Annotated in this window: 47 protein-coding genes, 1 tRNA gene and 1 pseudogene (2 of these 49 only partly in view); 25 read left to right on the forward strand and 24 right to left on the reverse strand. The window is 69.1% G+C overall.

Features of this window, described 5'->3' with window-relative positions; all coding sequences use genetic code 11:
- On the forward strand, positions 1-299 hold the 3' end of the coding sequence (locus ABZV58_RS31795; protein WP_355003885.1) for a lipase family protein. 1057 nt of this gene lie to the left of the window's left edge; 299 of the gene's 1356 nt are visible here — the last part of the coding sequence; its start codon lies beyond the left edge, outside the window; the stop codon is at positions 297-299.
- 75 nt (positions 300-374) lie between these two features.
- On the opposite strand, the gene ABZV58_RS31800 is transcribed toward ABZV58_RS31795, so the two are convergent.
- From ABZV58_RS31800 to ABZV58_RS31820, 5 genes are all read right to left on the reverse strand, one after another.
- The gene (locus tag ABZV58_RS31800; RefSeq protein ID WP_355003886.1) at positions 375-4760 is read right to left on the reverse strand and encodes an aminotransferase class I/II-fold pyridoxal phosphate-dependent enzyme; all 4386 of its coding nucleotides are present in this window, start codon (positions 4758-4760) and stop codon (positions 375-377) included.
- Entirely contained in the window at positions 4757-5038 is a 282-nt protein-coding gene (locus tag ABZV58_RS31805) for an acyl carrier protein (protein WP_355003887.1), read from the reverse strand. The genes ABZV58_RS31800 and ABZV58_RS31805 overlap by 4 nt, the downstream gene beginning before the upstream one ends.
- A gap of 34 nt (positions 5039-5072) precedes the next feature.
- Positions 5073-6815 carry a fatty acyl-AMP ligase gene (locus tag ABZV58_RS31810; RefSeq protein WP_355003888.1) on the reverse strand — a complete coding sequence of 581 codons (1743 nt, stop codon included), beginning with the start codon at positions 6813-6815 and terminating at the stop codon, positions 5073-5075.
- A 649-nt stretch (positions 6816-7464) separates the two neighbouring features.
- A complete protein-coding gene (locus tag ABZV58_RS31815; RefSeq protein WP_355003889.1) occupies positions 7465-7971 on the reverse strand; it encodes a YbhB/YbcL family Raf kinase inhibitor-like protein in 507 nt (168 codons plus the stop codon).
- Between the two features lie 94 nt (positions 7972-8065).
- On the reverse strand, positions 8066-8800 hold the full coding sequence (locus ABZV58_RS31820; RefSeq protein ID WP_355003890.1) for a hypothetical protein: 735 nt from the start codon (positions 8798-8800) through the stop codon (positions 8066-8068).
- 204 nt (positions 8801-9004) lie between these two features.
- Between ABZV58_RS31820 and ABZV58_RS31825 the strand changes: the two genes are divergently transcribed.
- A complete protein-coding gene (locus tag ABZV58_RS31825) occupies positions 9005-9610 on the forward strand; it encodes a hypothetical protein (protein ID WP_355003891.1) in 606 nt (201 codons plus the stop codon).
- 64 nt (positions 9611-9674) lie between these two features.
- Here ABZV58_RS31825 and ABZV58_RS31830 read toward each other — a convergent pair.
- Positions 9675-9748 (reverse strand) — tRNA-Met (locus tag ABZV58_RS31830).
- Between the two features lie 624 nt (positions 9749-10372).
- On the opposite strand from ABZV58_RS31830, the gene ABZV58_RS31835 reads away from it, so the two are divergent.
- Positions 10373-10927, forward strand: a complete 555-nt coding sequence (locus ABZV58_RS31835) for a transglycosylase family protein (RefSeq protein ID WP_355003892.1) — start codon at positions 10373-10375, stop codon at positions 10925-10927.
- Between the two features lie 82 nt (positions 10928-11009).
- Here the strand turns inward: ABZV58_RS31835 and ABZV58_RS31840 are convergent, their stop codons facing one another.
- Positions 11010-13994: a UPF0182 family protein gene (locus ABZV58_RS31840; RefSeq protein ID WP_355003893.1), complete on the reverse strand. Its 2985-nt coding sequence runs from the start codon at positions 13992-13994 to the stop codon at positions 11010-11012.
- Between the two features lie 202 nt (positions 13995-14196).
- On the opposite strand from ABZV58_RS31840, the gene ABZV58_RS31845 reads away from it, so the two are divergent.
- On the forward strand, positions 14197-14787 hold the full coding sequence (locus ABZV58_RS31845) for a PPA1309 family protein (protein WP_067789502.1): 591 nt from the start codon (positions 14197-14199) through the stop codon (positions 14785-14787).
- 12 nt (positions 14788-14799) lie between these two features.
- Here the strand turns inward: ABZV58_RS31845 and ABZV58_RS31850 are convergent, their stop codons facing one another.
- Positions 14800-15825: a PDZ domain-containing protein gene (locus ABZV58_RS31850; RefSeq protein WP_355003894.1), complete on the reverse strand. Its 1026-nt coding sequence runs from the start codon at positions 15823-15825 to the stop codon at positions 14800-14802.
- Between the two features lie 160 nt (positions 15826-15985).
- Here ABZV58_RS31850 and ABZV58_RS31855 point away from each other — a divergent pair, with 160 nt between their 5' ends.
- From ABZV58_RS31855 to ABZV58_RS31865, 3 genes are all read left to right on the forward strand, one after another.
- A complete protein-coding gene (locus ABZV58_RS31855; RefSeq protein ID WP_355003895.1) occupies positions 15986-17392 on the forward strand; it encodes a zinc-dependent metalloprotease in 1407 nt (468 codons plus the stop codon).
- Positions 17393-17480: 88 nt separating this feature from the next.
- Positions 17481-18347 carry a hypothetical protein gene (locus tag ABZV58_RS31860; protein ID WP_355003896.1) on the forward strand — a complete coding sequence of 289 codons (867 nt, stop codon included), beginning with the start codon at positions 17481-17483 and terminating at the stop codon, positions 18345-18347.
- A gap of 58 nt (positions 18348-18405) precedes the next feature.
- Positions 18406-19749 carry an AarF/UbiB family protein gene (locus tag ABZV58_RS31865; protein WP_355003897.1) on the forward strand — a complete coding sequence of 448 codons (1344 nt, stop codon included), beginning with the start codon at positions 18406-18408 and terminating at the stop codon, positions 19747-19749.
- Positions 19750-19905: 156 nt separating this feature from the next.
- On the opposite strand, the gene ABZV58_RS31870 is transcribed toward ABZV58_RS31865, so the two are convergent.
- From ABZV58_RS31870 to ABZV58_RS31880, 3 genes are all read right to left on the reverse strand, one after another.
- Positions 19906-20196, reverse strand: a complete 291-nt coding sequence (locus ABZV58_RS31870; protein ID WP_355003898.1) for a WhiB family transcriptional regulator — start codon at positions 20194-20196, stop codon at positions 19906-19908.
- A 140-nt stretch (positions 20197-20336) separates the two neighbouring features.
- Positions 20337-20693 (reverse strand): hypothetical protein, encoded by a 357-nt coding sequence (locus ABZV58_RS31875; RefSeq protein ID WP_355003899.1) that lies wholly within the window; start codon positions 20691-20693, stop codon positions 20337-20339.
- A 112-nt stretch (positions 20694-20805) separates the two neighbouring features.
- The gene (locus tag ABZV58_RS31880; protein WP_355003900.1) at positions 20806-22959 is read right to left on the reverse strand and encodes an ATP-dependent DNA helicase UvrD2; all 2154 of its coding nucleotides are present in this window, start codon (positions 22957-22959) and stop codon (positions 20806-20808) included.
- A 122-nt stretch (positions 22960-23081) separates the two neighbouring features.
- Between ABZV58_RS31880 and ABZV58_RS31885 the strand changes: the two genes are divergently transcribed.
- The gene (locus ABZV58_RS31885; RefSeq protein WP_067789586.1) at positions 23082-23312 is read left to right on the forward strand and encodes a mycoredoxin; all 231 of its coding nucleotides are present in this window, start codon (positions 23082-23084) and stop codon (positions 23310-23312) included.
- Positions 23313-23315: 3 nt separating this feature from the next.
- Here ABZV58_RS31885 and nudC read toward each other — a convergent pair whose 3' ends face one another.
- On the reverse strand, positions 23316-24215 hold the full coding sequence (gene nudC / locus ABZV58_RS31890) for an NAD(+) diphosphatase (protein WP_355003901.1): 900 nt from the start codon (positions 24213-24215) through the stop codon (positions 23316-23318).
- Positions 24216-24240: 25 nt separating this feature from the next.
- Complete coding sequence (locus tag ABZV58_RS31895) at positions 24241-25302, reverse strand: potassium channel family protein (protein WP_355003902.1); 1062 nt, start codon at positions 25300-25302, stop codon at positions 24241-24243.
- 140 nt (positions 25303-25442) lie between these two features.
- On the opposite strand from ABZV58_RS31895, the gene ABZV58_RS31900 reads away from it, so the two are divergent.
- Complete coding sequence (locus ABZV58_RS31900) at positions 25443-25844, forward strand: hypothetical protein (protein WP_355003903.1); 402 nt, start codon at positions 25443-25445, stop codon at positions 25842-25844.
- A gap of 7 nt (positions 25845-25851) precedes the next feature.
- On the opposite strand, the gene ABZV58_RS31905 is transcribed toward ABZV58_RS31900, so the two are convergent.
- Both ABZV58_RS31905 and ABZV58_RS31910 read right to left on the reverse strand, forming a co-directional pair.
- The gene (locus tag ABZV58_RS31905) at positions 25852-29445 is read right to left on the reverse strand and encodes a UvrD-helicase domain-containing protein (protein WP_355003904.1); all 3594 of its coding nucleotides are present in this window, start codon (positions 29443-29445) and stop codon (positions 25852-25854) included.
- Positions 29442-33413, reverse strand: a complete 3972-nt coding sequence (locus ABZV58_RS31910; RefSeq protein WP_355003905.1) for a PD-(D/E)XK nuclease family protein — start codon at positions 33411-33413, stop codon at positions 29442-29444. The genes ABZV58_RS31905 and ABZV58_RS31910 overlap by 4 nt, the downstream gene beginning before the upstream one ends.
- 231 nt (positions 33414-33644) lie before the next feature.
- On the opposite strand from ABZV58_RS31910, the gene ABZV58_RS31915 reads away from it, so the two are divergent.
- The 10 genes from ABZV58_RS31915 to mtnC all read left to right on the forward strand — a co-directional run bounded on the left by ABZV58_RS31915 (position 33645) and on the right by mtnC (position 43200).
- Positions 33645-34421: an alpha/beta hydrolase gene (locus ABZV58_RS31915; protein WP_355003906.1), complete on the forward strand. Its 777-nt coding sequence runs from the start codon at positions 33645-33647 to the stop codon at positions 34419-34421.
- Positions 34422-34433: 12 nt separating this feature from the next.
- Positions 34434-34754, forward strand: coding sequence for an MGMT family protein (locus ABZV58_RS31920; RefSeq protein ID WP_355003907.1), 321 nt, complete (start codon positions 34434-34436; stop codon positions 34752-34754).
- A 9-nt stretch (positions 34755-34763) separates the two neighbouring features.
- Positions 34764-35513 (forward strand): VOC family protein, encoded by a 750-nt coding sequence (locus ABZV58_RS31925; protein ID WP_355003908.1) that lies wholly within the window; start codon positions 34764-34766, stop codon positions 35511-35513.
- Positions 35514-35614: 101 nt separating this feature from the next.
- Positions 35615-37354, forward strand: a complete 1740-nt coding sequence (locus ABZV58_RS31930; RefSeq protein ID WP_355003909.1) for an NTP transferase domain-containing protein — start codon at positions 35615-35617, stop codon at positions 37352-37354.
- A gap of 122 nt (positions 37355-37476) precedes the next feature.
- Entirely contained in the window at positions 37477-37641 is a 165-nt protein-coding gene (locus ABZV58_RS31935; protein ID WP_157107903.1) for a hypothetical protein, read from the forward strand.
- Positions 37642-37798: 157 nt separating this feature from the next.
- Positions 37799-39724, forward strand: coding sequence for a sulfatase-like hydrolase/transferase (locus tag ABZV58_RS31940; RefSeq protein WP_355003910.1), 1926 nt, complete (start codon positions 37799-37801; stop codon positions 39722-39724).
- Between the two features lie 129 nt (positions 39725-39853).
- Positions 39854-40201, forward strand: a complete 348-nt coding sequence (locus ABZV58_RS31945) for a DUF1330 domain-containing protein (protein WP_355003911.1) — start codon at positions 39854-39856, stop codon at positions 40199-40201.
- Positions 40202-40280: 79 nt separating this feature from the next.
- Positions 40281-41948: an S-methyl-5-thioribose-1-phosphate isomerase gene (gene mtnA, locus ABZV58_RS31950; RefSeq protein ID WP_355003912.1), complete on the forward strand. Its 1668-nt coding sequence runs from the start codon at positions 40281-40283 to the stop codon at positions 41946-41948.
- Positions 41945-42520 carry a cupin gene (locus tag ABZV58_RS31955; RefSeq protein WP_355003913.1) on the forward strand — a complete coding sequence of 192 codons (576 nt, stop codon included), beginning with the start codon at positions 41945-41947 and terminating at the stop codon, positions 42518-42520. Before mtnA ends, ABZV58_RS31955 begins: the two co-directional genes overlap by 4 nt.
- On the forward strand, positions 42517-43200 hold the full coding sequence (mtnC, locus tag ABZV58_RS31960) for an acireductone synthase (RefSeq protein ID WP_355003914.1): 684 nt from the start codon (positions 42517-42519) through the stop codon (positions 43198-43200). The genes ABZV58_RS31955 and mtnC overlap by 4 nt, the downstream gene beginning before the upstream one ends.
- A 60-nt stretch (positions 43201-43260) precedes the next feature.
- Here the strand turns inward: mtnC and ABZV58_RS31965 are convergent, their stop codons facing one another.
- The 4 genes and pseudogenes from ABZV58_RS31965 to ABZV58_RS31980 all read right to left on the reverse strand — a co-directional run.
- Positions 43261-44202, reverse strand: a complete 942-nt coding sequence (locus ABZV58_RS31965; RefSeq protein WP_355003915.1) for a hypothetical protein — start codon at positions 44200-44202, stop codon at positions 43261-43263.
- Between the two features lie 429 nt (positions 44203-44631).
- Complete coding sequence (locus tag ABZV58_RS31970) at positions 44632-45477, reverse strand: helix-turn-helix transcriptional regulator (protein ID WP_355003916.1); 846 nt, start codon at positions 45475-45477, stop codon at positions 44632-44634.
- Positions 45478-45904: 427 nt separating this feature from the next.
- A complete protein-coding gene (locus ABZV58_RS31975) occupies positions 45905-46156 on the reverse strand; it encodes a YdeI/OmpD-associated family protein (RefSeq protein ID WP_355003917.1) in 252 nt (83 codons plus the stop codon).
- Between the two features lie 11 nt (positions 46157-46167).
- Positions 46168-46449: pseudogene (locus tag ABZV58_RS31980) on the reverse strand (DUF1905 domain-containing protein); the annotation flags it as partial.
- A gap of 371 nt (positions 46450-46820) precedes the next feature.
- On the opposite strand from ABZV58_RS31980, the gene ABZV58_RS31985 reads away from it, so the two are divergent.
- The 6 genes from ABZV58_RS31985 (at position 46821) to ABZV58_RS32010 (ending at position 54542) form a co-directional block, all read left to right on the forward strand.
- Entirely contained in the window at positions 46821-50501 is a 3681-nt protein-coding gene (locus tag ABZV58_RS31985; protein WP_355003964.1) for a nitrate reductase subunit alpha, read from the forward strand.
- A gap of 71 nt (positions 50502-50572) precedes the next feature.
- Positions 50573-52360, forward strand: coding sequence for a nitrate reductase subunit beta (narH, locus tag ABZV58_RS31990; RefSeq protein ID WP_355003965.1), 1788 nt, complete (start codon positions 50573-50575; stop codon positions 52358-52360).
- Positions 52357-53037 (forward strand): nitrate reductase molybdenum cofactor assembly chaperone, encoded by a 681-nt coding sequence (narJ, locus tag ABZV58_RS31995; RefSeq protein ID WP_355003918.1) that lies wholly within the window; start codon positions 52357-52359, stop codon positions 53035-53037. The genes narH and narJ overlap by 4 nt, the downstream gene beginning before the upstream one ends.
- Positions 53034-53792, forward strand: coding sequence for a respiratory nitrate reductase subunit gamma (gene narI, locus ABZV58_RS32000; RefSeq protein ID WP_355003919.1), 759 nt, complete (start codon positions 53034-53036; stop codon positions 53790-53792). Before narJ ends, narI begins: the two co-directional genes overlap by 4 nt.
- Positions 53793-53922: 130 nt before the next feature.
- Positions 53923-54147, forward strand: a complete 225-nt coding sequence (locus tag ABZV58_RS32005) for a type II toxin-antitoxin system HicA family toxin (protein WP_355003920.1) — start codon at positions 53923-53925, stop codon at positions 54145-54147.
- Complete coding sequence (locus tag ABZV58_RS32010) at positions 54144-54542, forward strand: hypothetical protein (RefSeq protein WP_355003921.1); 399 nt, start codon at positions 54144-54146, stop codon at positions 54540-54542. The genes ABZV58_RS32005 and ABZV58_RS32010 overlap by 4 nt, the downstream gene beginning before the upstream one ends.
- Before the next feature lie 47 nt (positions 54543-54589).
- Here the strand turns inward: ABZV58_RS32010 and ABZV58_RS32015 are convergent, their stop codons facing one another.
- The 5 genes from ABZV58_RS32015 to ABZV58_RS32035 form a co-directional block, all read right to left on the reverse strand.
- Entirely contained in the window at positions 54590-55036 is a 447-nt protein-coding gene (locus tag ABZV58_RS32015; RefSeq protein WP_355003922.1) for a cupin domain-containing protein, read from the reverse strand.
- A 68-nt stretch (positions 55037-55104) separates the two neighbouring features.
- Positions 55105-55494 carry a PIN domain-containing protein gene (locus tag ABZV58_RS32020; protein ID WP_355003923.1) on the reverse strand — a complete coding sequence of 130 codons (390 nt, stop codon included), beginning with the start codon at positions 55492-55494 and terminating at the stop codon, positions 55105-55107.
- 50 nt (positions 55495-55544) lie between these two features.
- Positions 55545-55997 (reverse strand): helix-turn-helix domain-containing protein, encoded by a 453-nt coding sequence (locus ABZV58_RS32025; RefSeq protein WP_355003924.1) that lies wholly within the window; start codon positions 55995-55997, stop codon positions 55545-55547.
- Between the two features lie 110 nt (positions 55998-56107).
- Positions 56108-56443: a TfoX/Sxy family protein gene (locus ABZV58_RS32030; protein WP_355003925.1), complete on the reverse strand. Its 336-nt coding sequence runs from the start codon at positions 56441-56443 to the stop codon at positions 56108-56110.
- 100 nt (positions 56444-56543) lie between these two features.
- Positions 56544-57671, reverse strand: partial view of an amidohydrolase family protein gene (locus ABZV58_RS32035; RefSeq protein ID WP_355003926.1) — the 3' portion only. Its footprint extends 612 nt past the window's final position; 1128 of the gene's 1740 nt are visible here — the last part of the coding sequence; its start codon lies beyond the right edge, outside the window; its stop codon occupies positions 56544-56546.

Here is a 57671-nt window from a genome sequence, read left to right on the forward strand (position 1 = left end):
TCGAGCGCTACGCCGCGGCCGGTGCCACCATCCGGTACCTGCGCGACCGGCTGAGCCTGCACCTGCCCCTCCTCTACATCGGCACCCCCTTCACCATGAACTGGCTCGCCGACCGCTTCGACCAGCGCGACACCGGCCCGACCGGCACCGACACGGTGTGGTCGGTCGCCTTCGGCCGCCGAGAAGCCTTGGGCCACTTCCGTTTCGCCAAGCTGTTCGGCCGGATGCTGGCCTCCCGCCCGATCGTCGCGACCGGCGGACCGACCTCGCCCCCGCTGCCGAGGCGAACAGTCGCCTGAGTCCACCGCACCGATCTCGATGCCGGGCCATGCGTCGACTCGACGTGAACTGCCGCGCCGAGCCTCGTCGTCCGCTCACCCGCGCAGGATCGCGAGTTCCTCGGCGAGCACCTTCACCGCGTAGCGGATCTGCTCTTCGGTATGGCACGTGGTGATGAAGAACCGCAACCGGGCCTTGTCCTCCGGCACGGCCGGGTGCAGGATCGGGTTGACATTGATTCCCCTGCGCAGCAGAGCGTTCGACAGCGTCAGCGTCTTCATCGAGTCACCGATGATGCAGGGAACGACTGGGGTGTCGTGGCTGTCGCCGGTGTCGATGCCCGCCTCCTTGGCGAGTTCGAGGAACATCCGGGACAAACCGCGCAGCCGCTCGAAAACTTCCGGCTCCGAGCGCATCTGGCGCAGTGCGGCCAGCGAGGCGGCGGCGTTGGCCGGGGTGATGCCGACGCTGTAGACGAACCCGGGAGCGGTGTACTTCAGGAAGCGGATCAGATCCCGGCTGCCCGCGACGTAACCACCGCAGCCTGCGAGCGCCTTCGACATCGTCCCGGACCACAGCTCCACGTCGGCGCGGTCGACGCCGAAGTACTCGCCGACACCGCCGCCGGTCGCGCCGAGCACGCCGACGCTGTGCGCCTCGTCGATCATCAGCAAAGCCTTGTGCTGCTTCTTGACCTCGATGATCGCGGGCAGATCGGGGATGTCACCGTCCTGGCTGTAGACGCCCTCGATCACGATCAGCACCCGCCGGTAGCGGCCACGGATCTCGGTGAGCATGCGGTCCAGTGCGGCAAAATCGTTGTGCGGGAACGGCCGCCGGGTGGCGCCGGAAAGCTTGCAGCCCTGGAGGATGCTGTCGTGGGCAAGGCTGTCGTGGACGATCAGGTCGTCGGGACCCACGATGTGCCCGATGACCGTGACATTGGTGGCGTGGCCGCTGGTCAGCGCGATCGCGTCCTCGGTGCCGAGCAGCGCGGCGAGTTCCTGTTCCAGCTCGGCGTGGATCGTCTTCTCACCGGAGAGCAGGCGGCTCGCCGAGACGGAGCTGCCGTACCGCGCCACCGCGTCCTGCACCGCGGCGGTCACGGCCGGATGCCCGGACAAACCGAGGTAGTTGTAGCTGGAGAAGTTCAGCACCTCATGGCCTTCGACGACCGAGGTGTCCCGGGTGACTCCGTCGTTGATCAAGAAGTAGGGGTTGGACACACCGAACTTCTCGGCCATGTCGATACGATCGGAGATCGCCTGTACTTCGGGGAAATCCGCGATGCGGTACTGCGGTTCCACGTCGGATCGCGGGAGATCGGGCAAATCCGTCACGGGTGTCTCGGGAAGCTCTGCCGCCGAAACGCTTTCGGCTCCGCCCACGTGTGACGCGACGAGCCCGATCACGTCGCCGAGAGTCGTCGCCTCCGTGAACCAACTCGGCTCGATGACGAGACCAGGGACCTTGCGCGCGAGACCGCTGAACAGGTCGGCGGTCATGATCGAGTCGAAACCCATTTCACCGCAGATCGTTTCGCGGTCCTTCAGCTTCTCGACCGGAAACCCGCTGACCCGCGCGGCCTCGGCGCGCACCACGACCGCCGCATCGAGACCCGCGCCCGCTCGCCCTGACTCGCCGAGCGGCCGGGGCTGGATCGGCTGCGCTGCCACCTCCGCTTTGGCGGCCGCCGCCAGGACGGCGGCCTGCTCGCGGAAGAGGGCGATGAGTTGATCCATGGTGGTTTCCTCGGTGTTCTGCCTTGCGGGCGTGCTTGTTTCGGGAGTGGAGTTCGTTGTTTCCGGAGCAGGTGCGGCGGTCGGCGTCACGTCGACCTGCGTCCAGTAGCGGCGACTCGTGTCGAACTCGTATCCGCCGACGCGCTGCCTGATCCGGTCGGCGGGTTCGTACAGCGCGTCCCAGTGCGGATCGAGTCCGTCGCGGTAGAGCGCGGCGATGGTGTCCGCCAGTTCGTCGCCGGTGGCCTGCGGCCCGGGGCAGGGCGTCAGCATCGGCGCCGCGAGTTCCGGATGGGCCCTGCCGAGCATCGGCGTGAGCGTGCGCTTCGGGCCGACCTCGATCAGGTGCGTCGGCTCGGTGGCCAGCGCTGCGCTCGCGGCGTCGGCGAAACGCACTGTGGCACTGATGTGTTCGACCCAGTAATCGGCATCCATCGGCTCGTCGGCGCCGAGCGGGCGACCGCGCAACGTCGAGTAGATCGGGATGCTCGGCAGGTTGTACGCGCACTCGCGTGCGACCTCCGCGAACTCGTCCCGCATGGGCGCCATCAGCGGCGAATGGAAGGCGTGCGAGACGGTCAGCGGGCGAACCGTGACACCGCGATCCGTCAGCACCGCACGGATGCGGCCGATCGACTCGGCGGCGCCCGACAGCACGATCTCGCGCGGACCGTTGACGGCGGCGAGCGCCACGTCGGGCTCACCCTCGATCAGCTCGGCCACCGCGTCGGCCATGGCGCGGACCGCGAGCATCGCGCCGCCGCCGGGCAGCCGCTGCATCAGGCGGCCGCGGGCGGTGACGAGCCGACACGCGTCGTCCAGCGAGAACACCCCGGCGACGGCGGCCGCGGCGAACTCGCCGACGCTGTGACCGAGCAGCCACGCGGGCTCGACACCGAGCTCGGTGAGCGCCCGGGTCATGGCGTACTCGACCGCGAAGATCGCGGGCTGGGCGAATTCGGTGCGGTGCACGATCTCGTCGTCGCCGAGCAGCAATTCGGCCACCGAACGGCGCAGGTGTGCGGTCATCCGTTCGTCCACCTCGGCGAGTGCCCGCCGGTACACCGGGGACGCCTCGCGCAGAGCGCGTGACATGCCGGGATACTGCGCGCCTTGGCCGGTGAACAACCACCCGATCGATGGCCGTTGCGCGACACCGGAATGCGCCTCGAGCGTGGCGTCGTCGGCGCACTCACGCAGCGCCTCGACAGCCCGTTCGCGATCCCGCACCACGAGCGACAGCCGGTGGCGGCCCGAGGACTTCACCTCATTGCTCGACCAGCACAGTCGGCTCAGCGCGGCGGAGTCCCGCTCCACTACTTCCACGAACCGAAGGGCATTGCGCCGCAATCCCTCCCGATCGTTCGACGACAACGTGATCACGCCGCCGCCATTCGTCGCTACCGTTGGCGGCGTCGGCGGAGCGCTCGCGAGCACCATGTGGGCGTTGGTGCCGCCCATGCCGAAGCTGGAGACCGCACCGTGAATCCGCCCTTCCGGCAACGGCGTCGGCTCGGCGAGCAGCCGCAGACCGTGCTCTGCCATGCGCAGTCGCGCGTTCTCGTCCGCCGCGAACCTGGTGGGCGGCACGACGCGGTGGTGCAGGCTCAACGCCGCCTTGATCAACCCCGCGATACCGGCGGCGCCCTCGGTGTGGCCGAGATTGCCCTTGATCGAGCCGACCCCACAGGGCCGCTCGCGCCGCGCCGCGTGCACCGCGCCCAACGCCTTGACCTCGATCATGTCGCCGAGCACCGTTCCGGTGCCGTGCGCCTCCAGGAACGCGACCTGCGCCGCGGTGACCCCCGCGCGCCGGTACGCCTCGGCGACGACCTGCTGCTGCGCCCACCGGTTCGGGGCGGTGATCCCGTTGCTGCGGCCGTCGTTGTTCACCGCGCTGCCCTTGATCACCGCGTAGATCGGCAGCCCAACCGCCTGTGCGTCCGCGAGCCTGCGCAGCACGAGCACCGCGACGCCCTCGCCGCGGCCGATGCCGTCGGCCTTCCCGCTGAACGGTTTGCAGCGACCGTCCGGCGCGGACAGGCCCGCCTGCGTGTAGAAGACGTTGAGCGCCGGTGTCACCGCGATATTGACGCCCGCGGCGAGCGCCTGATCGCACTCCCCGGCGCGCAGCGCGACGCAGGCCTGGTGGACGGCGACCAGCGACGACGAGCACGCGGTGTCGACCGCCATGCTCGGCCCCTTCAGATCGAGCTGGTAGGACAACCGGTTGGCCGTCATGAAATAGCCGTTGCCCGAACCGATTTGCGGGGTGATGCGCGCATAGTCGCGCATGTGTACGGTGGCCCATTCGTTGGCCATGACACCGACGAACACGCCGGTGTTCGAGCCCGCCTGCCGCCGCGGGTCCAGGGTGGCGTCCTCGAACGCCCGCCACGCGGCCTGCAGCAGCAGCCGCTGTTGCGGGTCCATCGCCGCGGCCTCGCGCGGCGCGATGCCGAAGAATTCGTTGTCGAACGCGTCGGCGTCGGCGAGGAAGCCGCCGGTGCGGTTGTTGACCCGGCCGGGGCCACCGGCAGGGTCGTGGAAATCGGCCGCCCGCCAGCGCTGGCTGGGAACCTCCGCGACCGCGTCGCCGCCCGCCATGAGCAGCGTCCACAGCGCCCGCGCATCCGGCGCCTGCGGGAAGCGGCAGTCGACGCCGACGATCGCGATCGCGTCGCTCGGCTCCGCCGCCCGAGCGTGCCCGCACGTGATCCGCTCGGTGCGTCGACTCATGCGGCGAGCCCGGGTCTGTCGGCGACTTGGTCGGTGATGTACACGGCCAGGTCGACGATGGTCGGGTACTCGAACACGATCGTCGGATCCAGGTCGAGATCCCACTCGTCCTCGATCTCGCCGCAGATGTTCACCGCGGACACCGAATCGAGGCCCAGCTCGGCCATCGGGAGGGTCTCGTCGATATCGCGCGCGGAGCGGCCGAGGTGATCGGCGACCCGGGCGGTGATCCAGTCGGCGACGACGGCGCCCTGCTGGGCCAGCACAAGTGTTCTCATCTGCGGTGATCTCCTGAGTCGGTTGATACTTCGGTCAGACGGTGGCGAGAGCTCGGGCGCGCAGACGCTGGACGGACGGTTCGATCTCCTCGTGCAGCACGCCGTCGACCGTGTTGTCCAAGAACGCGGACCGCATCGAATTGCGTTGCACCTTGCCGCTGGTGGTGCGGTGCACGGCGCGATGCTCGACCAGCACCACGTTCGGCGCTGGCAGGTCGAAGCCGCGCGACACCATCGCTCTGATCCGGGCGGACAGTTCGGCCGAAGGCAGCTCACCCAGCGCGGCGGTGCGCACGCCCTGGACGACCAGCAGCCGTTCCTGATCCCCCGCGTCGATCGAGAGCACGACGCCGGGCGCGTCGGCGACGGCCGGGTGGGCGTCGCGCACGGCCTCCTCGATGTCGTGCGGATACAGGTTGCGGCCGTTCATGATGATCAGGTCCTTGAGCCGCCCGGTGATGAAGAGTTCACCCTCGTGGCGGGCGCCGAGATCGCCGGTCCGCAGATACGGCCCAACGCCTTCGGTGTAGGCGGCGAACCTCTCGCGCGTTTCCTCCGGACGATTCCAATATCCTTGCGCCACACTGGGTCCGCCGATCCAGATCTCGCCGACGTCGCCTTCCGGCAGTGTCCGCATGGTCACCGGGTCGACGATTCGGATGTCGAGACCGGCTACCGCCGTACCGCAGCTCACCAGGCGAGTTCCGTTGTCCGAAGGGGTGATTCGGTGACGTTCCAGTTCCGCGGGGTCTACGTCGAGGTATACCGGCGGCTGCCCGATCCGAGCCGCGGTGGCCATGAGCGTCACCTCCGCCATGCCGTAGACGGGCAGGAAGGCATCGGCGGCGAATCCGGCGGGACCGAGCCGCTCGATCACCGCGTCGAGCGTGCGGGCACGGACCGGTTCCGCACCGTTCAACACCGCTCTCAGCGAGGACAGGTCGAGGTCCGCGAGCTGTGCGTCGGTCACCCGGCGGGCGAGCAACTCGTAGGCGAAATTCGGCGCCGCCGTGACCTGCGCGCGGTACCGATCGACCGCCTCGAGCAGCCGGATCGGGCGCTTCAGGAAGGTCATCGGCGACATGAAGACCAACTCGCCGCCAGCGAACAACGGTTGCAGCAGCATCCCGATCAAACCCATGTCGTGGAAGTGCGGCAGCCAGCCGACAACGGTCACGTCGCCCTCGATGGAATTCGCCGCACTGATGGCGGCCTCGTTGTGCACGAGGTTGCCGTGCGAGACGATCACGCCCTTGGGCTCGCTGGTGGAACCCGAGGTGTACTGCAGGAAGGCGGTGGTGTCGGCGGTGATCGCAGGCATGACCCACGCGTCCGGATCGCCGAGCGGCTCATCGGTGGCCGCGACCGCGATGCCCATCTCGTCGCTGTCGCGCAGCCACGCGGCCAGCGGCTCGCGGAATTCGGCCGTGGTGAGGATCAGCCGGGCGCCCGCGTCCTCGATCATGCCGAGAAGGCGCCGGATGCTGCGCTCGTCGTGCGGCGCGGGGGCGGGTACCGCGATCACCCCGGCATAGAGGCAGCCGAGGAAGGCGCGCAGGAACTCGAGGCCGGGCGGATAGAGCAGCAGCACCGGCCGGTCGGCGTCGTCGTGCCGCGCCAGCCACTCGGCCAGCGCCATAGCATCCCGATCCAACTCCCGGTAGGTGGCGACCTCCTCGACCAGCTCCCTCCCGACCTCGCGCAGATAGGTGTACGACCTGGTGTCGCCGTAAGCGGCCGCCTGACCACGCAGGTGTGCGACGAAGGTGGAATGCATCGGGTGAACTCCTGGCGAGGGTGGATCGTGTATCGCGGGTGAAGGTGAGGTCTGGTCTGTCTCGGGTACCGGCCTCGATAGCTATCGTCCGCCCGCGATTTCTTGGCAAATAGGCACCGAAGGTGTGGAGCGCACCCACCCCCGGGGGTCCGCGCCGCGCCCCGGGGTGCACGGGGTGCACGGGACATGCGGCTTCGGAACCTGCCCGCGAGGCCGTGAAAACCGCCCACTACCAGGCATGATGTCTGCGCCTGTTCGGTCATCGACCGAGTCGTACGGAGGGCGGCTGTAGCGTCAGCGTCTGCGAGGGACACGCACGCGATCGGTGCGTGGCGACCGCCGACGAGCCCTCGATATGGGCAACTGCACGATCGCTGGCCGAAGCTTCGTTCAGCCACGGTGGAGACGATCGCGATGCGTGTACATCGCGTTCAGGGCGCCACCGGATTCAGCACCACTCCCGAGGCGCCCATCGGGTCCCGCCAGCCGATCGAAGATCACTCCGCTCGAGCAGCCGACGAATGCGCGTGCACGCGCAGCCGGATCCAGGACGCGGCGAACATTTCAACCGCCAAGGCGCGACACCGCGAAGGCGAAGACCACCACGGCGCCTGGCGCCGGGCAGCGTTGGCGCTTTACGGGGCGTCCGCTATTCGTTCTCGGCCACAAAGTAATTCGCGGCAACGGGCTCGAGCGCTTGTGAATGCGCGAACCGCAGTGGATCGAATTTCGGGCGGCCGAGTTGTCGGACGCCCATTTCTTCCGTCTGCCGGTAGACCGCGAGCACATATCGGTGCGGCCCCGAGCCTGGGGGCGGAGTCGGGCCGGCGTACGGCACGATCTCGGAACCGCGGGCGATATCGAGTCCCGGAATGTCGCCCACCGCCCAGTGCAGCCAGCACAGCCCCTGCGACGTCGCCCTCGAGGGCGCGTCCGGATCGAACATCAGAACCGCGTGCGAAGCGGATTCGTCGTCCGGCAGTGGCCATTCCAGATGGGGCGCGCCCGCCGTCTGCTCGACCGAGAGTTTCCCGCCCGGCGACACCGCCACACCGCCGTATTTCGCCGATAATTCGACGCCCTCGAATGCGTCGATCTGGTCCGGGACCAATCGCTCGCGCCGCAACGCGGTCAGGAGTGCCTCATTGGCGTTCACGTCCTGGATTATTGCGCGATCACCGCTTTCCGCCCGACAAGACGCGCCGCCCGACTGCCGACCGCATCACCGAATGGGCAGCGCCACCGCCACCTCAGAGTTCGGCGACGCAGACCACGAAGCGGCGTTGGCTGTAGACGAATCCGTAATTGCCGGAGGCGCATTGATTGACGTCGGTGACGCCCTGCTTGACTTCCAGCACCCGCACGCCCTTGGCCGTGCTCTCCGCGGCGCAATCGATGTGTTTCGGATTGCCCGCGCCGAGTTCCATGCAGCCGCCGACGACCCAGTCGATATCCATGCACAACGATCCATGCTCGACGCCGCGCACACGCTGGCCGTAGGACTGGTCGGAGTCGGCCGGGCATTTGCCGTCGGCGGGCACTTTGTCGAAGACCTTGTAGCTGGAATTCCCGCCGCCGCAGGCGGCTTTCTCGATCTCGTCGGCGCCGCCGCCGAGCACAGCGCAATCACCGATATTCATCAGAATCGCGGTCGGGGCCTTGCTGGCCGGACTGAGCTCGTCGGTCATTGGTTCCGCGTAGGCCGGTTCGGGCGCGCGCGTTGTCGACGGCGTCGCCGAAACCGTTGTCGCGCGGGTCGTCTCGACAGATTGCGGGGAAGCACTGCTCATCGGCTCCGGCTCGTCCATGGAGAACGCCACCATGATCGTCAGGCCGGTGCACAGGGCGCAGACCAGCATGAATGCCGCGAGGGCGAACCCGGCACGAACACGTTGGCGCGACACGTCTCGCCCTCCACAGCTGTCACGCTTCGAACCCCGCCCCTGACGAGATCTGAAGTCTGAAACTTGCACTCTGAAACTCACGAAATGCTTACACGACTCCGGGCGGGTTGTCGAATCCGGGCATTTCGGTCATCCGACTAGGTCACGAATGGGCAACGATATGCCTGATTTCCTGCCGAATCCGGATGTAGTCCAAAGATTTTCGGACTCTGTATGTCCCGCGCGCTATACAGTCACCCGCCATCCGGCCACGGGAGCCGGAGATCTCGTCAAAAGGAATTCAGCATGAAGTTCGGCATGCTTGCCACAACGACACTCCTGACCGCCGCCACAGTCGGCCTCGCCGCGGGCATCGCGCACGCGAACCCCGTTGAAAAGCAGGAGGTTTCGGCGTCCGGTGTCGACCAGGGCGTCGGCTACCGCACCGCGCTGTCCGATGCCTCGCGCATCGTCGCCACGACCGTCGACAGCGGCCGGTTCGAGATCGCCGAGGGCGGGGAGAAGGTGGTGCTGAAGTCCGACCGCGGCGATGTCGTCACCGATGTGCCGCTGACCTACGAGCTCTCCGGACACCGCCTGTCGGTGGCGAACGAGATCAGTGAAGACGGCCGGAAGCTGACGCTCACGCCGACGGTCGACGCGAAGGCGATCGGCGAGATGCAGCCGGTCGACTCGCAGGCGCGCCTCGCCACGGAGATCAACAAGAACGTGGTCGGGCTCGTGGCGGGCGGAGTGCTCGGCGGCCTGATCGGCGCGGTGCTCGGCCTCGGCTTCTTCAGCATCATCACCGGACCCATCGGCGCGGTCGTCGGCGCGATCGCCGGCGGCTACATCATGGGCGGCCAGCCGTTCATGGACGCGATGTCGGCCGCCCTCAGCGGCCAGCCCTGATCGCGAGCCGAGACGAAAAAGACTCGAGGCCGGAGAGAAAATCTCTCCGGCCTCGAGTCGTTTGTAGCGGGGACAGGATTTGAACCTGCGACCTCTGGGTTATGAGCCCAGCGAGCTACCGAGCTGCTCCACCCCGCGTCGGTGAACACCAGATTACACACGTCTACGCAGGGAAGGCAAATCGCTTACCGAGGAGGCCATTCGGGCAGGTCAGCGGGCCGCCGAGGGTTCAGACACGGCAAGTCGACAGTCTCGTCGACGCCGAAATGAGCATATCGCCGCATCGAGCGGCAACTCATCGATGCCGTTCGCGGGCGTGGATGTTGGCGCGGACGGCCAGCGCCGAGCGAGCGGACATTGCAGATTCGGCCGCACATCGGGGGCCGTTGAGGGCCCATTTTCCGGAAGCCAACCGACCAGTTCCGCGCTTCAAACGTGACAGCCATCACTATTTCACAGTGATCTCGCGCACATAACGATGCTATAACGTACCGACCAGAACCTGCACTCGAGGCATTTCTCACCTGGGAATACATCGGTTTTCGCGTTATTCGCTTCATGCAATTCCCGGAGTTATCAAGATGTGATCTGCCGAGATTTATTCGTTACCGTCGGTCCACGGCCCGGATCAACCGTGATGGGCTCGAACTCGAACCGCCGAACACCGGCGACCCTGTCCCGCGGTTCGAGGATCCCCGACCTCCTGGGGACAGGGACGCGATGGCACTCGTCGAGTCGGTGGGCGCAGGGAGGGAAACCACCATGTCTGAGAACCGGAAGTTCAGCACCCGCGCCCTCGGCCTCGCCGCCATCACCGGCGCCTTTGTTGCCGTCCCGTTCGCACTCTCCACCGCCACGGCCTCCGCCGCCCCGACCCACAACTGGGACGGCGTCGCACAGTGCGAGAGCGGTGGCAACTGGGGGATCAACACCGGTAACGGCTACTACGGCGGCCTGCAGTTCTCGCAGAGCACCTGGGCCGCCAACGGCGGCACCGGCTACGCCCACAACGCCAGCAAGGAAGAGCAGATCCGGGTCGCCGAGAACGTGCTCGCCACCCAGGGCGTCGGCGCCTGGCCGACCTGCGGCCAGTACCTGCAGGCGGGCCAGTCCGCTCCGGAGCCGGAGGCCGAGCCCGTCGCCCCCGCGCTGCCCGCCGCGCCCGAGCTTCCCGCCCCCGCGGTCGAGCAGAGCCAGGACGTCGTCGAGCAGGTCAAGAGCACCGGCGCCGAGCTGGCCAAGCAGTACGGCCTGGAGGGCCAGTACCAGCAGCTGCTGTCGCAGCACAGCGCGCTGATCGACTCGCTGGGCAACTGACGCCGAAACCCCGTCACCGCACCAGCACACAGAAGCGGCGCTGCCATCACTGGGGATGGCAGCGCCGCTTTCTATTTCAGGCTCAGCGACCGCTGGCTTCGTACGCCTTGATCGCCTGCTCCAACCTGCTGAACGCCGCACCGAGACTGGCGAGATCACCGCTGCGCTGAGCGTCGCGCACATTGCGCAGGGCCGCGTCCAGTTCCAGGACCGCAGCGTCCTTCGCGTTCGGCGGCGGCGGGGTGGTGCCCTGGGCGTTCGGTGGCGGCGGGGTCGTCCCCTGGTTCGGTGGCGGGGTCGTTCCCTGCTGGTTCGGCGTCTCGACTCCCGGAGCTGTCGCGGCGCTGCCGCTGCCGGGGAAGATCTTGTCTAGGGCCGCGGCGAGCGTCGGCTCGTAGCCGACCAGCACCGACCCGGTCGCGGGATCGCGATAGCTCACGAGCACGCGGGCCAGCTGCGGGAAGGTCGAGGTGTTCGGTCCGCTGTTGCGTTCGGTGTACAGCGGCTCGACGTAGAGAATGCCGCCGTCGGCGATCGGCAAGGTGAGCAGATTGCCATATTTGATCTTGTTGGAACCCTGCAACAGCGTTTTGTCGCGCGAGACCTCGTCGTTGATGGTCATCGTGTTCTGCGTTTGCTGCGGACCCTGCGTCTGCGAATCCGTCGGCAGCTGCAAGACCGTGAACTTGCCGTAGTTCCCCGGATCCGAACTCACCGAGATATAGGCCGACAGATACTGCCGGTTGAAGCCGACCATAGCGCTGGTCAGATTGAACTCGGGCCGTCCGCTCTTCGGGTCACCGACCAACGCGTAGTACGGCGGCTGCTTGAAGGTGCCGCCCTCGATCGTCGGATCGCTCGGCACCGACCAGAACGCGTTGTTGGTGAAGAACTCTCGCGGATCGTTCACGTGGTACTTGCTGAGCATCTCGCGCTGCACCTTGAACAGGTCTTCCGGGTAGCGGAAGTGCGCGCGCAGCTCCGGCGAGATGTCGCCCTCCGGCTTCACCGCGTTCGGGAACACCCCGCGCCAGGCCTTCAGCACCGGATCGGCGGAGTCGACCTCGTACAGGGTGACGGTGCCGTCGTAGGCGTCGACGGTGGCCTTCACCGAGTTGCGGATGTAGCTGACCTCCTTGCGGGGCAGCAGCCGTCCGGTCTTCTTGTCGACGCTGTCCTCGACCGCGCCCTCCAGCGAGGTGCTCTGCGCGTACGGGTAGTTGTCCAGCGTGGTGTAGGCGTCGACGATCCAGACGATGCGCTTGTCCACCACCGCGGGGTAGGCGTTGCCGTCGGCGGTCAGCCAGGGCGCGACCTTCTCGATCCGCTCGCGCGGATCGCGGTTGAAGATGATCTTCGAGTCGTCGCCGATGGCGCCGGAGAACAGGATGTTGCGCTCGGCGTACTTGGCGGCGAAGGCCAGCCGGTTGAACCAGGACCCGATCGGCACGCCGCCGGAACCGGTGTAGGTGTACTGCACGTTGTCCAGGTCGTATTCGCGCGCGGGCTGCCCGGCCGCGCCGACGATGGCGTAGTCGGCGTCGGACTGGGAGATCAGCTCACCGAAGTAGATGCGCGGCTGGTCGACCTTGATGGCCTGGCGGTCCTGCGGCGTGGAGATGTCGCTGACGAAGCTCAGCGGGCCGTCGTCGAAGACCGGAGAACCGCTGTCGCTGCTGCCCGCGACGGTCGCGTCCTTGGCCGCGGCCTTGTTGATGCGGTTGGCCGGGGCGGCGACGAAGCCGTTGCCGTGGGTGTAGACGGTGTGCCGGTTGATCCAGTCGGTCTGATTGTCCTTCAGGCTCTGCGGCTCCAGCTCGCGCGCCGCGACGATGTAGTCCTGGACCTCACCGTCGATGGTGTAGCGGTCGATGTCGAGCGGGTTGGGGAAGCCGTAGAAGTTCTTCAGCTGGCGTAGCTGCGTGAAGGTGGGCGACAGGATGTTCGGATCGAGCAGCCGGATGTTGGAGATGGTGGTGCGGTCGGCGGGAACGTCGCGCGGGTTCTTGGTGCCGTCGCCCTTGTAGTTCTGGTAATCGACCTTGTCGTCGGTGATGCCGAACGCCTGCCTGGTCGCGGCGATGTTGCGCTCGATGTACTCCGACTCCTTGTCCGCGGCGTTCGGGCGCACCGAGAACTGCTCGACCACCAGCGGCCACACCGCGCCGACCAGGATCGAGGAGAGCACGAGCAGCGCTGCGGCCATGGCGGGCACGCGCAAGTCGCGCAGCACGATGCCCGCAAAGAACGCCAGCGCGCAGATCACCGCGATGGACAGCAGGATCAGCTTGGCGGGCAGCACCGCGTTGATGTCGGTGAACGAACCACCGGTGAAGGTGGGTTCCTTGCGCGCGCTGGAGAGCAGCTCGTAGCGGTCGAACCAGTAGGCGATCGCCTTGAGCAGCACGAAGATTCCGGCGAGCACGGCGAGCTGGATGCGCGCGGGCTTGGTGAGCGTGCCCTCGCGACCGCTCAGCCGCAGGCCGCCGAAGATGTAGTGCGTCACCAGGTTCGCGAAGAACGCGATGACCACCGCGACGAAGAGCCAGTTCAGCACCATCCGGTAGAACGGCAGATCGAAGGCGTAGAAACCGACGTCGAGGCCGAACTGGGGATCGGTCTCGCCGAAGGAGCCGCCGTTGAGGAACAGCTGCACCGTCACCCAGTTCGACTGGGCCACCAGGCCGGAGAGCAGACCGAGCAGCACCGGGATGCCGATGCCGAACAGCTTGAGCTTGCTCATCACGGTGGTGCGGTAGCGCGCGATCGGATCGTTCGGCCCGGCGGCCGGGACGAACACCGGCCTCGTCCGATAGGCGAGCAGCAACGCGAGCCAGACCACGAGACCGACGAACACCGCGACCGCGAGGAACAGCAGGATGCGGGTGCGCAGCACGGTGAGATACACGTCGCGGAAACCGACCTCACCGAACCACAGCCAGTTGGTATAGGTATCGGTCAGCCGTGGCCCCAACAGCAGCAACGCCGCCAGGATGATGGCCGCCACCAGCAGCACGCGGCTGCGTCGGGACAACGAAGGTAAGCCGGTTGGGGGCCGCATGCCCACGGTGCCACTCTCCAGGGTCCGGCGGCGCCCAACCGGCATATTCGGTCGGTGCGCCGCATTCCGACGTTGCGGTTCGGTCCTCGCGGACCGTCTGGCGCCCACTCTACGGAAACGGACATCGCGACGTCGTGTGTGGCCTCGGTGAGCTCGCCGGAATCGATTTCGGTGGCTTCGCCGATCGGCTCGCGGTGGTGATGCGAGGATGTCCACCGTGAACGCCGATCTGCACGCCGAGCTTGTCCTGTCCCGCGCCGTCCGGGAAGTCGCGGAGTTCGCCGACGCCGAGGGCTGGGGCCGTCCGCCGCAGATGTTCGCGCTGGTGCCGACCGCCGATCTGGTCGCGGCCGAACCCGGCCTGCTCGATCAGATCGACCAGGGCGACGAGCTGACTCCGATCGCGCAGGAGCCGTTGCCCGACGACATCACCGGCGGTTCGATGGCGCTCGACGAATTCCTCGCCACCACGAGCTGGCCACCCGCCGTCAAAGGTTGTGTGCTGGTGCAGGAGATCGTGGTGCTGCCGCCGGACGCCGAGAGCACCCTCGACGACGCGCTCGCACCGCTGCTCGCCGACCACGAGGCCGCCGACGCCGCGGCCCGCGCCGCCGCCGAGGCGCACCCGGGCCGTCGCGAGGCGCGACTGTTCGCCGCCGTCCTGCGCGACGGCGCGTCGCTGTCGCTGTTGCAGGTGCGCCCGCAGGACGACGAGGACGATTTCGGTGACCTCGACCTGCGGACCTACCCGAACCTGGCGCCGAACCTCATCGAGGCGCTGCACCACACGCTGGACTGATCAGCCGCGGAATCAGCCGCAGCTCGGCGCCTCGACGCCCGCGTTCATCGACTCGAGCGACCGCACCGCGCCCTCGAGGGTCTCCACCTTGACCAGGCGCAAGCCTTCGGGAGTGCGCTGCCTGGCCTCGTTGCAGTTGGCCGCGGGCACCAGGAAGGTCTCGGCGCCCGCCTCGCGCGCGGCCATCATCTTGTATTGAATGCCGCCGATCGGGCCGACCGCGCCGTCCTGATCGATGGTGCCGGTGCCCGCGACGAACTTGCCACCGTCCAGGTCGCCGGGGCTCAGCTTGTCGATGAGGGCGAGGCTGAACATCAGTCCCGCCGACGGGCCGCCGATGTCGGCCAGGTTGAAGGTGACCTGCATGGGCGGCAGCGCGCCCTCGCCCGGGGTGACGCCGAGGTAGCCCTTGGCCGGATCGTCCGGGCGCGCGCCGAGGGTGATGGTCGCGGTCTGCTCGGCGTTGTCGCGGCGGAACACCACGGTCAACTGGCTGCCCGGCGACTGCGTGGAGACCGCGGTGACCAGGTCTTTGGGCGTCGTGATCGGCGCGCCGTTCACGCTGACGAGTTCGTCGCCGGGGCGCAGCGCGTCCTTGGCGGGAGCGTCGTCGCCGACATTGCGGATCAGCACGACGGTCGGCAGCTTCAGGTAGTGCAGCGCCGCGACCTCGGCATTGCCCTCGGAGTCCTTGAACTCCTGCTGATTGGACTTGTCGATCTCCTCACGCGGCACGCCGGGCGGATACACCTCGGCGCGCGGGACCAGACCGTGCTGGCCGCTGACCCAGAAGCCGAACGCCTCGAACAAGTTCAGTCCGTCGCGCACCGCCACCGTGGTCATGTTCAGGTGCCCGCTCGCCGGATCGAGTTCGGCGCCGACCACGTCGACGACCTGCTTGCCGTCGACCTCGCCGAGAGTGTTGAAGGTGGGCCCGGGTCCGAGCGCGACGAACGGCACCTTGACCACGGTGCCGATGACACCGAGCACGAGCACCGGAACGAGCGCGGCAAGGAGGGTGAGGATCCGACGATTCACCCCGCCCACCATAGTGATCCTCCACGGCGGCGGACGGTGCAGGCGCGGAATCCGTGCGCGCGCCGCGCGGTCGTTCGCTGTGCGCGTAAAGGGCGTGCCAGCTGGTCGAGCACGGGCCGCCCACGTCACGCGCCGATTGTCCGCGCGTAACGTTAGAGGCATGACTGACTTCCCGTTCGGATTCTCGAACCGTGACGACGATGACCCGCGCAAGCGCGGCGAAGAGCCGAACGGTCCCGGGGCGAACAATCCGTTCGGCTTCCCGATCGGCGGCGGCGCGGCCGGATTCGATCCCGCGCAGCTCGGCCAGATGTTGACCTCGCTCGGTCAAATGCTCAGCGGCATGGGACAACCCGGCGGCGCGTCCGCGGGTCCGGTCAACTACGACGTCGCCAAGCGTCTGGCGCGCCAGCAGCTCGGCTCGGCTGTGACGCCCGTCTCGGCGAGCACCCAGCAGGCGGTGGCCGACGCGGCGCGCCTCGCCGAACTCTGGCTCGACGACGCGACGACGCTGCCCGCGGGCGCGCCGAAGACCGTGGCGTGGACGGCCAACGACTGGATCGAGGAGACGCTGTCCACCTGGAAGCGGTTGTGCGACCCGGTCGCCGAGCAGATCTCGGGCATGTGGACCGCGCAACTACCCGAGGAGGCCAGGGAATTCGCCGCGCCGATGGTCGGCATGCTCGGCCAGATGGGCGGTCTCGCGTTCGGCTCGCAGCTCGGCCAGGCGCTCGGCCAGCTGGCCAAGGAGGTGCTGACCTCCACCGATATCGGTCTGCCGCTCGGCCCGACCGGCACCGGCGCGCTGCTGCCCACCGCGATCGCGGAGTTCAGCGCGGGCTTGGAACAGCCGGAGAGCGAGATCCTGGTGTTCCTCGCGGCCAGGGAGGCGGCCCACCAGCGGCTGTTCGCGCACGTGCCGTGGCTGCGTCAGCAGGTGCTCGGCGCGGTGGAGGACTACGCGCGCGGCATCAAGATGGACTTCTCCGCGCTCGAGCAGGCCGCCCAGGGCATCGACCCGATGTCGCTGACCGACCCGTCGAAGCTCGAGGAGATCCTGGCGCAGGGCGCGTTCGAACCGCAGACCACACCGGAGCAGAAGCAGGCGCTGGAACGGCTCGAGACGCTGCTCGCCCTGATCGAGGGCTGGGTGCAGGTCGTGGTCACCGATGCGGTCGGCGACCGGCTGCCCGGCGCGGGCGCGCTCGCCGAGACGCTGCGCCGCCGCCGCGCTACCGGCGGGCCCGCCGAGCAGACCTTCGCCACGCTGGTCGGCCTGGAGTTGCGGCCGCGCAAGCTGCGCGAGGCCGCGCAGCTGTGGCGGCGGCTGACCACCGACGCGGGTATCGACGCCCGCGACGGCGTCTGGGCGCATCCGGACCTGCTGCCCGACTCCGAGGACCTGGACACCCCCGCGGGCTTCATCGACTCGGTCATCGGCGGCGGAACGACCGCGTTCGACGACCCGCTGGCGCAGCTGGCCGAGACCGAGGCGCGCGAGCGCGCGGAGGCCGAGGGCGAGGGCGGCGACGGACCGGACCTGAACAAGGGCGACGACAAGTCCTGAGAATTCCCCTGTGAACAGCGCGAATTCCTGTGGATAACCACCGGTTTCGCGCCCGTTCGCGTCGGGCGTGGTGCGCATACTGCTTGCCATGACCACGTTGCGCCCGCAGGGCCCGATGCTGCATCCCCGGGTGACGATCCTCGTTCGCCCGTCCGGGGTGGTCCAGCTCGGCTGGGATCCGGAACGCGCACTGCTCCTCGAACCGCCGGAGCTGGACACGCAGGCCGTGCTCGGCTTCCTCCGTCTGCTCGATGGGCTGCGAACGCGGCCGCAGATCCTGTGGCAAGCGGGCCGCAACGGCGTCGCCGCCGAACGCGCCGTCACGCTGCTGGAGGAGATCGATGCCGCGGGGCTACTGGTGCAGCCGCGAGATCGTCCCGGCCCGATCCGCGCGGTGCGGGTACACGGCCTCGGCCCGCTCTCGGACGCGATCTCGGCGGGATTGCGCCGCGTCGGCATCCGCCCGGTGCGGTCGCGCGGGGACGCACCGGAGGCCGTGGTCACGGGACCGCGCGCCGACGATCTCGTGGTGCTCGCCGACACCGTGGTCACCGACCCGCGTCTGGCGAGCGAACTTGTGCTGCACCGCATTCCGCATCTCCCGGTGCGCGTGCGCGACGGAACGGGTGTCGTCGGTCCGCTGGTGCTGCCCGGCGAGACCAGCTGCCTGCGCTGCGCCGACCTGACGCGCGTCGACTACGACGCGGAGTGGCCCCACCTCGCCGCCCAGCTGCTCGGCCGGGTCGGGCACGCCTCGCCCGCCGCCATCGCGGCGACGGCGGCGCTCGCGCTCGGCGAACTCGAGGCGATCCTCGACTGCTCGCCGCGCCGACCTCCCGCGACGCTGGACGCCACGCTCGAGTTGGACCTCGATTCGCACCTGCTCCAGCGAAGGTACTGGGCGCCACACGCCGCCTGTGGTTGTCGCACGATCGGCGCGGGGAGCGCAACGTGAGATCGAAAACTCGCAATTGCCATGGCAAAGCTCCGGGTGCTTCGGCCATGATGGGGAGGTGTCTGAGATCGTGCGCCGTAGCTCGTCCCGAAACGCCAAGTTAGCCAAGATTCCGCTGGGTATCGCCGGTCGGGCCGCCGTCGGCTTCGGCAAGAGGCTCGCGGGCGGTGACAAGGGCGAGATCAGCGCGCAGCTGAACCAGCGGGCCGCCGAACAGCTTTTCACCGTGTTGGGCGAGCTCAAGGGCGGCGCGATGAAGTTCGGGCAGGCGCTGAGTGTGATGGAGGCCGCGGTTCCCGAGGAGTTCGGTGAGCACTACCGCGACGCGCTGACCAAGTTGCAGGCCGCCGCACCGCCGATGCCAGCGGAGACGGTGCACCGGGTGCTGGATCAGCAACTCGGCACCCAGTGGCGGCAGCGCTTCCGTTCCTTCGAGGACGCACCGTCCGCCTCGGCGAGCATCGGACAGGTGCACAAGGCGGAGTGGTCAGATGGTCGCACCGTGGCGGTGAAGGTGCAGTACCCGGGCGCCGACGAGGCGCTGCGCGCCGACCTCAAGACGTTGTCGCGGATGACCGGCCTGATCTCCTCGGTGATCCCCGGCGCGGACGTCAAGCCGATCCTGGCCGAGATCACCGAGCGCACCGAGGAGGAGCTGGACTACCGCAACGAGGCCGCGAACCAGCGTGCGTTCGCCAAGGCCTTCGATGGACACCCGGAGATCGTGGTGCCGAAGGTGGTGGCCTCCGCGCCGAAGGTGATCGTGACCGAATGGCTCGAGGGAACTCCGGTGTCCCAGATCATCAAGGCGGGCGCCGACGATCCCGAGGGCACCGTGACCCTGCGCAACCGGGTAGCGCTGCTGATGGGCCGTTTTCACTTCTCCTCGCCCGAGACCGTCGGACTGCTGCACGCCGATCCGCATCCGGGCAACTTCATGGCGCTGGCCGACGGCAGGCTGGCCGTGATCGATTTCGGCGCGTGCGCGCCGCTGCCCAACGGTTTCCCCGAGATTCTCGGGCGGATGCTGGCGATGGCCGTCGAGGAGGACTACGACGGGCTGACCCAGTTGATGTACGACAACGGATGGGTGATCCCCGGCCGCACCGTCACCCATCGGGAAATCGCCGACTATCTGCGGCCGTTCGCCGATCCGATCAAGACCGACTCGTTCCACTTCACCCGCCGGTGGATGCAGCGCGTCGCGGGCAAGGCGACCGACTTCACCAGCGCGGAGATGAAAACGGCTCGGGCGCTGCAACTTCCGGCCGAACACGTGATGATCTTCCGGGTGCTCGGCGGCTCGGTGGGCATCCTGGCCCAGCTGGACGCCGAGGTGCCGTTCATGCAGCTGGCCACGACTTGGCTGCCCGGCCTGCGCGACGAACGCTCGGCCAGCTGACCGGCGCGAAAAACACTCCCCCACAACGCAAACGGGCCGCCCACCTGATCTCGAGGTGAGCGGCTCGTCTGCTTTCTCGTTCCTGGGCCCGGCTGGGGTCCGGATCGGACGGTTGGGCCTCAGCGACCGGAGGGAGGAGAGGCCAGGGCCCGGCTCTCACGCCGGAACCGCGACCTTGCGCGGACGACCGCGCGGACGCTTGCGGGCGATCACGACACCCTGGTCGAAGATCTCACCGCCCCATACGCCCCAAGGCTCGCGCCGATCGATGGCCGCGGTCAGGCAGCCCTTGCGGATCGGGCAAGACGCGCACAGCGCCTTGGCCTGCTCCAGCTGGCCCGGGCTCTCCGCGAACCAGAGATCGGGATCTCCGGCTCGACAGGGCAGGACCTTGGTGACCTCCCGGGTGACAGCGGTGGCCTGCGGCCAGCTCTCTGCGGGGAACACGTTGTTCTCCTTCAGTTCGGTTTGCAGCGGTTCGTTAGTTGTCCACGAAACCGGTGGCAAACGGCTGAAGGGCCGCTTAAAAGTACTGGCCACGGTTTCGCTTCGTGCGAGCCGTGGCCAGGAGGTCTGGGGTGGGTCCCCTACCTAGGTCGACACCTGTGTCGATTCCTGATCACGGTCGCTGGGTGTGCGGTGCGGAGGCGTGCTGCCGGCAGCAGATCGATGTCTGCCATGGGCTCGGCCGCCGGCTCATAGCCGGCTTCGCGAGCGACGACGCCGACGGCCGCATTGGCGGTCGGCTGCCAGCCCCCGCTGGGCTTGTCCTGGAGAAGGGTGTGAATCGGCCGATGCGCCGGCGAAATCGTCGCCGGCGTACCAAAACCGCACACACTTACCGAGGACAGACCGATCCCCTGCAAAGCGAGGATCCCCCGGGAGGCCGACATGGACATATCGACCGCAACGCCGATGGCGCCGAAGTTGTTGATGCCGTTCATTGGTCTGCCTCCCTCCTGTTCTCGTTGTGTCGTTCAGTTTCGCGCGCCGGAATGCCCTCCCGGTGCGTGATTCCCACCATATGCAATGTCGACGGAACCGACAACCTATTTTCTACCTGCGGTTTTGTGATGTCGACCGGACTCGCGACGCGACGATCGCGAGCACGTCGGCCCCGTAGTCGACGATCTTCTTCGCCCCGATGCCCGGGATCGCTTCCAGTGCACGGTCGTCGGCGGGCAGTTGCTCGGCGATCGCGGTGAGCGTGGTGTCGGTGAACACCACGAACTCCCGAACCCGCAGTGCCTCGGCCTTTTCGGCGCGCCACTCCTTCAGCGCCGCCAACAGCGCCGCGTCCAGTTCGGCGGGGCAGCGACGGCAACGGCCCAGCATGGTGGCGTAGGTGCCGATCAACGGCTTCGCGCAGACCCGGCAGGACGGGCGTATCCCGTTGTGCTCGGGACGCCCGGTCGACGCCGCGATCCGCGACGCGGGGGAATCGTCGGGCACCAGACCGTTGAGGAAACGGGAACGCCTGCGGGTGCGCCTGCTGCCCTCACCGCGCGACAGCGCCCAGGACAGCCGCAGATGCTCGCGCGCCCGTGTCACGCCCACGTACAGCAGCCTGCGTTCCTCTTCCAGCGCGGCCTGATCGCCGACCGAGCCGTCGTCGGCGAGCGCGTGCGCGATCGGCAGCGTGCCGTCGGCGAGCCCGACCAGGAAGACCGCGTCCCACTCCAGACCCTTGGCCGCGTGCAGCGAGGCGAGCGTCACGCCCTGCACGGTCGGTGGGTGCCTGGCCTCGGCGCGGGCGGCCAGCTCGCCCAGCAGGCCGGGCAGCTCCAGGTCGGCGTCGTGCTCGACCAGTTCCTCGGTCAGCCGGACCAGCGCGACCAGCGACGACCACCGCTCGCGGGCTTGCGCGCCCGCGGGTTCGGTCGCGGTCAGGCCGACCGGGGCGAGCACCGCCCGAACCAAGGTGACCAGGGCCGCACCGCGCCGGGACTGATCGGGCAGATCATCGCGGGCGGCGGCCTGGCGCAGCGCCTGCACGGCCTGCCTGACCTCGGCGCGCTGGAAGAATCCCTCGCCGCCGCGCACTTGATAAGGAATGCCGCGCTCGGTGAGCGCCTGCTCGTAGGCCTCGGACTGGGCATTGATGCGATAGAGCACGGCGATCTCCGCCGCGGGGGTGCCCGCCGCGATCAGCCTTTTGATCTCGTTCGCGACGCCCGCCGCCTCGGCCGGTGCGTCGTCGTACTCGGTGAACTCCGGCTCCGGACCGTCCGGGCGTTGGCCGATCAGCTGGAGCCGAGTGCCCGCGATGCGGCCGCGCGCGGCGCCGATCACCCGATTGGCCAGCGACACCACCTGCGGCGTCGAACGGTAGTCGCGCTCCAATCGGACGACTGTCGCGTCCGGGAAACGCCGCGAGAAGTCGAGCAGGTAGCTGGGGGTGGCGCCGGTGAAGGAGTAGATCGTCTGGTTCGCGTCGCCGACGACCGTCAGATCGTCGCGATCACCGAGCCAGGCGTCGAGCACCCGCTGCTGGAGCGGCGTGACGTCCTGGTACTCGTCGACGACGAAACTGCGGTAGCGACCGCGGAATTCGTCGGCGACGGCCGGGTAGTCCTCCAGCGCGGCGGCGGTGTGCAGCAGGAGATCGTCGAAATCGAGCAGCAGGCCGTCCGCGGACGCCTTCAGCGACTCGTAGCCCGCGTAGACCTCGGCCACCCGCGCCGCGGCGTACGGCGGCTCCCGGTGCTGCTTGGCGGCCGCGGCCGGATAGTCCTCCGGGGCGAGCAGCGAGGACTTGGCCCATTCGATCTCGGTGAGCAGGTCGCGGACGCTCTCGGTCGCGGTGCTCAGCCCGGCCCGGTGCGCCGCCTGCGCCACCACCGCGAACTTGCCATCCAACAGCCGCCACGGCACGTCGCCGACGACCTGCGGCCAGAAGTACTTCAACTGGCGCAGCGCCGCGGCGTGGAAAGTCCGTGCCTGCACTCGAGTCGCCTCGCCGCCGAGACCGAGCGCGCGCAACCGGCCGCGCAACTCGCCCGCGGCGCGCGCGGTGAAAGTGACCGCGAGCACCTGGTCGGGCTTGACGTGCCCCGCCGACACGAGATGCGCGATGCGATGCGTGATGGTGCGGGTCTTGCCGGTGCCCGCGCCCGCGAGCACGCAGACCGGCCCGCGCGGCGCCCGGACGGCGGCGGCCTGTTCGGGGTCCAGGGCGTCGAGGTCGATAGCGGGCACGGGCACCATCATGGCAGCACGGTCCGACAACCGGCCGCCGCCGTCCGCACCCGCGAAATACCGGACATCGTGGAACAGGACGAGGTAGTACAGCGTTGAATGGATCCGTGACTGACGTGAACCCCGTTCTGACCATGTACTCGACCACCTGGTGCGGCTACTGCCGCAGGTTGAAGAAGCAGCTGGACGAGTCCGGTATCAGCTATGTCGAGATCGATATCGAGCAGGACCCGGCCTCGGCCGAGTTCGTCGGCAGCGTCAACAACGGCAATCACGTGGTGCCGACGGTGAAGTTCGCGGACGGCTCGACGGCGACCAACCCGTCGTTGGCCACCGTCAAGCAGACCCTCGCCGCCCTGGCCTGACGCTCAGTCCAGCGCCGCCCACGATTCGACGATGGTGCGCGCGATCGAGATGGAGCCGGGCAGCAGCAGTCGCACGCCCTCGCGCTGGCCGGACCAATCCCCGGCCGCGAGCGCCTCGCGCACCTCGGCCCTGGTGAACCAGTGCGCCTCGGCGATCTCGCCGTCGGAGAAGGTCAGCGGCTGCTCCGGGTCGGCGACCGCGGCGAAGCCGAGCATCAGCGACCGAGGGAACGGCCACGGCTGACTGCCCAGGTAGTGGATGTCGCGGACGTCGAGGCCGACCTCCTCGCGCATCTCGCGCGCCACACAGCGCTCCAGCGACTCGCCCGCTTCGACGAAACCGGCGAGCAGCGAGAACAAGGTATTCGGCCAGGCGTGCTGGCGAGCGAGCAGCACCCGGTCGCCGCCGTCGTGGATCAGGACGATGACGGCCGGGTCGATGCGCGGGAACTCCTCGTGCCCGCTCTCGGTGACCCGCGACCAGCCGCCCTTGGCCGCCGACGTCGCCGAACCGTCGTACGCGCTGAAGGCCGACTTGTCGTGCCAGTTCAGCAGCGCCATCGCGGTGGAGAGCAGTCCGGCGGTGAAGTCGTCCAGCTCGCCCGCGACGACGCGCAGGTCGGTGAGTTCGCCCGTGAGTTCGTTGTCGCGGACCGCCCACAGGTGCCTGCCCTCGGCGACGCCGAGGAACACCGCCGCCGGATTCGGCTCGGCGGACAGTTCGACGGCCGCGTCCAGCACCAGCGCACCGCCCTCGAAGCGCACCTGCCCCCGCCGGGTGATGCGGAGCAGCCCGGCCTTGGCCCACCCCTCCTCGAGCGCTTTCTCGTCGGCGCGGATCTCCTCGGCTCGATCGACCGCGGCGCGGGACAGCAGGGGGATGGCGTTCAGCTGAAATGACACGCTTCGAGACTACTTCCGGACGGCGTCACTTCGCCGTGCGGCGGATGTAGAGCAGCTTGTCGCCCGCCTCGATCGCGTCCACCTCCGGCTCGCCGACCCGGATCAGGTCGCCGTCGCGCACCACGCCGAGCACGATGTCGCTGAGATGCCTTGGCGAGCCGCCGATCTCGCTCGGCTCCACCTCGCGCTCGGCCACCGCGAAACCCTGCTCGGGGGTGAGCAGGTCTTCCATCATCTCCACCACGGTCGGTGTGGTGGTGGCGATGCCGAGCAGGCGGCCCGCGGTCTCGGAGGACACGACCACCGAGTCGGCGCCGGACTGGCGCAGCAGGTGAATGTTCTCGGCCTCGCGGATGGCGACCACGATCTTGGCCTTCTTGTTCAGCTCGCGGGCGGTCAGCGTCACCAGCACCGCGGTGTCGTCGCGGTTGGCCGCCACGATCACCGACGCGGCGTTCTGCACGCCGGCCAGTCGCAGCACGTCGGACTGGGTGGCCGAGCCGTTGACGGTCACCAGGCCCGCGTTGGCGGCGCGCTCCAACGCGACCATGTCGGTGTCGACCACCACGATGTCGGCGGGCTGCACGCCGTCGCCGAGCATGGCGTCGATGGCGGTGCGCCCCTTCGTGCCGTATCCGACGACCACGGTGTGATTACGCACGCTGCGCCTCCAACGCTGAATCTTGAATGACTGGCGAGATCGTTCGGTCAGCACGCTGATGGTGGTACCGACGAGCACGATGAGAAAGAGGATGCGCAGCGGGGTGATGATGATGATGTTCGCCAGCCGCGCCTCGGGCGAAGCCGGGGTGATGTCGCCGTAGCCGGTGGTGGACAGCGACACCGTCGCGTAATAGAACGAGTCCAGGAAGGACAGTTCGCCGCCGGTGTTGTCGCGGTAGCCCGCCCGCCCGAGATACACCACGGTCGCCGCGGTGAACAGCAGTGCGATGGCGAACGCGATCCTGCGGCTCAGCGAAACCCATGGACTGATCTGCGTCTCCGGAATGCGCAGCACACCGACCAGCGCGAAGTCCGGACGGGTCGACAAGCCCACCCTTGCGCGGTCTCCGAAATCACCGAGCATCGCACTCACCCGCTCGCCCGTTCGCCGCGGTCTTCCTCCGGCACTGTTTCTCCCTCCGGCACAGCACGGGAGCCTACCGGGTCCGCGTCGCACCGCTCGGACTCGACGCGAACACTCGGTGAATGCCAGGGTGACTACCCATGGCAGACATTCGACCGACCACCGACGAGGGCCGACGGCCCGCGCTGCTACTGGCAGCCTTACTGTTCGGCGCCGGAGTGATGCACTTCGTGGCGCCCAAATTCTTCGACGCGACGATTCCCCGTGCATTGCCCGGCCGGGCGCGCGACTACACCTATGTCTCCGGCGTCGCCGAATTCGGTGTGGCGGCCGCGCTCGCGGCGCCGCGCACCAGGCGGCTCGGCGGACGACTCGCCGCGCTGCTGTTCGTCGTCGTGTTTCCCGCGAACGTGCAGATGGCCGTGGACGCGGCGCGCAGCGAGAAGGCATCTCCCGCGCTGAAGATCGGCACGCTGCTGCGGCTGCCGTTGCAGATTCCGCTGGTCACCACGGCGTGGAAAGTCGCGCGCCGTAGCCGATAGTGCCGAGTCAGTCGTCCTGTCTGACCGGCGCGGCCGAGCGGATGAGCTCGGCCAGTTCCTCTGGTCCGGGCAACTCCGCGGGAGCGATGGTGCGCCCGGAGCGCACGTAATGGAAAGCGGCGCCGATCTTGTCGAGCATCTCGTGTTCGGTGCCGCCGTGGCGCGCGGCCATCAGGCGGGCCCAGGCCAACCGGTAGATGGCCAGCTGCATGGCCACCGCGGGTTCGTCGGCGGGTCCGGGTTCGGCGCCGGTCTTCCAGTCGACGACGGTCCAGCCGCCACCGGGTTCGGCGAAGACCGCGTCCATGCGGCCGCGGATCACGGTGCCCGCGATCGAGGTCTCGAAGGGCACCTCGACGTCTAGCGGACTGCGGTGCGCCCACGGCGAATTCAGGAACGCGTCCTGCATCCTGGCCAGTTCGGCGTCGACGCTCGCGTCGTGCGGATCGGGTTCGCCCGCGCCGGGCAGTTCGTCGAGCCCGATCAGCCTGGTGCCCGCGAACCAGCGCTGCACCCAGGCGTGGAACGCGGTGCCGCGCCGGGCCAACGGATTCGGCGGGTACGGCAGCGGACGACGCAGCCGCCGAGCCAGTTTCGCGGGATCGGCGCGCATCTCCACCAGGGCGGTGGCGGGAATCTGACCGGGCAGTTCCACCTCTTGGGCCGCGGCGAGGCTCGCCTCGTGCTCGGCGAGCAGCGCGTCCACGTCGGCGGCCCAGCCCTCCGGGTCGTCCGGGTCGACCGCCTCGTCCACCGGCGCGAACTCGTCCGGCGGCGGCTCGAAGTCGTCGGGCGGTGGGGCGAAATCGTCCTCGGGCGAGCGGAGTTCGTCGATCGAGAACAGTGCGCCCGGTTCGGCCTCGAGCACCGGCGCGGCTGCCTCGGACGGCGCGGCGGATCGCTCCTGTCGCGCGGCGGTAGTCCGGGCTTCGGCGGGCTTGGCGCGCAGGTCCGCGAGTGCGGTGCGGACGAGGGCGGCGCCCTGCTCGATCGGGTCGCGGCGCGGGCCGAGCGGATCGCGCGGCCATTCGGCGGTCGCCGGATTGTCGGTGAACGGATTGACCGCGTCGACCTCGGGCGGATCGTCCCACCTCGCGATGTCGAGCACGCCGAAAGCGGGCCCGTCGGCCGACTCGCTCGCGTTCTTCAGCTCCAGCAGGAAGTCCGATGGCCCCTTGGGCATCGAGCCGGTCTCGGCCCAGTGGTGCGCCGAAACGAGCAACACCCGTTCGGTTCTGGTGAGCGCGACGTAGAACAGCCGCCGTTCCTCGTCGAGACGCCTGCGGTCCAGCGCGCCCTTGTGCGCCTTGATGGCGGCCTCCAGGTCGGCCCGGTCGTACAGGTCCGACAGGTCGAGCACGGGCACGCCTTCGGCGGCGTCGTCCTGGATGCGGTCGCCGCGCAGCGAGGTGGGCAGCTCGGCCAGCGCGCCGAGCCACGTCGCCGAGGCGGCGCCCGAGGGGAACACGCCGCGCACCACGTGCGGAACCGCGACGATCTCCCATTCCAGCCCTTTGGCCGCGTGCACGGTCAGCACCTGCACGCGGTCCTTGGCGACCTCCACCTCGCCCGGCTCCAGCCCGTTCTCGACCGACTCGGCGGCGGCGAGGAAGGCGAGCAGACCGCTCAGCGTGGCGCCGGTGTCGGCGGCGTAGCCCGCGACGACCTCGGCGAACGCGTCCAAGTGTTCGCGTCCCGCTCCGGTACCGGCCATGGCGCGGCGGGCTTGGGTCTCGACGCCGACGCCGATGGTGCGCTCCACATCGGCCACGAGTTCGACCAAGGGCTGGCCGCTGCGTTCGCGCAGTGCGGCGAGTTCCTTGCCGAGCGCCTCGATGCGGGCGTAACCGGAGGCCGAATAGTTCTCCGGCGGACCGGGATCGGCGATCGCGTCTGCCAGACCCGCTTGCTCGGCCGGTTCCGGGGCCACCTCCCGCAGCGCGGCGGCGAGCGCGGCGCTGTCGGTGATCTCGTCGTTCGCACCGCCGGAGAGTCTGCTGATGGACAGCTCCCGCGCGCGCTTGGCGAGCGCGGCGAGATCGGCGACGCCGATGCGCCAGCGGGCGCCGGTGAGCACGCGCACGGCCGCGCTGCCCGCGGCGGGCTCGGCGATCAGGCGCAGGGTGGCGACGATGTCGGCCACCTCCGGTGTGGCGAGCAGGCCGCCGAGACCGACGATCTCCACCGGAAGTCCTTGATCGCGTAGCGCTTCCGCGAGCGGGGACGCATCGGCGTTGCGGCGCACCAGGACCGCCGAGGTCGGCGGCGGCTCCCCCGCCGCGTGCCGCGCGGACCATTCGGCCGCGATCCGCTCGGCAACCCAATCGCGCTCCTCGGCAACGGTTTCGGTCAGCGCCACCGCGACGACGCCCGGCTCGGCATGGGGTTTGGCGCGCAGCGCGTCGACGGTCACCCCGCCCGCGTCGAGCGCGGTGCGGCGCAGCGGCTCGGCGACCAGGTTGGCGAGGGCCAGCGCCTCGGGCGGATTGCGCCAGCTGGTCAGCAGCGGAAGTATCGGCGCGGGCACGCCGGGGGCCAGCGGAAAGTCGGTGGCGAAACGGGGCAGGTTGGCGGCCGACGCGCCGCGCCAGCCGTAGATGGACTGCATCGGGTCGCCGACCGCGGTCACCGCCAAACGCCGTGCTGCGCCACCTGTTTCGGGCCGCAACTCGGAGGCCGCGGGCGCTTCCCCACCGAACAGCGCCGCCAACAGGATGCGCTGGGCGTGGCCGGTGTCCTGGTACTCGTCGAGCAACACCAGGCGGAACCTGCCTCGCTCGGCGGTCGCCACCTCCTGGTGCTCGGCGGCCAGCCGCGCCGCCAGCGACATCTGGGCGCCGAAGTCCAGTGCACCACGGCGGCGCAGCGCGGCGGCCAACTGCTGGACCAGCGGCAGCAACGCCACCCGCTCGCGCTGCACCTGCACGATCGACAACAGCGCCTGGCTCGGCCCGCCACGCTGACGCGGACCCGCGGGCAGGGTGTGCACGAGCTTCTCCAACTCGGTGTGCGCCTCGGCCAGCTGTTCGGCCTCCACCAGGTGTTCGGCGAGCTGACCGGAGAGCGCGAGCACCGCCTCGGTGACCGACACCGGTGTGCGATCGGTGTCCAGGTCACCGTCCCAGGCCCGCACCACCTGGTGCGCGAGCTGCCACAGCTGCGTCTGAGTGAGCAGCGTGGCCGACGGCTCCACCGGAAGCAGCAGGCCGTGCTCGGTGAGCAGCCGACCGGCGTAGGAGTGGTAGGTGCTGATCTCGGGTTCGGCACCGGAGAGCTGGGCGCGCAACTCCCCCGACGCGTCCAGATCACGCAGCAGCTGTGAACCCGCCAGCCGGGCCAAGCGGGTGCGGATGCGAGCGGTCAACTGCTGCGCGGCTTTTCGCGTGAAGGTCAGGCCGAGCACCTGGTCGGGCAGCACCAGCCGATTGGCCACCATCCACACCACGCGCGCGGCCATGGTCTCCGTCTTGCCCGCGCCCGCGCCCGCCACCACCAGGGTCGGCCCGGGGGGCGCGGCGATCACCGCTGCTTGTTCGTCGGTCGGGGGTGGCAGGCCGAGCGCCTCGGCGATCCGCAGCGGCGACACCGCGGGGTGACTCACTCGTCGGTCACCTGCCTTCCGGTGTCCTGCACCGGGCAGCTGCCCGCGACCGCGCAGTGACGGCAACCGTCGTTGCGCATGGCGAGGTAGCTCGGGCCGCGGGTGGACGCGGCGGCGTCGTGGATGGTGTCGCGCCACTTGTCCAGCGCCCCGCTGTCGAGCGGCTCCTGCATGCGCTGGGTGGCGCCCTCCTTGCTGCTCGGCTTGGCCACGTACACGAGACGGGCGCCACCCGGTTCGCCGACGGTTTCCGTTGGCGCCGTACCGTTCTCGGCACTCGATCCGTCCAGCGCGCCGAGCGCGGCCGCCACCTGGTAGGTCGCCAGCTGCGCGTGGTCGGCGGCGGCCTGCTTGCTGATCGGCGTCTTGCCGGTCTTCACGTCGACGATCACGAAGCGGCCCATGGCATCCCGCTCCAGCCGGTCCACCCTGCCCTTGATCCGCACCGGCGGTTCACCGTCGCCGCGCGGCGCGAGCACGGTGTCGACGGGCACCTCGACGCCGACCTGGGTGAGTTCGCCACGGGTGTTGCGGATCCAGGCCAGGAACGTCTCCAGCATGGCCTCGGTGCGCCGCAGCTCCTGGCGGGAATGCCAGCCGGTGCCGGGATCGATGGCCTGCCAAGCCCGGTCGAGCGCCGCGCGCACCTGCGCCTCGGGCACCTTGCCCGCCAGCGCCTGCACGAGCGTGTGCACCAGGTTGCCTTTGACGGCGTGCGGGTTGTCGCCGTCGGTGCCGCCGTGCCGTTCCAGCGCCCAGCGCAACGGACACGTGCGCAGTAGTTCCACGGTGGACGGCGACAGCGCGACCGCGGTCTCCTCGTCCTCCCACAGCGGACGCAGGGAGCTGAGTTCGGCTGTGCCGTACCACTCCTCGGGATGGGTGCCGCGCACACCGGCGTGCGCCAACCGAGCCAGCTGGTGCGCGGCCCTGCGGCGACGCTCCGGGTCGGCCTCGGCGTCGCAGACCACGCCGCGCAGCTCGGCCACCAGCGAGTGCATGACGAGGGCGCGGCCAGGATCGGCCACCGGCAGCACACCGGCCTCGGTGTCGTCGTCGTGGCCGAGCAGCTCGGCGAGGAAGCGCGAGGGCACCAGATCTCGCTCCCCCGAGACGGATTCGACCGCCGTCACCAGCAGCGAACGCCGGGCCCTGCTGCACGCGACGAGCAGCAGCCTGCGCTCCTCGGCCAGGATCGGCGCGGCGCGGCTGACCTGCTCGCCAGCAAGGCCGATGCCCGCGCCGAGATCGACCAGATCCTCGGTGTGCAGCAGGGTGCCGCGCGGCCTGGGGTTGGGCCAGATGCCTTCCTGGACGCCCGCGACCGCGACCACGTCCCACTCCCGGCCCGCCGCGGCGTGCGCGCTGAGCAGGGCGACCGCGTCACCCGGCGCGGTCAGTGGGGCGGTGTCCTGCGGAATCTCCTGCTGCACAAGGTATTCCACAAAACCTTCGATACCGGCCCTGGGAATACGATCGACGTAGGCGGCCGCGGCGTCGAACAGGCCGACTGCGGCGTCGAGATCACGGTCGGCCTGCATGCCGACCGCGCCGCCGCGTTCGGACTGGGCGACCCAGCGCCGCTCCAGGCGCGAGGCGGTCCACAGCGCCCACAGCACGTCCTCCAGACCGGTGGCCCGCCTGCGCGCCTTGCGGCCGCGATCCAAGGCGTCGAGCACGCGGCGCAACGGGGCGGCCTCGACGTCGGTGAGGCGGTCGAGCAGTGCGCGATCGCCGATGCCGACCAGCAGGTCGCGCAGGACCTCGGCCGAGGACTGGTCGAGCGGGCTCGGATGTGCTGCGTCGCTCGTGGTTTCGCCGCCGCTTGTCGCGCGGTCAAGTTCCGAGGTGGGCCGGTCCTCGCCGGGACGGCTCGGCGTGGAGCTGTCGTCCGCGTGCTCGGCGACCTCCAGGCCCCATTCGAGATCGGCTTCCCGCCACTCGGATTCGCTGACGATCCAGTCGGGGTCGACGGCGGACCACTCCGTGTCGTCGGCGTCTGGATCGCCATCGTCCGGCGGGAACTCTTGCGGCAGTGTGGAGTTCGTCGCCATGTGGGTCCGGGTGTCGGCGGGGCGGCGTACGTTCGACGGGGGCACGTCATCTCCCGACCGCCGGCCGAGCGCCAGCGCATCGTCTGGCGTGTCCTGACGCACTGCCGAGTCCGACGATGGCGCGTCCTCCGACGGACCAGTGTCCGACGGCGGCGCGTCCCCCTGCCGGGGCATTTCGTCCAGCCACAGCGCGTTGTCCGGTGACGGCGCGTCGTCCGGCGGAAGCGAACCCAGCGCCAGTGAATCCGGCGGCGCCTCTTCCGGCGGCAACGCCCCATCGGGCAGCGCATCGTCCGGCGGCGCATCGTCGGGCGGCGGCGCATCGTCCGGCGGCGGCGCATCGTCCGGCGGCGGCGCGCCCTCCGGCAGCGGCACCTCCTCCGACTCCACCGCCGCGGCCCACGCCTCCCCCTCCGCGCGCTTCGCCGCCCTACGCTCCAGCTCCAGCACCGCGCGCCGAACACCGCGACGCAATCGCCGCAGCGTGATCTGGTCCGCGCCGCCCAGCGGACCGGAGAGCAGATCTAGCGCGTCCTCGGCGGAGAACATCTCCTCCCCTGCCCGGCGCGACCGTTCGCCCGCGAGCAGCGCGCGCAGCGCGAGCAGCATCCACGCCGCGCCGCGCCGCCGCGCCAACGGCACATCCAGCGCGGGCTGTCGCACCGGCACGCCCGCCGCGAGCAACGCGCGCCGCAGCGGAGCCAGCGAGAGCGGCACGGAGCGGACGATCACGGCCATCTCCGACCACGGCACCCCACCGGTCAGGTGGGCGCGCCGCAAATGGTCGGCGATCAGCGCCGCCTCCTTGGCGGGCGTGGCGAGCACGCGGACACGGACCGCGGCGCCGTCGTCCGCGGGCGCCGACGCGCGGTCGGGCAGCGGAAAGCGTTGCGGCGCACTGCCGGGCAACCTGGCCGCGACCCTGGCGACAGCCAGCTGCACCTGCGGGCCGGACCGGTGGTTGTGCCGCAAGACGATGCGCCGTTCCTCCGGCCCACCGGGGTCGGCCGCGAACCGCGGGTCGGCGCCGCGGAAGGCGAAGACGCCCTGATCCGGATCGCCCGCGACCACCGCGCAGTGCGCCGCCGCCCCGATGACGCGGACCAGCAGCGACGCCTGCGGATCCAGATGCTGCGAGTCGTCGACCAGCAGATAGTCGATCCTCGACCGTTCGGCGGCAAGCAGGTTCGGGTCGGCGGCCAGCGCGTCCAAGGCCGCGCCGATCAGCTCCGCGGCGTCCAAAGCGGGCGCGGTGGCCTCGGGCGCCTCGACGCCGACCGACCAGCGCAGCAGCATGGCCTGCTCGTAGCGCTGTGCGAAGCGGCCCGCCGCCACCCATTCCGGCTTGCCGTGCTCGCGGCCGAGCGCCACCAGATCCTCCGGGCCGATGCCGCGCTCGGTGGCCCGCAGCATGAGGTTGCGCAACTGCTCGGCGAACCCGGCGAGGCCGAGCGCGGGCTGCAATCGCTCCGGCCACAGTCCGGTCGCGCCGTCGGCGATGTCGTCGAGGTCGCCGCGAAGCATCTCGCGCAGCACGGCATCCTGCTCGGCACCGGTGAGCAAACGCGGCGGCGGGTTACCGTGCGCGGCGGCGTGCCTGCGCAACACCGCGAAGGCGTAGGAGTGCAGGGTGCGCACGAGCGGCTCTCTCGTCGCACCGGGGACGCCGCCTTCGCCGTCGGGTCCGGTCCCGCTCAGCCGCGCGGTGATGGCGTCGCGCACGGTGGCCGCCGCCTGCTTCGAATGGGTGAGGAGCAGCACCGATTCCGGATCGGCTCCGGCCGCGATACGCGCGGCGGCGAGGTCGGTGAGCAGCGCGGTCTTGCCGGTACCCGGTCCGCCGAGCACCTGCCACGGCTGCCACCCCGGGCGCGCGGGAGCGGGACCCGCCATGGCCTCGAGCAGTGGGCGCACGTCGGCGCCCCAGAGCCGCGCCCGGGGTGCCGTTGCGTTCCGGCGAACAAGTCGCACCGCGCTATCCGATCGCACCACGTCGGCTATTGCAACAGACGGGGCCGACACGCCGCGGCCCCGCTCCGGCCGGACGTTGTCCACGTCACGGCCACCTCCGCGACACCGGGGCGTCGACCACCGCCGACCACCGTCCGGGATGACGTGCCGCGCCCCACCCGACAGAATGGCCCGGTGTCGACTCTCCACGTTCACCGCTTCGGTCCCGCCGCGGGACCGACCGTGCTCGCCCTGCACGGGCTCACCGGGCACGGCCACCGCTGGGCCGCGCTGGCCGCCGAGCACCTGCCCGAGGTCCGCGTCGTAGCGCCGGACCTGCGCGGACACGGCCGGTCGACATCGCTGCCGCCGTGGGATTTCGAGACCATCGTCGCCGACCTCGTCGAACTGCTCGCCGCCGAGGCCGACGGGCCGGTGCTGGTGGTCGGCCACTCCTTCGGCGGCGCGGTCGGCGTGCACCTGGCCGCACGGCACCCGGAGCTGGTGCGCGGGCTCGTCCTGCTGGATCCCGCGATCGCGGAGGACGCGGGCCTGCTCTCCGACATCGCGGCGCGGACCGTCGAGTACCCCGACTACGCCGACATCGAGCACGCGCGCAGGGACAAGCTCGCCAGCGCCTGGCACGACGTCGAATCCCGGCTGCTGGAGGCGGAGCTGGCCGAGCACTTGGTGCCCACCGAGAACGGCAGGGTCGGCTGGCGGCTGAGCCTGCCCGCCGTCATCTCCTATTGGGGTCAGCTGGCGCGTGCGTTCGTGCTGCCGCCCGCCGAGCTGCCCACGGTGCTCGTGCAGGCGATGAAGGTGCAGCCGCCGTTCGTGACGGCCGAGTTCCGCGCGGCCCTGGCCGCCCACCTCGGGCCGCGGCTGACCGTGCACGAGTTCGACTGCGACCACATGGTCGCGCAAGCGCGTCCGGCCGAGACCGCGGCCCTGATCCGCGCGGCGCTTTAGGGGGAATACGCCGTGCCGACTTCCGACGCGCAGATCGAGCTGGTGCGCGAGCTCGTCGCGAGCATTCCGCCCGGCATGGTCGCCACGTACGGCGACATCGCCGCGGCGGCCGGGCTCTCGACCCCACGCACGGTCGGCTGGATCATGCGCACCGACGCCGCCGACCTGCCGTGGCACCGCGTGCTCCGGGCAGGCGGCAAGCCCGCCGCGCATCTGGCCGACCGTCAGTTGCGCCTGCTCGCCGCCGAGGACGTGCCGATCGAGGACGGCAGGGTGAATCTGCGTGAGGCGCGTTTCCGGTTTCCCGAAGTTCGGGATGCGCCAAGGCGTTAACGTGGAATCATGTCCACCCGCCTGGCGTGTGTCGTCTTCGATGCGCAGCGGCCGCGCGTCGTCGCGGAGTTCTGGGCTCAGCTGCTGGGCTGGTCGGTGACCGTCGACCGGCCCGACGAGGTCGACGTCGCCGCGCCCGACCCGGACGGCCTCGACATCGCATTGACCTTCCTGCCCGCGCACACCGCGAAGAGCGGCAAGAACCGTCTGCACCTCGACCTGGCGAGTCGCTCGCTGGACCACCAGCGGGTCCAGGTGGACCGGGCGCTGGCGCTCGGCGCACGGCACGTCGACATCGGTCAGGGCGGCGTGCCGTGGGTGGTGCTCGCCGACCCCGAGGGCAACGAGTTCTGCGTGCTCGAGCCGAGAGAGCAGTACGTGGACACCGGCGCGGTGGCGGCCATCGTGGTGGACACGCTGGATCCGGCGCGGCTCGCCGCGTTCTGGTCCACCGCCTCGGGCTGGCCGGTCGCGCACTGCGGCCCGCGGTTGGCGGGTCTGCGTTCGGCGACGGGACTCGGGTCCTGGCTGGAGTTCGTCCGCAACCAGGACGCGAAGCAGGGACGCAACCGGTTGCACCTCGACCTGACGGCTTTCCCGACCGACGATCCCGCCGCCGAGCTGGCACGGCTGCGCGAAGCGGGCGCCACTCCGGTCGACGCGGGCGAGTTCGGCGGCGTCCCTGGCATCGTGCTGGCCGATCCCGAGGCCAACGAATTCTGCCTGCTGCGCCGAGCGACGGACCTCTCGCGCGTCTGAGCCACCACCGGGATCGCCCCGGCGACGGCCTGCGTTCTCCTGCCGGAGCACGCCCGAATTAGCATTTCGGACATGGTGTACCTCGGTGCGGAGCCCGTTCGGTGACGGCCGCCGACGCGATCGTGCTCGCGGGCGGGCGGGCCAGCCGCATGGGCGGGGTCGACAAACCCGCGATCGTGATCGGCGGCCGGTCGATGCTGGACGCGGCGCTCGCCGCGGTCGCGGGCCGCGGCCGCACCGTCGTCGTCGGGCCACACCGCCCGGAGCTGAATCCGGAGATCCGGCAGGTGCGCGAGGTGCCGCCGGGCTCGGGTCCGGTGGCCGCGGTCGACGCCGGATTGCGCGCGCTCGCCGGTTCCAGGGCGCCGCTGGTGGTGGTGCTCGCCGCCGACATGCCCTTCGTGACGCCGGGAACGATCACCGAATTGCTCAGGCACGAAGCGGAATCCGGCGCCGAGGCGGTGTTCGCCGCGGACGAGTCCGGCCGCCCGCAGTATCTGGTCGGCGTCTGGCGCCGCTCCGCGCTCAATGCCGCACTCGCCGAGCTGGATTCGCTGATCAACCAGCCGATGAAGGCGCTGGTGCCCGCCGACACCGCGATCGTCGGGCTGTCCGGCATCGCCGACTGCGACACCGAGGACGAGGTGCGCCGGGCCAGGGCGCGGGCCGCGGACACCACTCCGCTGACGCTCGACGAGGCGCGAAACACGCTGCGCGACGGCCTCACCCGGCTCACCCCCTACCGGACGGACCTGCCGAGCGTGCGCGGCGCCGCGCTGGCCGCGCCGCTCACCGCGGCCGAGGCGCTGCCGCGCTTCGACGTCTCCGCGATGGACGGGTACGCCGTCGCCGGGGACGGGCCGTGGCGGTTGCGCCGCGACATCGGCTTCGCGGGCGGGCAGCGCCCGGTCGGGCTGCTGCCGGGTGAGGCGGTGCGCATCGCCACCGGCGCGCACGTGCCCGACGGCACCACCACCGTGGTCCGTGACGAGTTCGTCCGAGTGGGCTCCGACGAAACCCTGCACCGCATACCGGAGACGCCGATTCGCGACGACATCCGCCGCCGCGGCGAGGACCGCGGTCCGGGCGACCTGGTCGCGCCGGAGGGCACACGGGTGACCGCCGCGCTGATCTCGGCGGCCGCCAGCGTGGAGGTCACCGAGGCCGTGGTGCGCGGGCCCGTCCGCGCACGCGTCGTGATGACCGGCGACGAGATCCGCAGCGATGGCCCGCTGCGCGCCGGCCAGACCAGAGACTCGATCGGACCGATCCTGCCGGATCTGCTTGCCGGGTCCGGCATTCGGACGGTGGACCGGGTGCACCTGCGCGACACACCCAACGGCTTCGACGAGGTCCTCGCCGCGTCCACCGACTGCGACCTGCTCGTCATCGTCGGCGCGACGGGCGGCGGCGCGGCCGATCAACTGCGCGGCGCGATCGCGCGCGCCGAGGCCCGAGTGCTGGTGCCGCGCTTGCGACTACGGCCAGGTGGGTCCACCATCGTCGCCGAAACTCCCAGCGGGACAACAATTCTCGGACTGCCTGGGAATCCGTTCGCGGCCGTCGCCACGCTGCTCGCGCTCGTGCCCGCCATCGTGGCGGGACGCACTGGCGCACACCAGGACCGCCCGCTGACCGGCCCGCTGCACAATGCCGCCGACGTGTCCGGACCGGTCACCCGCATCGTGCCCGCCCGCATCGCGCCGACCGGGGGCTGGATCGGCGATCCGACGGTGCGCACGGCCCATCTGGGCGGTCTCGTCGACCGCGACGGGCTCGTCGTCGTCCCCGCCGAGGCGTCCGACGGCATTTCCGTGGAATTCCTACTTCTGCCGTTCTGAAAATCGGCCCCCTACCGGGGGGTCTCGACATATTTTCACTTTCCCCTTCCTCGAGTGATGTGCGATCGCTATGGTGTTGTCGTTAGGCGAAATCAAATCACTTCGGAAAGGACCGAGTGGAGATGGCTGAAAAGTCGAAGAAAACGCCTAAGAAAATGCCCAAGCAGATGCCGCGGCAGCAGCAACAGCAGCGCCAGGAGCAGGACCAGAGGGGCATGAACCGAGCCGGGCGGGACCGGATGCCCGAGGACCAGCGGGAGCAGGACCGGCGTCACGGCCAGAACTGAATGCTTTGAACTGCGTCTGCCGGTTTCTGCGGAACCGGCAGACGCGGTTTTCTTTTCGTAGTGCTCACTAATTCATTTGGGTGTTACCACGCACGAGTTCCGCGCACGTCGCGCCAAACCCTGGTCAGCTCCGGCTTTACGGCCGTCTACTGTGCAAATGGCTGTTCCCTCCGCGGCGCGCGGTTACGAATCCTTCGGCGGCACCGTCGGTCGCACCACTGCCGACTCGACCCCCGAGTGGACCTACCCGCCCTCGGTGCCGCAGGACGCGCCCAACATCGTCGTGGTGCTGGTCGACGACATGGGGTACAGCGACATCGGACCGTTCGGCTCCGAGATCGAGACGCCGACGCTGGATCGGCTGGCCGCCAATGGCATCCGCTTCACCAACTACTACACCACGCCGCTCTGCTCGCCCTCCCGCGCCTCGCTGCTGACCGGAATCAACGCTCATCGAGCCGGTTTCGGCTTCGTCGCCAACGCCGACCCCGGCTACCCGGGACTGCGGCTCGAGCTGGCCGATGATGTGCTGACCCTGCCGGAGATCCTGCGCCACAACGGGTATGCCACCTACGCGGTGGGCAAGTGGCATCTGGTACGCGACGCCACGATGAACCCAGCGGCACATCGCGAGCCGGGTTACGAAGCCGCCGAATGGGATTCGCTCACCGACGACGAGCGCCGCCGCTTCGCCAGGTACATGGAGGTCTACGCCGCGATGGTCGACAGCATCGACCAGAGCGTCGGCCGCATCCTCGACACCCTCGAACAGCTCGGCGAGCTGGACAACACGATCGTGGTGTTCACCTCCGACAACGGCGGCACCGCCGAGGGCGGTCCAGAGGGCACCCGCAGCTATTTCGCCGAGTTCGCGCACATCGACGACCCCGATTGGATCGGCGACGTCCCGCACGACGAGGAGCTGATCGGCACCGAACGGCTCGGGGTGCACTACCCGCGCGGCTGGGGTCAGGCCTCCAACACACCGTTCCGCTTCTACAAAGGCCAGACCTTCGCGGGCGGCGTCCGGGTGCCGCTGCTCGTGTCGTGGCCCGAGGGACTGCCGCGCGCCGCGACGGACAACGGCATCCGCCACGAGTACGCCTACGTCACCGACCTGGCTCCGACTCTGCTGGAGCTGGCAGGGCTGGTGCGGCCCAGCGTGCGCAACGGCCTGCCCGCCAAGGATTTCGACGGCGTCTCGGCCGCCGAGCTGCTGCGCGACCCGTCGGCGCGGACCCGCCACACCGAGCAGTACTCGGAGATGACCGGGCATCGCGGCTTCTACCTGGACGGCTGGAAGCTGCTGTCGCTATACGAACCCGGCGCCGACATCGACGCGCCGCACTGGCAGCTGTTCGACGTCCGCGCGGATCCCACCGAGCTGCACGATCTTTCGGGGCTGTATCCGGAGAAGGCGGCCGAGCTCGCTGCCGCGTGGGACGAATCGGCGTGGGCCAACACGGTTTTCCCGCTGTTCACCCGTCAGGATCTCGCGATCCGGCGGCCCGAGGAGGCCCGCTTCGCCGCGCCGGTGCGTCTGCTGCCGGGCACTCCGACGCTGGAGCGCTACCGCTCGCAAAGGTTGATCGCCTACCGCGACTTCGCGATCACCGTGGAGCTGGGCGGCTACCGGCCCGGCGACGAGGGCGTGCTGGTCGCGCACGGCGATCCGCTCGGCGGGTACCTGGTCTACCTCGAAAACGGACGGGTCGTGCTCGGCGTCAACAGCTATGGCGATTACGCCGAGGCCGCCACCGAACCGGTCCCGCCCGGTGTGCGGCGAATCACCGTCACCGCCGCCGTGCGGCCCAGGCTGCGCTGGGATTTTCAGGTCGAGGTCGCGGGCGGCCCGAGCGCCGAACTGCGCGACCGGGTGCAGCTGGTGGGCATGTCGCCGTGGACCGGCATTTCCGTCGGCGTGGACGCGCGCGGCCCGGTGTCCTGGGATCTGCGCGAGCGCCGCGGCCCGTTCCGCTACACCGGCGACCTGCGCGCGGTCACCTACACACCCGGCCCGATCCAGGTACCGCGACAAACCATCGACGCGGTGGAGCGCGAGGCGGAGTTCGCCGCCGAATGAGAAGCGCGGCAGCACAGCGCCTTCCGGGCCCGGCCATTACCTCGCGGGTAATCGACGCGCGACGCGGGCGGCGATACGTTCGGCGCACCGCTCGCCACGCAGCGGCCCGCCGCGTCGAAGGGACCGTTCATGTCCGCGTATGGCTTCGCCCACCTGCGCAGCCGCCGTCCACACCCGGAGATCTTGGAATACCTGGAACGCATCCAGGCCACCCTGGACCCGTTCGAAGGCCGGTTCGTGATTCACGGACCACCGGCCGAGGTGGTGGAAGGCGAGTGGCCCGGCAGCATGGTGCTGATCGAGTTCCCGGATCTGGCGCGGGCGCGGGCTTGGTACCACTCGCCCGAATACCAGGCGATCCTGCGCCTGCGAGCCGATCACATCGACGGCGACCTGGTGCTCGTCGAGGGCGTCGGGCCGGACTACGACCCGCGCGAACGGGCCGCGAAGCTGCGCGCCGAGTCCGCCGAGCGCTGAGCCGATTGTCGCCGGCCAGGCCCGGTCGGATACCGTTTACCAGGCAGAATGCAGCTCTTCGCGACAAAGGATGCGCCTGATGGACGACAGTTCCCTGGTCTGGGACGACGGTGCGCTGGTCACCATCGACCAGCGTGGGCTGCCGCACGAGGTGCGCGAGCTGCGCCTCGGCACGGTGGACGAGATCATCGAGGCCATCAAGACGCTGGCCATCCGCGGCGCTCCCGCGATCGGGATCGCGGGAGCGTTCGGCGTGGTCATCGCGACCGCCGCGCACACCGTCGACGGTGTGGTGGACGAGGCGCGGGTGCGGGCCGAGGCCGACCGCATCGCCGCCGCGCGACCGACCGCGGTGAATCTGGCGTGGGCCGTCGAACGGGTCCGCACCCGGATTCCGGCCGGAGCCGACGCGGTGCTCGCCGAAACCCTGGACATGCTCGCCGAGGACGGCCGCGTCAACCGGGCCGCCGCCACGCACGCGGCCGACCTGGTCCAGCGTCTCTGCGCGGACCGCCCGCTGCGGGTGCTCACCCACTGCAACACCGGCCGCCTGGCGACCAGCGCGTTCGGCACCGCGATCGGCACGCTACGGGTACTCGCCGAGCGCGGCGCGATCGAGAACGTGCTGGTCGACGAGACCCGGCCACTGCTGCAGGGCGCGCGGCTGACGGCGTGGGAGCTGGCCGAGGCGGGCATTCCGCACCGGCTGACCATCGATTCGGCCGCCGCGTGGGCGATGGCCACCGGCCAGGTCGACTGCGTACTGGTCGGCGCGGACCGGGTCACCGCCAACGGCGACGTGGCCAACAAGATCGGCACCTACGCCGTCGCCCTCGCCGCGCACCGGCACGGCATCCCGTTCATCGTGGTGGCGCCGGAATCGACGCGAGATCCGAACACCGCCACCGGCCGCGACATCGTCGTGGAGGAGCGAGCCGCGGCCGAGGTCACCGGATTCGGCGGCGTCGCGACGGCTCCCGCGGACACCGAGGTGTTCAACCCGGCCTTCGACGTCACGCCGAGCGAGCTGGTCACGGCGGTCGTCACCGAGCAGGGCGTGGTGCACGGTACGAACAGTGCTGCGACGGAGTCTGTTTCGGCGGCGCGCGCCGAGCTCGCCGACATCGCGAGGGAACTCTACGGCCGCGGCTGGATGCCGGGCACCGCGGGCAACCTCTCGGTGCGCGACGGCGCGACCGCCGTGGTCACCGGCAGCGGGCTGTCGAAGGGCGAGCTGACCCCCGGGGACATGGTGACCGTCGCCGTCGAGGATTCCGCGCCGCTGCCCGGTCAGCGGCGGAAACCGTCCGCCGAGACCACCATTCACACCGCGGTGTACCGCACCACCGACGCCGGAGCCGTCGTGCACGTGCACTCGCCGTACGCGACCGCGCTGGCGACCGACGCGGGCGCGGCCGAGCGCGAAACCACCCTGCGCATCACCGATTTCGAACTCGTCAAGGGGCTCGGTTCCGCCGACCCGTCGGCGATCGATATCCCGGTGTTCCCCAATTGGCGCGACGTCTCGCGCATCGGCGCCGACATCGAACGCTATCTGCGCGACAACCCCGCCGCCCCACCCGTGTTGTGCATCGCCGGGCACGGCATCACCACCTGGGGGGAGAATCTCTCCCGGGCGCGCGATCGCGCCGAATGCCTGGAGGCGCTGTGCGAGCTGGTGATTCGCACCGGCCGCAGGCACGCCTTCGCCACGCCCGCCGAGTCACTCGAGATTGGACTGACATGACCCTGCTCCAGGTGATGGCCGCCGACAACGCCGCCGACGTGCGGGTGCGGACCACCGACGACACCGTGATCGCCGCCGAACTCGCCGCGCACGGCATCGCGTTCGAGCGCTGGCCCGCGCTCGCGGAGGCCGCCGCGACCTCCTCGGAGGACCTGCTCGCCCACTACGCCGACCGGGTCGCCGAGCTGAACGCCGCCGGCCGCTACAAGCACATCGATATCGCGCGTATCCACCCCGACGACGCGAACCCCGAGTGGCCCGCCATCGCCAAGGGCGCCAGGGAGAAGTTCCTGAACGAGCACCGGCACGCCGAGGACGAGGTGCGCTACTTCGCCGCCGGCCGCGGCTGCTTCTATCTGCACCTGGGCGAGGAGGTGCTCGCGGTGGTCTGCGAAGGCGGCGATCTGCTCTCGGTCCCGGCGGGCACGCTGCACTGGTTCGACATGGGTACCCGCCCCGATTTCATCGCGATCCGCTTCTTCGAGGAGGAGGACGGCTGGATCGGCGACTTCACCGGCGACCGGATCAGCGAGGGCTTCCCGACCCTCGACGAGCTGCTCACCGCCTCGTGACCAGCGCGATCGTCCTCGACATCGAGGGCACCACGAGCCCGACCAGTTCCGTGCGGGAGGACCTGTACGGCTACACCAGGGACCGGCTGCCGCAGTGGCTCGCCGACAACAGCGCCGACGCGGCGGCGCCGGTCCTCGCGGGCGCCAGGGAACTGGCCGGACGTCCGGACGCGGATATCGCCGAGGTGGCCGAGATCTTGCGCGGCTGGCTCGGCTCGGACGTCAAGGCCGAACCGCTGAAGACCGCGCAGGGCTTGATCTGCCACGAGGGTTTCCGCAGCGGGGCGCTGCACGGCGAGTTCTTCCCCGATGTCGCGCCCGCGCTGACGGACTGGAAGGCCGCCGGGCTGACGCTGTACGTGTACTCCTCGGGTTCGGTGCGCAACCAGCGTGATTGGTTCGACTTCGCGCGCGGCGGCGAGCTCGGCTCGCTGATCAGCGGATACTTCGACCTGTCCACCGCGGGCCCGAAGCGCGAAGCAGCGTCCTACGACAAGATCGCCGGGGCGATCGGCGTGCCCGCGGCCGAGATCCTGTTCCTCTCGGACCACCCGGACGAACTCGACGCGGCCGTCGCGGCGGGCTGGTCGGCCATCGGCGTGCACCGGCCCGGCGAACCCAATCCGCCGCGCCCGCCGCACCGGTGGATCGGCTCTTTCGCCGAGATCGATCTCGCCTGAGCCACGGACCGGGCCCTACCGCCCGGATCCGAGCCCGCCGCCTCGGTCGTGCGCCGAGTGTCAGGCTCCGGACACGCGCACCTGCGGACGCACGGCGCCGATGCGGCCGTGCTGCACCGTCGCGAAGATCCGCCGCGCGTGCACCGCGACGGGACTGGTCGACCACGGCGCGAGCGCGGTGGTGAACATCAGTTCGCACCAGGACAGCGCGGGCACGTCACCCGCGGCCAGGGTGGCGATGAGCGACATCTCGGTGTCGTGCCCGGCCCACGCGGCGAGCAGCCAGCCCGCGTCCAGCCTGCCGAGGAACTCCTCGGCGTCCTCCGGCGGGCCGTGCGGGGTGTCCACCGCGAGATGCACCGTCGCGGCGATCGCGTGGCGCATCTTGGCATCGAGTCCGACGGCGTCGTGCAGCAGCAGCGCCTCGAGCGCGGCGCGCAACTCCACGCCGGGATCGACCGCCTGCTTCCCACCGATCGAACCGATGTCTCCTGCGTCGCGGATCATGGGCAACCCTTCCTCGATGTCGTTGTTCGTAGGGGTGTCGACGGCGCGTAGATGTCGGCCGGGCGCCTGGTCCTGGGATTCGCTGTCGACCAAGCTGACAAGCGCGCCCGGATTCCAGTCCAGGCTGCCGAAGACCTGGCACCAGTCCAGCGCCGGATTGTCTTCCGAGCAGATCAGATCGAGCACGAGACCGGAGATGGACGCGGTGCAGGCGAGGGTGACGATGTCGATGTCCGGTTCGGTCACGGTGAGATGCAGGGTGGCCTCGGCGTGGCCCGCGTCGGCGCGAGCACGTCCGGCCAGCCACACCGCCCGGTTCGCGGCGGCCATCGCGCCCGCGCACCGATCGCCGTGTGGATGATCGGCGTCGCCGTCGATGAACGGTCCGTACCACAGCGCGCGACCCTCGTCTCCGCAGACCGCGAACGTCCCGTTCGCGCAGTTCGCGGCGGCCGCCAGCGAGATATGCGGTATCAAACCGATGACGTCGACCATGAGCACTCACTCCCGCAATGTTCACGCAATCCGTTGTCTTCCGAGATCGAGGCACAGTGTCGCAACTAATTGCCCGACCGTGCCGATAAACGGATCAAATACGTTTCCCCAACCGTTGTCCAGACGAAGTAGAACTTCCCGCGCACCCTGTGAGGTACCCACACCGACCAGTGAAAGTACCGCGGAGTCGGTACCCGCAATGGGGCATCGGCATATCCCCCGCAACGCATTTCGACAGCGTAGCCCGCACGGTACCGTCTACCCATGGCTTTCGTCCGAAAAGGCGCTACCCCAGGGGTTTTCGCGCACGAGCGAGCACGGCGCCGCACCGGCGGCCGCCGCCTCGACGGGCCGACATGCGCGCGCAGGGCGATGCCACGCGGTGCGTTCCGCAACGAAAACCGCTCTGCCGCTGGGTTTTACGTCGGTCTACCTGCGGAGGGATCCGTTGACCGCGGCCCGGTCGGCGAGACCGGACCGCGCCGGACGGTCGGTAGTGCGGATACCGAGGAAGAATTGGATCCGGCCCGGGTGACTTCCCGAATCGACCCGGAACAGCTGCACGTCCAGACTGAAGGGCTTCCCTGTTTCGATATCGCGGAGCAGCATTCGCGGACTTTCCCGGCCGTATGCGGTTCCCCCGGCCGCCCACATCCGGCGGAATTCCGGATATCGGCCGAGTTCGGCGAGCAATTCGGTGGACCAGTCGGCGCCAGCGGACTGCCCGATGAGTCCGCGCAGCCAGTCCACGGTGAGCGCGGCCTCCCGCTCCCACTCGACCATCACCCGCTTGGACACCTCGTTGCCGAAGAACCACCGCAGGATGTTCACGTCCTCGACCAAGCCGGGAAAGACCGCGGTGTAGGCGTCGTTGCAGGACAGGACGTTCCACCGGGTGTCGAGATAGCCCGCCGCGTTCGGCTCGTGCACCGCGAGGCCGTCGCGCATGTCCTGGGTGATCTGGGCACGCAACTCCGCGACCGTCGGGGCCGAGGCGTCGGCCAGTCCGGCCAGGTCGAACAGGTGTCTGCGCTCGGCGTCGGAGAGCGGCGCGATCTGGTGCAGGTATCCGATGAGCGCTTCGACCACCACTTTCGTCGGGTGGGCGCGGTCGCCGCCCTCCAAGTGCGTGATGTAGCTGGAACTCACCCCCGCTGCGAATGCCAGCTTTTCCCGGGAGACCCGCCGGTCGTCGCGGAACCTCCGCAACAACCCGCCGAAGGTCGGCGGTCGCAGGAGATCACCCGGCCCGGCTTCGGTCGACTTGCGTGACACAGCTATTCGCTCCTATGAACCGTAGATGTATCAACCAGTTGGCTACTTCCAAGTGGCAGCGCTGCCGAATCTCTCGCGTTCGCGGCGCCGAGGCCGCGATGCCGTTGCGCACGGCCCCAATCGTCGACGATCCGAGCGGTTGCTCATAGCGGACGATATTAACTGATATACCTTCTTTATATTCCACACCACGCATGTGTCATGGTTACATTTCGGCAATCTCTCGAGAGGCGAAAAGCAACCTCCGCCAGAGCCATTCGCAATGCCGCGCGCCCGACCGTCTGACACGTAGACGCACGACCGACTATTCGAATGCGCGCACGTACGTCGCTCTATCCGACCGGTCGGTTCCTATTCGTCATGCCCGCTGTTGCCCAAAAGAATTGGCGAATCGGATTCGCGAATCGCCGACGCCCGACGACGCGCCTCACCCCGCCGCGGCGACCGCCGCATCGATTCGCTTCGCGCGTGTCTCCGGGCGCTTTGCCGATTCGATCGCACCGACGAGCTGACGGCGTCGCGAACAGGAGGCGGGACGCGCGCCCGCCGCGGCCAACGCCGCCGCGAGATCCTCGGGCACCTCGACCGTCCGTTCGGTGTCGCGACGCACGGTGACCGATACGGCGTCGCGGGCGCCTTGCCGAGCCGCTCGCGGATCGCCTTCAGCATGCCGGGGCACGGGCCGCCGCCCATCGAGACGAGGGAGCCGGTGTAGGCGATGCCGTCGAAGCCGGCCTCGACCGGGATCCGTCCTCCGCCGCAGAGCGCGGCGACGACCTCGGCGGGCACCGCGATGTAGGCGCCTCTCGATTTCGGCCTCGAATCGCTGCCTACGCGCAGGGCAATCGCGAGGCGCCGGACGGCCGCCGATTCGCGGCAAACGAATGGCGAATCACACGGGTCTGGACGAATCGGGGTCCGGCATGGTAGCCACGTGGGCAGTGGGCGGCGCCACAATTCGGCCTCGAACACCCCTGCGGGTTGTGTTAACGATTGTAAACCGCCCGAGAACCCCCGGTTTCGAAAGCTTCACCGGCAAGGCCCCGAAACGCCTGCCCGATGCCGCATTTCGGCCGGTCAGCCCGCATCGGCCCAGGTCACGTGAATGTCACCGAAGGTCGGTTGCAACCGTCCAGTGACCGGCACGTTGCCGCGACCTCACAACTCACAGACCGCCTCCGCGCGCTGTGAGAGAATCGTTTGGCCGCGCGTCTTCACCTCCTTACAGTCGGTGCAACAGCCCGATTTCACAGCTCGAAGGGGGCGTCGTGGTTAACTCACGCACTCATGTTTCGGCACCCTCCGATCAGGCGGGCCCGCTTTCCTCCGACGCCGGTGACGCATTGCTCCGGCTGGGCAAATACTTTCAGCGCGGCGAGGTCTCCTCGGATCAACGCAGCCTGCACAAAGTCGGCGGCCGCGGCGCCGACGACTTCTATCGCGACCGCTGGGCGCACGACAAGGTGGTGCGCTCCACGCACGGCGTGAACTGCACGGGCTCGTGCTCGTGGAAGATCTACGTCAAGGACGGCGTGATCACCTGGGAGTCGCAGCAGACCGACTACCCCTCGGTCGGCGCGGACAAGCCCGAGTACGAACCGCGCGGCTGCCCGCGCGGCGCGTCCTTCTCCTGGTATACCTACTCGCCCGCGCGGGTGCGTTACCCATACGTGCGCGGCGCGCTGCTGGAGCTGTACCGCGAGGCCAAGGCCCAGCTCAAGGATCCCGTGCTGGCCTGGGAATCCATTGTGGAGGACCCGGCGAAGGCCAAGAAGTACAAATCCGCCCGCGGCAAGGGCGGTTTCGTGCGCGCCGAATGGTGGGAGGCCGCCGAGATCGCCGCCGCCGCGCACGTGCACACCATCAAGCGCTACGGGCCCGACCGGGTCGCGGGCTTCTCGCCCATTCCGGCCATGTCGATGGTCAGCCACGCCGTCGGCGCCCGGTTCATCTCGCTGCTCGGCGGGTCGATGCTGTCGTTCTACGACTGGTACGCCGACCTGCCCGTCGCCTCGCCGCAGGTGTTCGGCGACCAGACCGACGTGCCGGAATCGGCCGACTGGTTCGACGCGGGCTATCTGATCATGTGGGGCTCCAACGTGCCCGTCACCAGGACGCCGGACGCGCACTACATGACCGAGGCCCGCTACCGCGGCCAGAAGGTGGTCGTGGTCTCCCCCGACTACGCCGACAACACCAAGTTCGCCGACGAGTGGGTGCCCGCGCGCCCGGGAACCGATGCGGCGCTTGCCATGTCGATGGGGCACGTGATCCTGAAGGAGTTCTTCCTCCAGCGCGACACCCCGCGGTTCCTCGACTACGTCAAGCGCTACACCGACCTGCCGTACCTGGTCTGCCTGGACGACCCTGAGGGCTGGGACGCCGAGGGCGTGTACCACCACGACGGCGCGCTGGCGGGCAAGTTCCTCACGGCCGCCGATCTCGGCGAGTCCGTCGAAGCCGCGGAGCACAAGCCCGTGCTGCTCGACAACTCCGGAAACCCCGTGGTGCCCAACGGTTCTCTCGGCCACCGCTTCACCGAGGGCGACGCGGGCAAGTGGAACCTGGACCTCGGCGACGTCGATCCGCTGCTGAGTCTGTACGGCGCGGAGGGCAATCAGCCGGTCGCGGTGCGACTGCCGCGCTTCGACACCGACAAGGCGGGCGTGCTGCTGCGCGGCGTGCCGACGGTGACCGTCGCGGGCAAGCGCGTGACCACAGTGTTCGACCTGCTGCTCGCGCAGTACGGCGTCGGGCGCGACGGACTGCCTGGTGAATGGCCGACTGGTTACGACGACGCCTCCACCCCCTACACGCCTGCCTGGCAGGAGACCATCACCGGCGTCCCGGCCAAGCAGGCCGAGCGCATCGCGCGCGAATTCGCCGACAACGCCGACCGTTCCGGCGGTCGCTCGATGATCCTGATGGGCGCGGGCACCAACCACTGGTTCCACTCCGACCAGATCTACCGCGCCTTCTTCACCCTGACACTGCTCACCGGCTGCCAGGGCGTGAACGGCGGCGGCTGGGCGCATTACGTCGGCCAGGAGAAGTGTCGTCCGGTGACCGGCTGGGCCACTTTGGCTTTCGGGCTGGACTGGCAGCGTCCGCCGCGCCAGATGCAGGGCACCGTGTTCTGGTATCTGACCAACGACCAGTGGCGCTACGACCCGTTCACCGCCGAGTCGTTCTCCTCGCCGCTCGGCAAGGGCGTGTTCGAGGGCCGCACCGCGGCCGACAACATCGCCCTGGCCAGCAGGCTGGGCTGGATGCCGAGCTACCCGACCTTCAACCGCAACCCGCTCGATCTCGTGGACGAGGCCGAGGCCGCGGGCACGACGCCCGCCGAGCACGTCGTCGCGGGCCTGAAGTCCGACGACCTGCGCTTCGCCTGCGAGGACCCCGACGCGCCGGAGAACTTCCCGCGCTGCCTGACGGTCTGGCGCGCCAACCTGCTCGGCTCCTCCGGCAAGGGCAACGAGTACTTCCACAAGCACCTGCTCGGCGCGGATTCCAACCTCCAGGCGGGCGAGGCGACCGGGGTGCGGCCGCAGGAGCTGGTCTGGCGGGACGAGGCGGCGACCGGAAAGCTGGATCTGCTGCTCTCCCTGGACTTCCGAATGACGAGTACCACGCTGTTCTCCGACATCGTGCTGCCCGCGGCCACCTGGTACGAGAAGCACGATCTCTCCTCCACCGACATGCACCCGTTCGTGCACGCGTTCTCCCCGGCCATCTCGCCGCCGTGGGAGGCCAAGACCGACTTCGACGCGTTCCACCGGATCGCCCGCGGCTTCTCCTGGATGGCCGAGAAGCACCTCGGCAAGCGCAAGGACATCGTCGCGGTGCCGCTGCAACACGACTCGGCGGACGCCATGGCGCAGGCGGGCGGCCGCGTGCTGGACTGGAAAGCCGGTGACTGCGAACCGATTCCGGGCAAGACCATGCCGAAGCTGGTGGTGGTCGAACGCGACTACCCGAAGGTGGCCGAGAAGATGGCCGCGCTCGGGCCGCTGGTCGACACCCTCGGCGTCACCACCAAGGGCGTGACCACCCACCCGAACGTCGAGGTCGAGTACCTCGCGGGCATGAACGGCACCGTGGTTTCCGGTGTGGCGCAGGGCCGTCCGTCGCTGGCCAAGGACACCCACGCGGCCGAGGCCATCCTCGCGCTGTCGGGCACCACCAACGGCCGCCTCGCCGTGGAGGGCTTCGAGGAGCTGGAGCATCGCACCGGCACGAAGCTCGCCGACCTGGCCGCCGAGCACGAGGGCAAGCGAATCACCTTCGCCGACACGCAGGCTCGGCCGGTGCCGGTGATCACCTCGCCGGAGTGGTCGGGCAGCGAGACCGGCGGACGCAGGTACTCGCCGTTCACCATCAACACCGAACGGCTCAAGCCCTGGCACACCCTGACCGGACGCCAGCACTTCTACCTCGACCACGACTGGATGATCGAGCTCGGCGAACAGCTGCCGATCTTCCGGCCGCCGCTGGACATGACCGCACTGTTCAGCGAGCCCGGCGTGGGTTCGGTGACCGAGAAGGGCGTCACGGTCAGATATCTGACGCCGCACTCGAAGTGGTCGATCCACTCCGCCTATCAGGACAACCTGCACATGCTGACGCTCTCGCGCGGCGGTCAGTCGATCTGGATGTCGGACAAGGACGCCGCGAAGATCGGTGTGGCCGACAACGATTGGATCGAGGCGATCAACCGCAACGGCATCGTGGTCGCGCGCGCCATCGTCTCGCACCGCATGCCGGAGGGCACCGTGTTCATGTACCACGCGCAGGACCGCGCGGTGGACGTGCCGCGCATCGAGGGCACCCCCGAGGTGAACGACGCGCGCGGCAAACGCGGCGGTATCCACAACGCGCTCACCCGGATCATGATCAAGCCCTCGCATCTCATCGGCGGGTACGCGCAGCAGTCCTTCGCGCTGAACTACCACGGCCCCACGGGTAACCAGCGCGACGAAGTGACGACTATTCGCAAGCGGTCCCAGAAAGTGGAGTACTGACATGAGCCCGACGAGGTGCCGACGCTCTGTCCGATTGCGGTCGCAGAAGGTGGAGTACTGATATGCGTGTCATGGCACAGCTCGCCATGGTGATGAACCTGGACAAGTGCATCGGCTGCCACACCTGCAGCGTCACCTGCAAGCAGGCGTGGACCAACCGCGGCGGCACCGAGTACGTCTGGTTCAACAACGTGGAAACCCGGCCCGGACAGGGCTATCCGCGTCAGTACCAGGATCAGGAGAAGTGGAAGGGCGGCTGGACGCTCACCAAGCGCGGCAAGCTGACCCTGAAGTCCGGTTCGCGAATGAAGCGGCTGCTCAACATCTTCGCCAACCCGGACCTGCCCACGGTGTCGGACTACTACGACCCGTGGAGCTACGACTACGACAACCTGCTGTCCTCCCCCGCCATCGACACCACGCCGGTGGCGCGACCGAAATCGCTGATCACCGGCGAGGATACGAAGGTCACCTGGGGTGCCAACTGGGACGACGACCTCGGCTCCGGCCCGGAGCAGGTCGGCAAGGACCCGCTGCTGAACAAGCTCTCGGACAAGGTGAAACTGGAGTTCGAAGAGACCTTCATGTTCTACCTGCCGCGCATCTGCGAGCACTGCCTGAACCCGTCGTGCGCGGCGTCCTGTCCCTCCGGCGCGATCTACAAGCGGGCCGAGGACGGCATCGTGCTCGTCGACCAGGACAAGTGCCGCGGCTGGCGGCAGTGCATCACCGGATGCCCGTACAAGAAGATCTACTTCAACCACAAGACGGGCAAGGCGGAGAAGTGCACCTTCTGCTACCCGCGCGTGGAGGTCGGCATTCCGACGGTGTGTTCGGAGACCTGCGTGGGTCGGCTGCGCTACATCGGCGTCATGCTCTACGACGCGGACAAGGTGCAGGAGGCGGCGTCGGTCACCGACACCAAGGATCTGTACCCCTCGCAACTCGGCGTCTTCCTCAACCCGCACGACCCGCGGGTCGTCGCGGAGGCCGAGCGCGCCGGCATCTCGCCGGAATGGATTCAGGCGGCCCAGGATTCGCCGGTCTACAAGCTGATCGTGGACTACCAGATCGCGCTGCCGCTGCACCCGGAATACCGGACCATGCCGATGGTCTGGTACGTGCCGCCGCTCTCGCCGGTGGTGGACGTGCTCACCGAGACCGGGCACGACGGGGAGAACCATGCGAACCTGTTCGGCGCCATCGACGCGCTGCGCATTCCGGTGGAGTACCTGGCGGAGCTGTTCACCGCGGGTGAGCTCGGTCCGGTGCGGGCGTCGCTGCAGAGGCTCGCCGCCATGCGGTCTTTCATGCGGTCGGTGAACCTCGGCGAGGAGCCCGATCCCTCGATCGCGCCGTCGGTGCGGCTGGAGCCCGAGGAGATCGAGGCGCTGTACCGGCTGCTCGCCATCGCGAAGTACGAGCACCGTTATGTGATCCCGCAGGGCGCGACTTCGCAGGCGCACGAACTGGATTCGCTGGCGACCGGGTGCAGTCTGGACACCGATGGTGGGCCGGGTATGACCGCGTTCGACCAGATGGTGGAGAAGTTCCATCTGACGGACTCCAATGGGGCTGCGCCGGAAGAGAAGTCGACCCGGATCAATTTGCTCAACTGGGATGGGAAGAGCACCAAGGGTTTGATTCCGACCAACGGTGGTGGGTCCAACGGTGCTGGCTCCAACGGCTCGGCTGCGCAGAACGGCGCGGGGCACAACGGCGCAGGGTCCGGCGACGCGAAGGCAAACGGCAGCAACGGCGCTGCCGGAGTAGGGGCCGCGAACGGCAGCAACGGCGCTGCCGGGAACGGTTCGTCCACCGAGGATGTGACCGCGACGTCGAGCGGGGTCACCAGATGAGTCTGCTGAAACTGCGCCGGCGGCCCGAGCCCGCCGTGCGGATGGCCGAGCGCGACCGTCGCCTGGTGTGGCGGCTCGCCGCGCTGCTGTTGGACTACCCCGGCCAGGCAACGCTGGCCATGCTGGACGAATTGTCCAGTGCGGCAGATCAATTGCCCGACGAGGTGCGCCCGCAGTTGGCCGGTCTGCTGACCCACCTGCGCACGACGCCGCCGATCGACCTGGCCGCCGACTACGTCGCGACCTTCGACATGCGGCGCCGTGCGAGCCTGCACCTGACCTTCTACGCCTACGGCGACACCCGCAAGCGCGGCATGGCGTTGCTGCGTTTCAAGCACGCCTACCGGCACGCCGGGGTGGAACTGGGTGATCAGGAACTGCCCGATCACCTGCCCGTATTGCTGGAATTCGCCGCGACGGTGGACCCGATCGGCGGCGAGCGCCTGCTCGGCGAGCACCTGCCGGTCATCGAGCTGCTGCGACTCTCGTTGTCCGACAGCGGTTCTCCCTACGCGGGGGCGCTCGCCGCGGTGGTGGCCACGCTGCCGCCGCTCACCACGGCCGATCGGCGGCGCATCGCCGAGCTCGCGGCCGAAGGTCCCCCGGAGGAAGAGGTCGGGCTGGAACCCTTCGCCATGGACCCCACGATGTTCGCTCAATCGGAAGGCCGTCGATGAACGCCGTCCCGCACCTGCCCGTCGAGTTGTGGCTGATCCTGCCGTACGTCGCGTTCACCTCGTTCGTGCTCGGCCACATCTGGCGCTACCGCAACGACCAGTTCGGCTGGACCACCCGGTCCTCGCAGATCTACGAGAGCAGGTTGCTGCGGCTGGGCAGTCCGCTGTTCCACTTCGGCATGCTCGGGGTGTTCTTCGGGCACGTGCTCGGCGTGCTGATTCCCGAGTCGTGGACCGAAGCCGTCGGCATCAACGACCACACCTATCACCTGATCGCGGTCGGCGCCGGTTCGGTGGCCGGTCTCTCCGTGCTGGCCGGTGTGGGCATTCTGCTGTACCGCCGGTTCACGGTGACCGCGGTACGCAAAGCGACCACCGCCAACGACAAGCTGATGTACGCCCTGCTCACCGCCGCGCTGGTCACCGGCCTGACCAACACCTGGGGCGCCAACCTGCTGTTCGGCACCTACAACTACCGCGAGACCGTCTCCCCCTGGTTCCGCAGCCTGTTCACCCTGAACCCGCAACCGGAACTGATGGTCGACACCCCGTGGCCGTTCCAGCTGCACGGGCTGGTCGTCCTCGTCCTGGTCGCCCTGTGGCCCTACACCCGCCTGGTCCACATGTTCAGCGCCCCCATCGGCTACCTCACCCGCCCCTACATCGTCTACCGCCACAAACAACCCAACGCCACCGACTCCCGCCGCTACGCCCGCGCCTGGGACGCCCCGGTCACCCCGGAACGCTGGCGCTGATCTCCTTCGCCCCCACCGCAACCCGGTGGGGGCGACTTCGTATGGAGCGGATGCGGACTTGCAATCTGACTAGCTACATTTTCTGCTAGCTTGCTAGCTATGCTTGCGCCTAGCGCGCTAGCATGCTGTCATGATTGCGGAGCAACCGACCCGGAAGGTCCTGAAGGCCCTCAAAGCCGCGGGCTGGTCGAAGCTCCGCGACGGAGCGGGCAGCCACACGATCTACGGTTGCCGAACCGGCAAGCATGACGTGAGCGTCCCGGACGGGCACACCACCATCTCGCCGGGCGTGGCCAGGTCGATCTACAAGGCCGTAGGGTCCTGCGACTGCCCGGAGGAGGAAGAGAAGCAGTGAGCAAGGCAATCACCTACGACGTGCACGCGAGCCGTGTCGGACGATGGTGGGAAATCACCATCCCCGATGTGTACGGAGCCGATCCCTGCGGTCAAGCGCGCCATCTCACCGACGCCGGATACGAAGCGCGCACCATCATCGCCGCCAAGCTCGACGTGCCACTGTCCCGGGTGGAATCACGGTTGATCGTCGACGATTTCGGGGACGCGCACGACGTCAACGAGCGGGTGGAGCACATCGCACAACTCCGCTCGACGATCGAGCGGCTGACCGAGGAACTGAATGCCGAGCAGCGCTCGCTCGTCAAAGAGCTTCGACGCGAAGACGTCCCCGACGTCGATGTCGCCACGTTGCTCAATGTGGCGCGGCAGCGGATCGGCCAACTGGCGAAATAGGCTCGGATCCCGGGCCATCGCAGGTCTCGAGAACCGTTGCGACGGGTTCAGGCGCAGTCCGGGGCCGGGGCGTCGCGGAAGAGGGGGTCGCCCGTCGGCGGGGCGTAGACGACGTCCAGGACCAGGGGCTCGGTGCCGAGGTTCTGGCCGATGTGGACGTTCCACTCCCCGGCCGGCTCGTAGATGAAGTCGCCCGTGCGATACACCGGCGCGACACAGTCCGGACCGGGGTGGGTGAGGGTGCCGGAGCGAACGAAGCCGAAGACCGGGCCGTCGTGATAGTGCCACCCAGTCGACCCGCCCGGCCCGATGGTGATCTCCCGAACCACCAGATCGGTCCCCGCCACGAACGGCAGCAACCCTGCCGGAATCTGCGCATGCCCCAGGGTGGTCGCCGTGATATCCGAGCCGGGTGTTGCCTCGGCGCGTATCGCGCCAACCAGCGACCCGCCGAGCACCGCCACAACGACGGCTACACGCACAATGGGCGTCATCGGCGCAGCGTATCGAGTGCGGGACGGCCGGGAAAGGGTCGACAGCGAATCCGTCCAAACTGTCCGATTCAGTAGGGAAGATCGCCCATATCTTCCAGGTCGGAGCCGTTGGCGGTCAACACGATATCGATCTCACCGTGGATCGCGGCGCAGTGCACGTGCGCGTCGTAAGCATCGGGGTAAGCGAGGGTCGCGTCGATCCGATAGCCGGTGATCAGACTGTCTTCACCCAGGGCCGCAACGGTTTTGCGGCGAATACCACCGATCTGCTCCTCGGACAGGAACGGATTCTTCTTCCGCCGGTGGTAGAGGGCCTCGGCCATGATGTCCTCGGTCCAGAACACCTGGAACATACCCGCACCGCCCCGCAGATACAGCAGGCACAGCCAGTCGCGTAGCGTGCGCGAGTACAGAATGTTCGCGTCCACAAGCACTCTCGTCACCCGCCCGCCAACCATGCCGGACATGGTAGCGGCCGGGCTGCCGACGGAGACCCTTCGGCGGCCGGTCAGTCGCGGAGGCCCAATTCCTCTTCGAGAGCTCGCAACTCGTCGAACGCCTTGCTCTGGTGTTCCAGCTGCGCACGGCGAAAAGCCAGCACGTCCTTGCTGTGCAGGCGGGTGTGCGAGCCAACTTTGTGGGCCGGGATCTTGCCCTCGCGGACGAGCTTCATCAGCGAGGGTCGCGATATGCCCAGCATTCCCGCGGCGACTGTCGTGGTGACTTCGTTCGGGATACTGCCGATGGTGACCGTGCAGCCGCGGCCGACCAGATCGACGAGCCGAAGCACCAAGGCCGCCAGCTCGGGAGGCATCGTCAGGTGCCGATCGACGTCTGTCTCCACCGTGACCGCCGGTGGCGATTCTCGGTCACCGAGGAACTCCCGGACATTGCGGGCCTGCTCGATCTCGCGTGGACTCACCGATACGGTGGCACGGTCGTCACGTTGCAACGTGTCCACAAACAACCCTTTCGAGCATGGCGGAGATTGCACCGGGTAGATATCTCCAGCCTAACCGCCTTTCACTTACAAGTGCAACAATGTTGCGGTTGCAAGCGCGGCGCGGGCATCTACCTCTTGGCCGGGAGGGAGCGGGCGTAGTCGACGCCGCGGTCGACCCACTCGCGCAGGGTTGCGTCGTCGCGGATCGGTGTGCCGGTCACTCGGAGCCAGCCGACCATTTCTCGGCCGCCCATGGTCATCGGCGTGACGGTTTCGTCGTCGATCATGGTGGCGCCCTGGGCCGGGTCGACGCGGACGAGCAGGCCGCCCTGGCCGCTGGCGGCCACCGCCATGTTGCCGCTGATCATGAAGGCGAGACCGCCGAACATCTTCTTCTCGGTCATGTCGAGGCCGGGATCGATCAGGTCGCGGATCCGCTCGGCCAGTTCCTCGTCGTATGCCATAGGTCACAGTGTGGACCTGGGCACCGACAGATCGCTGCCCCTTTACGCGGTGCGCAACCCGTGTGCCGCCCTTCGCGCGGACGGCGCGAACGTCACGTCGTCATCCGGCGCGCAGGAACCGCCCCGCCTGTTCCGTGCCGAGCCCGGGTCCGGCGGCGCCGGAGCCGAACACGTACTTCCCACCGATGAACACCGCGGTGACGGTCGCGTCGTTGCGATTGACCATGCGGGACAAGTTGCCGTAGTGCGGGGCCGGGTGTTCGGCGTAGGTGTCGAGGGTGGCGTCGAGATGGGCCGGGTCGATCACGACGGCGTCGGCACGGTCGCCGACGCGCAGGCGGCCCGCGTCCAAGCCGTACCACTCGGCGAGTTCACCGGTCAGGCGGTGGACCGCGTGCTCGAGCGTCATGAACGGCCGGTGCGCTCGTTCGGCGTCGTGGACGCGACGCAGCAGTCGCAGGCCGAAGTTGTAGAAGGCCATGTTGCGCAGGTGCGCGCCCGCGTCCGAGAAGCCGAGCTGGATGCCGGGATCCGCCGCGAAACGGTCGAGCACAGCGGGGCGGTGGTTGGAAATGGTTGTGCGCCAACGCACTTTGGTGCCGTGTTCGACGACGAGATCGAGGAACGCGTCGACCGGATGCAGGCCGCCGCGGTCGAGACCGACCTGACCGAAGGTCTTGCCGAGCACGGATTCGTCGGGGCATTCGACGATCTCGGCGTCGAAGAAGTCGCGATGCCAGACGCGGGGACCGAACTTCTTGTCGTAGTCCTTGCGGAACCAGCGGCGATAGCCTTCATCGCTCAGCAGGTCCGCACGCTCTTCGAGCTGGTCGGCGAGATGCAATGCCGCGGCGCCCGATCCGAATTCCTCGAACACCGGCAGGTCGATCCCGTCGGAATACACCTCGAACGGCACCGGTAAATGCTGCCAGCGGAAATCGCCGCCGAGCGCGTTGACGGCGCGGGCGAGCGCCGGAAACACCCGCGCCACACCGGGAATCGCCTTCACGTCCGCGGCCGAGAGCAGGCTCACCTTGAGCGGTTCCCGCCACAGCCCGATGCTGCTCGCGGCCATCGCGACCAGGCTCTGCGGCCGTGCCACGTCGGGTCCGCCCTGCAAGGCGCGCCCGCGGCGGCGCAGAATCGTGTTGAGCACGCTGCGTTCCCGGCTCGTCGCGTACGTGGAGGGCAGGGTGCGCGAGCGGCAACGCTGCCCGTCGAGCTTGTC

The organism is Nocardia sp. NPDC004654, from assembly GCF_040609595.1.
Taxonomy (GTDB): domain Bacteria; phylum Actinomycetota; class Actinomycetes; order Mycobacteriales; family Mycobacteriaceae; genus Nocardia.

Excerpts from the sequence above, each read along its gene's own strand:
- ABZV58_RS31955 (WP_355003913.1), top strand. The coding sequence starts at position 41,945 with ATGACCCTGCTCCAGGTGATGGCCGCCGACAACGCCGCCGACGTGCGG.
- ABZV58_RS31885 (WP_067789586.1), top strand. The coding sequence starts at position 23,082 with ATGTACTCGACCACCTGGTGCGGCTACTGCCGCAGGTTGAAGAAGCAG.
- ABZV58_RS31940 (WP_355003910.1), top strand. The coding sequence starts at position 37,799 with ATGGCTGTTCCCTCCGCGGCGCGCGGTTACGAATCCTTCGGCGGCACC.
- ABZV58_RS31900 (WP_355003903.1), top strand. The coding sequence starts at position 25,443 with ATGGCAGACATTCGACCGACCACCGACGAGGGCCGACGGCCCGCGCTG.
- narI (WP_355003919.1), top strand. The coding sequence starts at position 53,034 with ATGAACGCCGTCCCGCACCTGCCCGTCGAGTTGTGGCTGATCCTGCCG.
- ABZV58_RS32015 (WP_355003922.1), bottom strand. The coding sequence starts at position 55,036 with ATGACGCCCATTGTGCGTGTAGCCGTCGTTGTGGCGGTGCTCGGCGGG.
- ABZV58_RS31895 (WP_355003902.1), bottom strand. The coding sequence starts at position 25,302 with ATGCTCGGTGATTTCGGAGACCGCGCAAGGGTGGGCTTGTCGACCCGT.
- narJ (WP_355003918.1), top strand. The coding sequence starts at position 52,357 with ATGAGTCTGCTGAAACTGCGCCGGCGGCCCGAGCCCGCCGTGCGGATG.
- ABZV58_RS31925 (WP_355003908.1), top strand. The coding sequence starts at position 34,764 with ATGTCCACCCGCCTGGCGTGTGTCGTCTTCGATGCGCAGCGGCCGCGC.
- narH (WP_355003965.1), top strand. The coding sequence starts at position 50,573 with ATGGCACAGCTCGCCATGGTGATGAACCTGGACAAGTGCATCGGCTGC.
- ABZV58_RS31860 (WP_355003896.1), top strand. The coding sequence starts at position 17,481 with ATGACCACGTTGCGCCCGCAGGGCCCGATGCTGCATCCCCGGGTGACG.
- ABZV58_RS31845 (WP_067789502.1), top strand. The coding sequence starts at position 14,197 with ATGTCCACCGTGAACGCCGATCTGCACGCCGAGCTTGTCCTGTCCCGC.
- ABZV58_RS31880 (WP_355003900.1), bottom strand. The coding sequence starts at position 22,959 with ATGATGGTGCCCGTGCCCGCTATCGACCTCGACGCCCTGGACCCCGAA.
- ABZV58_RS31945 (WP_355003911.1), top strand. The coding sequence starts at position 39,854 with ATGTCCGCGTATGGCTTCGCCCACCTGCGCAGCCGCCGTCCACACCCG.
- ABZV58_RS31800 (WP_355003886.1), bottom strand. The coding sequence starts at position 4,760 with ATGAGTCGACGCACCGAGCGGATCACGTGCGGGCACGCTCGGGCGGCG.
- ABZV58_RS32005 (WP_355003920.1), top strand. The coding sequence starts at position 53,923 with ATGATTGCGGAGCAACCGACCCGGAAGGTCCTGAAGGCCCTCAAAGCC.
- ABZV58_RS31825 (WP_355003891.1), top strand. The coding sequence starts at position 9,005 with ATGAAGTTCGGCATGCTTGCCACAACGACACTCCTGACCGCCGCCACA.
- ABZV58_RS31965 (WP_355003915.1), bottom strand. The coding sequence starts at position 44,202 with ATGGTCGACGTCATCGGTTTGATACCGCATATCTCGCTGGCGGCCGCC.
- ABZV58_RS32030 (WP_355003925.1), bottom strand. The coding sequence starts at position 56,443 with ATGGCATACGACGAGGAACTGGCCGAGCGGATCCGCGACCTGATCGAT.
- ABZV58_RS31835 (WP_355003892.1), top strand. The coding sequence starts at position 10,373 with ATGTCTGAGAACCGGAAGTTCAGCACCCGCGCCCTCGGCCTCGCCGCC.
- ABZV58_RS32020 (WP_355003923.1), bottom strand. The coding sequence starts at position 55,494 with ATGGTTGGCGGGCGGGTGACGAGAGTGCTTGTGGACGCGAACATTCTG.
- ABZV58_RS31875 (WP_355003899.1), bottom strand. The coding sequence starts at position 20,693 with ATGAACGGCATCAACAACTTCGGCGCCATCGGCGTTGCGGTCGATATG.
- mtnA (WP_355003912.1), top strand. The coding sequence starts at position 40,281 with ATGGACGACAGTTCCCTGGTCTGGGACGACGGTGCGCTGGTCACCATC.
- ABZV58_RS31810 (WP_355003888.1), bottom strand. The coding sequence starts at position 6,815 with ATGCATTCCACCTTCGTCGCACACCTGCGTGGTCAGGCGGCCGCTTAC.
- ABZV58_RS31805 (WP_355003887.1), bottom strand. The coding sequence starts at position 5,038 with ATGAGAACACTTGTGCTGGCCCAGCAGGGCGCCGTCGTCGCCGACTGG.
- ABZV58_RS31855 (WP_355003895.1), top strand. The coding sequence starts at position 15,986 with ATGACTGACTTCCCGTTCGGATTCTCGAACCGTGACGACGATGACCCG.
- ABZV58_RS31935 (WP_157107903.1), top strand. The coding sequence starts at position 37,477 with ATGGCTGAAAAGTCGAAGAAAACGCCTAAGAAAATGCCCAAGCAGATG.